At 70.8% G+C, this 55749-nt stretch carries 57 protein-coding genes, 1 tRNA gene and 1 riboswitch (2 of these 59 only partly in view); of the genes, 30 read left to right on the forward strand and 28 right to left on the reverse strand.

Annotated features, from left to right (window positions below; genetic code table 11):
- From ACXKZB_RS17010 to pstB, 6 genes are all read left to right on the forward strand, one after another.
- Window positions 1–284, forward strand: partial view of an RNA degradosome polyphosphate kinase gene (locus ACXKZB_RS17010; RefSeq protein ID WP_222658691.1) — the end only. Its footprint begins 1882 nt before the window's first position; only the last 284 of its 2166 coding nucleotides appear in the window; its start codon lies off the left edge, out of view; the stop codon is at window positions 282–284.
- Entirely contained in the window at window positions 281–1228 is a 948-nt protein-coding gene (locus tag ACXKZB_RS17015; RefSeq protein WP_123311949.1) for an NUDIX hydrolase, read from the forward strand. The genes ACXKZB_RS17010 and ACXKZB_RS17015 overlap by 4 nt, the downstream gene beginning before the upstream one ends.
- A 305-nt stretch (window positions 1229–1533) precedes the next feature.
- A complete protein-coding gene (pstS, locus tag ACXKZB_RS17020) occupies window positions 1534–2637 on the forward strand; it encodes a phosphate ABC transporter substrate-binding protein PstS (protein ID WP_123311947.1) in 1104 nt (367 codons plus the stop codon).
- 174 nt (window positions 2638–2811) lie between these two features.
- Window positions 2812–3762 (forward strand): phosphate ABC transporter permease subunit PstC, encoded by a 951-nt coding sequence (gene pstC, locus ACXKZB_RS17025; RefSeq protein WP_222658693.1) that lies wholly within the window; start codon window positions 2812–2814, stop codon window positions 3760–3762.
- A gap of 13 nt (window positions 3763–3775) precedes the next feature.
- Window positions 3776–4861: a phosphate ABC transporter permease PstA gene (gene pstA, locus ACXKZB_RS17030; RefSeq protein ID WP_123311943.1), complete on the forward strand. Its 1086-nt coding sequence runs from the start codon at window positions 3776–3778 to the stop codon at window positions 4859–4861.
- A 34-nt stretch (window positions 4862–4895) separates the two neighbouring features.
- Window positions 4896–5675, forward strand: a complete 780-nt coding sequence (gene pstB, locus ACXKZB_RS17035; protein ID WP_111085283.1) for a phosphate ABC transporter ATP-binding protein PstB — start codon at window positions 4896–4898, stop codon at window positions 5673–5675.
- A 174-nt stretch (window positions 5676–5849) separates the two neighbouring features.
- Here pstB and ACXKZB_RS17040 read toward each other — a convergent pair whose 3' ends face one another.
- From ACXKZB_RS17040 to ACXKZB_RS17050, 3 genes are all read right to left on the reverse strand, one after another.
- The gene (locus ACXKZB_RS17040) at window positions 5850–6731 is read right to left on the reverse strand and encodes an anti-sigma factor (RefSeq protein WP_488823938.1); all 882 of its coding nucleotides are present in this window, start codon (window positions 6729–6731) and stop codon (window positions 5850–5852) included.
- The gene (gene sigK / locus ACXKZB_RS17045) at window positions 6728–7327 is read right to left on the reverse strand and encodes an ECF RNA polymerase sigma factor SigK (RefSeq protein WP_488823939.1); all 600 of its coding nucleotides are present in this window, start codon (window positions 7325–7327) and stop codon (window positions 6728–6730) included. Before sigK ends, ACXKZB_RS17040 begins: the two co-directional genes overlap by 4 nt.
- 592 nt (window positions 7328–7919) lie before the next feature.
- Window positions 7920–8549, reverse strand: coding sequence for a DNA-directed RNA polymerase subunit beta (locus ACXKZB_RS17050; RefSeq protein ID WP_123311937.1), 630 nt, complete (start codon window positions 8547–8549; stop codon window positions 7920–7922).
- A gap of 126 nt (window positions 8550–8675) precedes the next feature.
- On the opposite strand from ACXKZB_RS17050, the gene ACXKZB_RS17055 reads away from it, so the two are divergent.
- The 8 genes from ACXKZB_RS17055 to ACXKZB_RS17090 all read left to right on the forward strand — a co-directional run bounded on the left by ACXKZB_RS17055 (window position 8676) and on the right by ACXKZB_RS17090 (window position 13785).
- The gene (locus ACXKZB_RS17055; RefSeq protein ID WP_146249745.1) at window positions 8676–8837 is read left to right on the forward strand and encodes a DUF2207 domain-containing protein; all 162 of its coding nucleotides are present in this window, start codon (window positions 8676–8678) and stop codon (window positions 8835–8837) included.
- A 53-nt stretch (window positions 8838–8890) separates the two neighbouring features.
- Window positions 8891–8963: transfer RNA gene (locus ACXKZB_RS17060), tRNA-Lys, on the forward strand.
- 113 nt (window positions 8964–9076) lie between these two features.
- Window positions 9077–9376 carry a hypothetical protein gene (locus ACXKZB_RS17065; RefSeq protein ID WP_488823940.1) on the forward strand — a complete coding sequence of 100 codons (300 nt, stop codon included), beginning with the start codon at window positions 9077–9079 and terminating at the stop codon, window positions 9374–9376.
- 30 nt (window positions 9377–9406) lie between these two features.
- Window positions 9407–10045, forward strand: a complete 639-nt coding sequence (locus ACXKZB_RS17070) for a DUF4145 domain-containing protein (RefSeq protein ID WP_488823941.1) — start codon at window positions 9407–9409, stop codon at window positions 10043–10045.
- Window positions 10046–10948: 903 nt separating this feature from the next.
- Entirely contained in the window at window positions 10949–11578 is a 630-nt protein-coding gene (locus tag ACXKZB_RS17075; RefSeq protein ID WP_488823942.1) for a hypothetical protein, read from the forward strand.
- A 553-nt stretch (window positions 11579–12131) separates the two neighbouring features.
- Window positions 12132–12605, forward strand: coding sequence for a tyrosine-type recombinase/integrase (locus ACXKZB_RS17080; RefSeq protein ID WP_488823943.1), 474 nt, complete (start codon window positions 12132–12134; stop codon window positions 12603–12605).
- Window positions 12551–13300 (forward strand): SGNH/GDSL hydrolase family protein, encoded by a 750-nt coding sequence (locus tag ACXKZB_RS17085; RefSeq protein ID WP_488823944.1) that lies wholly within the window; start codon window positions 12551–12553, stop codon window positions 13298–13300. Before ACXKZB_RS17080 ends, ACXKZB_RS17085 begins: the two co-directional genes overlap by 55 nt.
- A gap of 164 nt (window positions 13301–13464) precedes the next feature.
- On the forward strand, window positions 13465–13785 hold the full coding sequence (locus tag ACXKZB_RS17090) for a hypothetical protein (protein ID WP_488823945.1): 321 nt from the start codon (window positions 13465–13467) through the stop codon (window positions 13783–13785).
- Between the two features lie 74 nt (window positions 13786–13859).
- Here ACXKZB_RS17090 and ACXKZB_RS17095 read toward each other — a convergent pair whose 3' ends face one another.
- Window positions 13860–14792, reverse strand: a complete 933-nt coding sequence (locus ACXKZB_RS17095) for an aldose 1-epimerase family protein (RefSeq protein ID WP_488823946.1) — start codon at window positions 14790–14792, stop codon at window positions 13860–13862.
- Window positions 14789–15634, reverse strand: a complete 846-nt coding sequence (locus ACXKZB_RS17100; protein ID WP_185021296.1) for a DeoR/GlpR family DNA-binding transcription regulator — start codon at window positions 15632–15634, stop codon at window positions 14789–14791. The genes ACXKZB_RS17095 and ACXKZB_RS17100 overlap by 4 nt, the downstream gene beginning before the upstream one ends.
- A gap of 64 nt (window positions 15635–15698) precedes the next feature.
- Between ACXKZB_RS17100 and galT the strand changes: the two genes are divergently transcribed.
- Together galT and galK are read left to right on the forward strand one after the other, a co-directional pair.
- On the forward strand, window positions 15699–16796 hold the full coding sequence (gene galT / locus ACXKZB_RS17105; RefSeq protein ID WP_488823947.1) for a galactose-1-phosphate uridylyltransferase: 1098 nt from the start codon (window positions 15699–15701) through the stop codon (window positions 16794–16796).
- A complete protein-coding gene (gene galK, locus ACXKZB_RS17110) occupies window positions 16793–17929 on the forward strand; it encodes a galactokinase (protein ID WP_488823948.1) in 1137 nt (378 codons plus the stop codon). Before galT ends, galK begins: the two co-directional genes overlap by 4 nt.
- A 13-nt stretch (window positions 17930–17942) precedes the next feature.
- Here the strand turns inward: galK and ACXKZB_RS17115 are convergent, their stop codons facing one another.
- The 3 genes from ACXKZB_RS17115 to glyA all read right to left on the reverse strand — a co-directional run bounded on the left by ACXKZB_RS17115 (window position 17943) and on the right by glyA (window position 20897).
- Complete coding sequence (locus ACXKZB_RS17115) at window positions 17943–18446, reverse strand: hypothetical protein (RefSeq protein ID WP_488823949.1); 504 nt, start codon at window positions 18444–18446, stop codon at window positions 17943–17945.
- A gap of 217 nt (window positions 18447–18663) precedes the next feature.
- Window positions 18664–19596, reverse strand: coding sequence for a tetrahydrofolate dehydrogenase/cyclohydrolase catalytic domain-containing protein (locus ACXKZB_RS17120; RefSeq protein ID WP_261783963.1), 933 nt, complete (start codon window positions 19594–19596; stop codon window positions 18664–18666).
- Complete coding sequence (gene glyA / locus ACXKZB_RS17125; protein ID WP_410004013.1) at window positions 19593–20897, reverse strand: serine hydroxymethyltransferase; 1305 nt, start codon at window positions 20895–20897, stop codon at window positions 19593–19595. Before glyA ends, ACXKZB_RS17120 begins: the two co-directional genes overlap by 4 nt.
- A gap of 53 nt (window positions 20898–20950) precedes the next feature.
- Window positions 20951–21036, reverse strand: a riboswitch (ZMP/ZTP riboswitch).
- Window positions 21037–21073: 37 nt separating this feature from the next.
- On the opposite strand from glyA, the gene clpS reads away from it, so the two are divergent.
- The 8 genes from clpS to nagA all read left to right on the forward strand — a co-directional run bounded on the left by clpS (window position 21074) and on the right by nagA (window position 27246).
- A complete protein-coding gene (gene clpS / locus ACXKZB_RS17130) occupies window positions 21074–21379 on the forward strand; it encodes an ATP-dependent Clp protease adapter ClpS (RefSeq protein WP_185020990.1) in 306 nt (101 codons plus the stop codon).
- Entirely contained in the window at window positions 21376–21852 is a 477-nt protein-coding gene (locus ACXKZB_RS17135; RefSeq protein WP_488823950.1) for a DUF2017 family protein, read from the forward strand. Before clpS ends, ACXKZB_RS17135 begins: the two co-directional genes overlap by 4 nt.
- Complete coding sequence (locus ACXKZB_RS17140; RefSeq protein ID WP_488823951.1) at window positions 21849–22775, forward strand: GNAT family N-acetyltransferase; 927 nt, start codon at window positions 21849–21851, stop codon at window positions 22773–22775. Before ACXKZB_RS17135 ends, ACXKZB_RS17140 begins: the two co-directional genes overlap by 4 nt.
- A gap of 77 nt (window positions 22776–22852) precedes the next feature.
- Window positions 22853–23278, forward strand: coding sequence for a MarR family winged helix-turn-helix transcriptional regulator (locus tag ACXKZB_RS17145; RefSeq protein ID WP_488823952.1), 426 nt, complete (start codon window positions 22853–22855; stop codon window positions 23276–23278).
- A 100-nt stretch (window positions 23279–23378) separates the two neighbouring features.
- On the forward strand, window positions 23379–24722 hold the full coding sequence (locus tag ACXKZB_RS17150; protein ID WP_488823953.1) for an MFS transporter: 1344 nt from the start codon (window positions 23379–23381) through the stop codon (window positions 24720–24722).
- A gap of 39 nt (window positions 24723–24761) precedes the next feature.
- Complete coding sequence (gene purU / locus ACXKZB_RS17155) at window positions 24762–25667, forward strand: formyltetrahydrofolate deformylase (protein ID WP_395871512.1); 906 nt, start codon at window positions 24762–24764, stop codon at window positions 25665–25667.
- A gap of 8 nt (window positions 25668–25675) precedes the next feature.
- Window positions 25676–26083, forward strand: a complete 408-nt coding sequence (locus tag ACXKZB_RS17160; protein WP_488823954.1) for a YrdB family protein — start codon at window positions 25676–25678, stop codon at window positions 26081–26083.
- On the forward strand, window positions 26080–27246 hold the full coding sequence (gene nagA, locus ACXKZB_RS17165; protein WP_488823955.1) for an N-acetylglucosamine-6-phosphate deacetylase: 1167 nt from the start codon (window positions 26080–26082) through the stop codon (window positions 27244–27246). The genes ACXKZB_RS17160 and nagA overlap by 4 nt, the downstream gene beginning before the upstream one ends.
- A gap of 5 nt (window positions 27247–27251) precedes the next feature.
- Here the strand turns inward: nagA and ACXKZB_RS17170 are convergent, their stop codons facing one another.
- A complete protein-coding gene (locus tag ACXKZB_RS17170) occupies window positions 27252–27554 on the reverse strand; it encodes a hypothetical protein (RefSeq protein WP_488823956.1) in 303 nt (100 codons plus the stop codon).
- 344 nt (window positions 27555–27898) lie between these two features.
- Here ACXKZB_RS17170 and ACXKZB_RS17175 point away from each other — a divergent pair, with 344 nt between their 5' ends.
- Window positions 27899–28318 (forward strand): DUF3592 domain-containing protein, encoded by a 420-nt coding sequence (locus ACXKZB_RS17175; protein ID WP_488825926.1) that lies wholly within the window; start codon window positions 27899–27901, stop codon window positions 28316–28318.
- Window positions 28319–28360: 42 nt separating this feature from the next.
- On the opposite strand, the gene ACXKZB_RS17180 is transcribed toward ACXKZB_RS17175, so the two are convergent.
- Complete coding sequence (locus tag ACXKZB_RS17180; protein ID WP_488823957.1) at window positions 28361–30817, reverse strand: GH92 family glycosyl hydrolase; 2457 nt, start codon at window positions 30815–30817, stop codon at window positions 28361–28363.
- 42 nt (window positions 30818–30859) lie between these two features.
- A complete protein-coding gene (locus ACXKZB_RS17185) occupies window positions 30860–31762 on the reverse strand; it encodes an SDR family NAD(P)-dependent oxidoreductase (protein ID WP_488823958.1) in 903 nt (300 codons plus the stop codon).
- A gap of 77 nt (window positions 31763–31839) precedes the next feature.
- Between ACXKZB_RS17185 and ACXKZB_RS17190 the strand changes: the two genes are divergently transcribed.
- Complete coding sequence (locus ACXKZB_RS17190; protein WP_488823959.1) at window positions 31840–32427, forward strand: TetR/AcrR family transcriptional regulator; 588 nt, start codon at window positions 31840–31842, stop codon at window positions 32425–32427.
- On the opposite strand, the gene ACXKZB_RS17195 is transcribed toward ACXKZB_RS17190, so the two are convergent.
- Window positions 32357–32644, reverse strand: a complete 288-nt coding sequence (locus ACXKZB_RS17195; protein ID WP_488823960.1) for a hypothetical protein — start codon at window positions 32642–32644, stop codon at window positions 32357–32359. The two genes, ACXKZB_RS17190 and ACXKZB_RS17195, sit on opposite strands and share 71 nt — an antisense overlap.
- 45 nt (window positions 32645–32689) lie before the next feature.
- On the opposite strand from ACXKZB_RS17195, the gene ACXKZB_RS17200 reads away from it, so the two are divergent.
- A complete protein-coding gene (locus ACXKZB_RS17200; RefSeq protein WP_488823961.1) occupies window positions 32690–33877 on the forward strand; it encodes a MalY/PatB family protein in 1188 nt (395 codons plus the stop codon).
- 9 nt (window positions 33878–33886) lie between these two features.
- Here the strand turns inward: ACXKZB_RS17200 and nagB are convergent, their stop codons facing one another.
- Entirely contained in the window at window positions 33887–34672 is a 786-nt protein-coding gene (gene nagB / locus ACXKZB_RS17205) for a glucosamine-6-phosphate deaminase (protein ID WP_123311901.1), read from the reverse strand.
- Window positions 34673–34731: 59 nt separating this feature from the next.
- On the opposite strand from nagB, the gene ACXKZB_RS17210 reads away from it, so the two are divergent.
- Window positions 34732–35211 (forward strand): NUDIX hydrolase, encoded by a 480-nt coding sequence (locus ACXKZB_RS17210; RefSeq protein ID WP_488823962.1) that lies wholly within the window; start codon window positions 34732–34734, stop codon window positions 35209–35211.
- 164 nt (window positions 35212–35375) lie between these two features.
- Here ACXKZB_RS17210 and ACXKZB_RS17215 read toward each other — a convergent pair whose 3' ends face one another.
- From ACXKZB_RS17215 to ACXKZB_RS17230, 4 genes are read right to left on the reverse strand one after another with little or no spacing between them, the layout of a single operon-like run.
- The gene (locus ACXKZB_RS17215; protein ID WP_488823963.1) at window positions 35376–36446 is read right to left on the reverse strand and encodes an ABC transporter ATP-binding protein; all 1071 of its coding nucleotides are present in this window, start codon (window positions 36444–36446) and stop codon (window positions 35376–35378) included.
- A complete protein-coding gene (locus ACXKZB_RS17220) occupies window positions 36443–37357 on the reverse strand; it encodes an ABC transporter permease (protein WP_488823964.1) in 915 nt (304 codons plus the stop codon). Before ACXKZB_RS17220 ends, ACXKZB_RS17215 begins: the two co-directional genes overlap by 4 nt.
- Window positions 37354–38334 carry an ABC transporter permease gene (locus ACXKZB_RS17225; RefSeq protein WP_488823965.1) on the reverse strand — a complete coding sequence of 327 codons (981 nt, stop codon included), beginning with the start codon at window positions 38332–38334 and terminating at the stop codon, window positions 37354–37356. The genes ACXKZB_RS17220 and ACXKZB_RS17225 overlap by 4 nt, the downstream gene beginning before the upstream one ends.
- 5 nt (window positions 38335–38339) lie before the next feature.
- The gene (locus ACXKZB_RS17230; protein WP_488823966.1) at window positions 38340–39482 is read right to left on the reverse strand and encodes an ABC transporter substrate-binding protein; all 1143 of its coding nucleotides are present in this window, start codon (window positions 39480–39482) and stop codon (window positions 38340–38342) included.
- Window positions 39483–39668: 186 nt separating this feature from the next.
- Between ACXKZB_RS17230 and ACXKZB_RS17235 the strand changes: the two genes are divergently transcribed.
- Entirely contained in the window at window positions 39669–40106 is a 438-nt protein-coding gene (locus tag ACXKZB_RS17235) for a YdeI/OmpD-associated family protein (RefSeq protein WP_488823967.1), read from the forward strand.
- Window positions 40107–40240: 134 nt separating this feature from the next.
- Here the strand turns inward: ACXKZB_RS17235 and ACXKZB_RS17240 are convergent, their stop codons facing one another.
- The 8 genes from ACXKZB_RS17240 to ACXKZB_RS17275 form a co-directional block, all read right to left on the reverse strand.
- Complete coding sequence (locus ACXKZB_RS17240) at window positions 40241–41104, reverse strand: NAD(P)H-hydrate dehydratase (protein ID WP_488823968.1); 864 nt, start codon at window positions 41102–41104, stop codon at window positions 40241–40243.
- Window positions 41094–41834: a histidine phosphatase family protein gene (locus ACXKZB_RS17245; protein WP_488823969.1), complete on the reverse strand. Its 741-nt coding sequence runs from the start codon at window positions 41832–41834 to the stop codon at window positions 41094–41096. Before ACXKZB_RS17245 ends, ACXKZB_RS17240 begins: the two co-directional genes overlap by 11 nt.
- A 265-nt stretch (window positions 41835–42099) precedes the next feature.
- Window positions 42100–45228, reverse strand: coding sequence for an alpha-mannosidase (locus tag ACXKZB_RS17250; protein WP_488823970.1), 3129 nt, complete (start codon window positions 45226–45228; stop codon window positions 42100–42102).
- A 37-nt stretch (window positions 45229–45265) separates the two neighbouring features.
- Window positions 45266–46165, reverse strand: coding sequence for a carbohydrate ABC transporter permease (locus tag ACXKZB_RS17255; RefSeq protein WP_410004014.1), 900 nt, complete (start codon window positions 46163–46165; stop codon window positions 45266–45268).
- Entirely contained in the window at window positions 46165–47115 is a 951-nt protein-coding gene (locus tag ACXKZB_RS17260) for a carbohydrate ABC transporter permease (protein WP_396289468.1), read from the reverse strand. The genes ACXKZB_RS17255 and ACXKZB_RS17260 overlap by 1 nt, the downstream gene beginning before the upstream one ends.
- A 107-nt stretch (window positions 47116–47222) precedes the next feature.
- Complete coding sequence (locus ACXKZB_RS17265; protein WP_488823971.1) at window positions 47223–48581, reverse strand: extracellular solute-binding protein; 1359 nt, start codon at window positions 48579–48581, stop codon at window positions 47223–47225.
- Window positions 48582–48716: 135 nt separating this feature from the next.
- On the reverse strand, window positions 48717–49559 hold the full coding sequence (locus ACXKZB_RS17270; protein WP_488823972.1) for a PhzF family phenazine biosynthesis protein: 843 nt from the start codon (window positions 49557–49559) through the stop codon (window positions 48717–48719).
- Between the two features lie 9 nt (window positions 49560–49568).
- Window positions 49569–50123: a DUF805 domain-containing protein gene (locus ACXKZB_RS17275; RefSeq protein ID WP_488823973.1), complete on the reverse strand. Its 555-nt coding sequence runs from the start codon at window positions 50121–50123 to the stop codon at window positions 49569–49571.
- 138 nt (window positions 50124–50261) lie between these two features.
- On the opposite strand from ACXKZB_RS17275, the gene ACXKZB_RS17280 reads away from it, so the two are divergent.
- Complete coding sequence (locus ACXKZB_RS17280) at window positions 50262–50774, forward strand: hypothetical protein (protein ID WP_488823974.1); 513 nt, start codon at window positions 50262–50264, stop codon at window positions 50772–50774.
- Window positions 50775–50934: 160 nt separating this feature from the next.
- On the opposite strand, the gene ACXKZB_RS17285 is transcribed toward ACXKZB_RS17280, so the two are convergent.
- The 3 genes from ACXKZB_RS17285 to ACXKZB_RS17295 form a co-directional block, all read right to left on the reverse strand.
- Entirely contained in the window at window positions 50935–53358 is a 2424-nt protein-coding gene (locus tag ACXKZB_RS17285) for a lamin tail domain-containing protein (RefSeq protein ID WP_488823975.1), read from the reverse strand.
- A 164-nt stretch (window positions 53359–53522) separates the two neighbouring features.
- Complete coding sequence (locus ACXKZB_RS17290; protein ID WP_488823976.1) at window positions 53523–54443, reverse strand: hypothetical protein; 921 nt, start codon at window positions 54441–54443, stop codon at window positions 53523–53525.
- 81 nt (window positions 54444–54524) lie between these two features.
- On the reverse strand, window positions 54525–55749 hold the 3' portion of the coding sequence (locus ACXKZB_RS17295; protein WP_488823977.1) for an ROK family transcriptional regulator. Its footprint extends 23 nt past the window's final position; 1225 of the gene's 1248 nt are visible here — the last part of the coding sequence; its start codon lies beyond the right edge, outside the window — the gene reads right to left on this strand; the stop codon is at window positions 54525–54527.

A 55749-nucleotide genomic window follows, 5' to 3' on the forward strand; every position in this document is an offset into this window, starting at 1 on the left:
TCCACAACGAGGGCGACCCGGCCGTGTTCATCGGCAGCGCCGACATGATGCACCGCAACCTCGACCGCCGGGTCGAGGCCCTCGTGCGGTTGACGGCGCCGGACCACATCAACGAGGTGCTCGAGATGTTCGACCTGGCGATGGCCGACACCGCGAGCTCGTGGCACCTCGAGTCCGACGGCGAGTGGACGCGGCACTCGACCGACGATGACGGTCGTCCGCTCGAAGACGTGCAGAATGTGACCATGCGGAAGATCTCGGCTCGGAAGCGCTCCACTCGGTGAGCGGCGGTCCCTCGGGCCCCGTCCTCGCCGCCGGCGCAGTCGTCTGGCGCGAACAGGACGGCACGCCCCTCGTGCTGCTCATCCACCGCGACCACCACAAGGACGTCTCCCTGCCCAAGGGCAAGGTCGACCCGGGTGAGGCCGTCCCGACCACCGCCGTGCGCGAGATCGACGAGGAGACGGGCTACCGCGTGCACCTCGGTGCCCCGCTCGGCACCGCCGAGTACGTGCTGCCGAACGGCCGCGACAAGGTCGTGCACTACTGGGCCGCGCGCGTCTCGGCGAAGGAGTACGCCCGTGCCGGCGACTTCACCCCGAACCACGAGGTCGCCGCACTCGAGTGGGTCACGATCGACGACGCCCGCAACCGCCTGACGTACGAGCGCGACGTGGCGATCCTCGACCGGTTCGCCGAGCGCGCCGCCGCGGGCCACCACCGCACGTTCGCCCTGATCGCGCTGCGGCACGCGAAGACCGTGCCCGGCTCCGACTGGAACGGCCCGGACGCCACCCGTCCGCTCCTGCCCGTCGGCCGCTCGCAGGCCAAGGCCGCAGCGTCGCCGGTCGCCGCGTTCGGTCCGAAGAAGATCGTGAGCAGCACGGCAGCACGGTGCCTCGCCACCGTCGAACCGCTGTCGGCCACCACGAAGCTCGGGGTCTCGAGCAGCTCCGACATCAGCCAGGACGCCCACGACCGCGGCGCCGCCGATGTCAAGGGCGTCGTCCGTCGGCGACTCGACAAGGGCAAGACCGCGGTGCTGTGCTCGCACGGGCCGGTGCTGCCGGACATCATCGCGCGGATCGCCACCGCGACCGCCGACGACTCCGGCCGGTTCGACCTGCGCCGTGCCGCGATGCTGTCGGTCGGCGACTTCTCGGTGATGCACATCGCCGGCGAGACCCTCGTCGCCGTCGAGACCCACCGCAACACGATCCCGGCGTAGCGACCACACGCCCTGCACCCGGCCGCGCGCCGGGCGTGCGCCGTGTCCGGGCACGTGATCCGGGCCTCCCGTCCAGCGCCCTGCAGAACATGCGTCTGCATCTTCCGCGCGCACGCACGACGTCCCGATCCTGCTCCTGGCGCGGCGGCGCCGCACGCCGCCCCGACCGGGACAACCCCTCGTTCACCTTCCGTTCACCAACGCGCGTGATCCCCGTCACCTCGCGTCCCTACAGTCGCTCCCGGGTCGGCACCGGCCCAGGGACCGCAGTGGTCCCACTGCACCCCATCCCCGAAGGGACCCCTGTGAACATCAAGCGAATCGGTTCGATCGCAGCAATCGCGATCGCCGGCGCAGTCGTGCTCTCCTCCTGCGCGGCGAACGAGGACGCGGGCAGCACCGAGTCCTCCTCCAGCAACAGCGACTACTCGAGCCTCTCCGGCACCCTGACCGGCTCCGGCTCGTCCGCCCAGCAGACCGCGCAGGCCACCTGGGCCGCCGGTTTCCAGGACCAGGCCTCGGGCGTCACGGTCAACTACTCGCCCGACGGTTCGGGCGCCGGTCGCAAGAACTTCATCGCGGGGGCCGCGGACTTCGCCGGCTCGGACGCGGCACTGAACGACGAGGAGCTCTCGGGCTCCTTCGACCTGTGCAAGGCCGACACCAAGGCCATCGACATCCCGGTCTACATCTCCCCGATCGCGATCGCCTACAAGGTCGACGGCGTCAGCGACCTGACCCTCGACGCCAAGACCATCGCGGGCATCTTCTCGGGCAAGATCACCAAGTGGAACGACTCGCAGATCGCCGACCTGAACGACGGCGTCGACCTGCCGGACGCGAACATCACGGTCGTCCACCGCTCCGACGACTCGGGCACCACGCAGAACTTCTCGGAGTACGTCTCCGCGAACGCCGGCGACGTCTGGACCGAAGAGCCGAGCCAGACCTTCCCGTACTCGGTCGGTGACAGCGCGAAGGGCACCTCCGGTGTCGCCTCCGCGATGGGCAGCGCCACCAACGCGATCACCTACATCGACGACTCCGGCGCGGGCGACCTCGACAAGGCGAAGCTGATGGTCGGCGACAAGGCCACCGAGATCTCGGCCGACGGCGCCGCGCAGGTCGTCGCCGACTCGAAGGTCGCCACCGGCCGCGAGGACAACGACCTCGCGATCGACATCGACCGCAAGGACACCGCTGACGGTGCCTGGCCGCTCGTCCTCGTCTCCTACGCCATCGCGTGCCAGGAGTACAAGGACTCCGACAAGGCCGACCTGGTCAAGGGCTTCCTGAGCTACGTCGTCACCGGCGACGCGCAGGACGCCGCGGCGAAGGAGGCCAAGTCGGCCGCCCTGTCGTCCGACCTGGCCGAGAAGGCCGCTGCCGCGGTCGACTCCATCAAGTAACACCCCCAAGCGCCCGGACGCCGGTCCCACCCACCTGACCGGCGTCCGGGCCCTTGCCCGTCGCGACGCGAGCAGCCCGGCCCGACAGCCAGCGCCCGTCCGACCGGCACCTCCGCAACACGTACGTCCCCCCGAACCCGTCGCCTCCCCCGGCGTACCTCCGACAGGAGCCCCATGACGACCGCACCGGCCCAGCCAGGGGCCACCGTCACACCCGAGAAGCCGAAGGCCGTCGTGCGCGTCGGTGACCGGGTGTTCTCCGCCGCCTCGGTCATCGCCGGCGGCCTCATCCTGTTCGTGCTCGTGCTCGTCGCCGCGTTCCTCGTCTGGCAGAGCATCCCGGCGTTCTCCGCCAAGGTCGGCGAACTGCCGAACAACGCCACGAACTTCTGGGACTACGTCGGCCCCCTGGTGTTCGGCACCGTCTGGTCCGCGCTCATCGCGCTCGTGATCTCGGTCCCGCTCGCCCTCGGGATCGCACTGTTCATCTCGCACTACGCACCGCGGCGGCTCGCCCCGGTGCTCGGCTACGTCATCGACCTGCTCGCCGCCGTGCCGTCGGTCGTCTACGGCCTCTGGGGCATCGTCGTGCTGGCGCCGTTCGTGAAGCCGTTCTACGCCTTCCTGAACGAGTACCTCGGGTGGTTCCCGCTCTTCTCCGGTCAGGTGTCCGGCACCGGCCGCACCATCCTGACCGCGTCGATCGTCCTCGCCGTGATGGCGATCCCGATCATGACGGCCGTCATGCGCGAGATCTTCCTGCAGGCCCCCACGCTCAACGAGGAAGCCGCCCTGGCCCTCGGTGCCACGCGCTGGGAGATGATCCGTCTGTCCGTGCTGCCGTTCGCCAAGTCCGGCATCGTGTCCGCGATCATGCTCGGGCTCGGTCGGGCCCTGGGCGAGACGATGGCGATCGCCCTGGTGCTGTCGGTCTCGACGAACGTCACCTTCCAGATGCTGACCTCGCAGAACCCCTCGACGATCGCCGCGAACATCGCGCTGCAGTTCGCCGAGGCATCGGGGACCGCCCTGAACGCCCTGATCGCGTCGGGTCTGATCCTGTTCGTCATCACCCTGGTCATCAACATGCTCGCGCGGTACATCGTCCGCACGCGGGTCAGCTGAGAGGTCGCACCCGATGTCCCTCGCGCTCCGTCAGACCGGCACCGCCGGCAACGTCTACGCCAACGGCAAGCTGCACCGCTCGGTGCCCTGGCTGCTGCTGGTCGGCAGCTGGGTCGCCCTGGTGGCCGTGTTCGCCCTGCTCAACGCCGGCGGTGCGGTCAAGGACTTCAACGTCGTCGCCGCACTGTTCCTCGGCACCGTCCTGTTCGACGTCCTCATCGTGGTCGTCTCGCGCATCGTCGAGGGTGGCCGTCAAGCCGTCAACCGGCTGATCACCTCGCTGGTCATCACGGCCTTCGTCATCGCGGTCCTGCCGCTGGTGTCCCTGCTCTGGACCGTCGTCGCCGACGGCCTGGCCCGCTTCGACGCGAACTTCTTCTCGTACTCGATGCGCGGCGTGATCTCCGAGGGCGGCGGCGCGATCCACGCCCTGATCGGCACGCTCGAGATCACCCTGTTCGCGGCGCTCATCTCGGTGCCGATCGGTCTGCTCACCTCGATCTACCTGGTCGAGTACGGCCGCGGCGCGCTGGCGAAGGGCATCACGTTCTTCGTCGACGTCATGACGGGCATCCCGTCGATCGTCGCCGGTCTGTTCGCCTACTCGCTGTTCGCGCTGTTCCTCGGCCCGGGCGCCCGCTTCGGTCTCGTCGGCTCCGTCGCCCTGTCGGTGCTGATGATCCCGATCGTCGTGCGCTCCACCGAGGAGGTGCTGAAGATCGTGCCGATGGAGCTCCGCGAAGCGTCCTACGCCCTCGGCGTCCCGAAGTACCTCACGATCCTCAAGGTCGTCCTGCCGACGTCGCTCGCCGGCATCACCACCGGCGTCATGCTCTCGATCGCCCGCGTCATCGGCGAGACGGCCCCGCTGCTCGTCACCGCCGGCTTCACCGCGAGCATGAACTACGACCTGTTCAAGGACCCGATGATGACCCTGCCGGTGTACGCGTACACGCAGTACTCGCAGCAGGGCGCCAACCCGCAGCCGTTCGTCGACCGTGCCTGGACCGCCGCGCTGGTGCTCATCCTCATCGTGATGGCGCTCAACCTGCTCGCCCGGTTCGTCACCCGACTCTTCGCCCCCAAGCTCTCGCGCTAGCGAACCCACTTCCCCACCCACCAGAAGGATCAACGTGTCCAAGCGCATCGAGGTCGACGGCCTCAACGTCTACTACTCGAAGTTCAAGGCGGTCGAGGGTGTCGACATCACCATCGAGCCCCGCACCGTCACCGCCTTCATCGGCCCGTCCGGCTGTGGCAAGTCCACCTTCCTCCGCACCCTGAACCGCATGCACGAGGTCATCCCCGGCGCCTGGGTCGAGGGCTCGGTCAAGATCGACGGCGACGACCTGTACGGTCCCGGGGTCGACCCGGTGCTCGTCCGTCGCCAGGTCGGCATGGTCTTCCAGCGTCCGAACCCGTTCCCCACCATGTCGATCAAGGACAACGTGCTGGCCGGCGTGAAGCTCAACAACAAGCGCGTCTCGAAGTCCGAGGCCGACGACATCGTCGAGCGCTCGCTGCAGGGCGCGAACCTGTGGAACGAGGTCAAGGACCGCCTCGACAAGCCCGGCATGGGCCTGTCCGGCGGTCAGCAGCAGCGTCTCTGCATCGCCCGCGCCATCGCCGTGCAGCCCGACGTGCTGCTGATGGACGAGCCCTGCTCGGCGCTCGACCCGATCTCCACCCTGGCCATCGAGGACCTGATCGAGGAGCTCAAGAAGGAGTTCACGATCGTCATCGTGACCCACAACATGCAGCAGGCGTCGCGCGTCAGCGACAAGACCGCGTTCTTCAACATCGCCGGGACCGGTGCGCCGGGCAAGCTCATCGAGTTCGACGACACCGCGACGATGTTCTCGAACCCGTCCGTCCAGGCCACCGAGGACTACGTCTCGGGTCGCTTCGGTTGATCGGCATCCGTCCGTCGTGCTGACGGACGACCGGGAGGCCCGGTGCACGTCCGCCACGGACGCGCACCGGGCCTCCGTGGTTGCGCTGGGTGCCGGGGTCGAGCGGACGCAGAACGACACCCTCGATGTCGTGCGACGTCGAGGGTGTCGTTCGGGGTCGATCTTCCGGGAGGGTCAGGCCGACGTGGTCGGGACCGCCATGATCGGCGTCGTGGTCGGCTGCTCGGAACCACCGGCCGGCTCGACCGTCATGCCGATCGTCGCACCGTCGGACATCGAGCCCTTGAGCACGGCCGAGTGCACGCCGTCGGCGACACCGTCGACCAGGCCAGCAGACTTGATCGTGCCGCCCTGCTCCTCGGAGCCGATGTACCAGAGCTCGTACGTCTTGCCCTTCGGCGCCTGCTCGACACCGTCGAGGATCACCGCGGACTTGCCGAGGTCGTTCGACCACACGACCGTGGCCGTGCCGCCGCCCTCGACCTTGGTGGTGCTGCGCTGGAAGTCCGACGCGGCGTAGATGCGGTCGAGTCCGCTCGAAGCCTGCGTGGTGCCCGTCCCCGGTCCGTCGGACGGACCGTTCGCGACACCGACACCCAGGCCGACACCGAGGAACACCACGGCGACCGCAGCAGCACTGGTGAGCATGGCTGCCGGACGCTGGAACCAGCGGCGGCGGGCCTCGGAGGACGCCCGGCCACCGGTGGTGGAGCCGTCGGCGATCGAGGCGACGTGCCTGGCGGGCTCGGGACGGGCCTCCTGGAAGGAGGTGGTCTCGGCGACCGGGGTCTGGTCGACCGCCGTGTCGGCCAGTGGTGCGGCCTGCGGGGTCGTCGCGATCTGTGCCAGCAGCGACGCCTTCAGCGACGTCGGCGGCTCGATCGGAGCAGCGGCGAAGGCGAGCTGCAGCGCGGTCTCGCGCAGCGAGTCGGCTTCGGCCTGGAGTTCGGGCGACGTCGTGAGGACGTCCTCCAGGAGCATGCGCTCATCGTCGGACAGCGCATCGAGTGCGTAGGAACCCGTCAGCAGGGCGGGGTCGTCGTGTCGTTCGGTCATGAGGTCACCCCCATCTCGTCTCGGAGTCGGATCATCCCGTCACGGAGACGGGTCTTGACGGTGCCGATGGGGACACCGAGGTGTTCGGCCATCTCGCTGTGCGAGAAGCCTCCGTAGTACGCGAGCTGCACGGCCTGCCGCTGGAACTCGGTCAGCTTGGCCAGGGCCCGCCCGACACGTTCGTGTTCGATGCGGATCTCGACCGATTCGGAGACCTGGTCGAAACCGGCCTCGAGGTCGCGGATGCCGATCTTCGTGTCCCGGTCGTGCGACGCCTGCGAGGCACGGACCCGGTCCACCGCTCGGCGGTGTGCCATGGTCAGGACCCAGCTGGAGGCGGTTCCGCGCTTCCGGTCGAACCGGGTGGCCTGCTGCCAGACTTCGAGGAAGACCTCTTGGGTGACCTCTTCGGACTGGGCGCGGTCCCGGAGGAGGCGCGTCACGAGCCCGAGGACCCGGCCGGAGAGGACGTCGTAGAGGTCCGCGAAGGCGGCTTGGTCACCGGATGCAACCTGAGCCAGGAGGTCGTCCGGCGATGCCTGGGCGGGCTCTGACGAGCTCCAGCGTTCGGTGTCGCTATCCACGAGGGCAAGCATTGCAGGTTTCCCTCCTCTCGGGTGCGTCGGCGGCCGGTTGTGGCCGTTCTGTCAGGGGGTGCTACGTGTGCCGTGGTGCTGGTGGTGCTGTGCTGCGGTCCACCCGGGTAGGGCGAAGCCGCCGCGTCGTGCGGTCGAGACGAGAGGCCAGCGTGACCCACAGGGAATTGACCGGCGGATACCGGTCCGGGTCACGCCGGGCCTCTCGCGTTCGTGACGGTCATCAAGTCCGTCACGCTGATGATTCGGCGCGGTGCCCGTGGTGGATTGGATCGGTTGCCGAGAAGTTGTGGGGAGGCCGCGTCCGAGCCGTCTGCCGGGCACGCCCGGGTCCGGATCTGTCCACCGAGAGTGAACAGGGCAGCGGACACAGCCCACGCGTCGTAGAGTGGGTGTCGCCGGGCCGCAGCAAGCCCCGGGCTCCAAAATTCGCCGCTTCGAGCGGCCTCGCGCCGAGAGGCGCTTCTGCGGCCCGGTTTTTCTCTGCCCGGTTGGTCTCGGCCCGGTTCTTCTCTGCCCGGTTCGTCTCTGCCTCGTCGCGGCTGTCGCCGTCCGACCGGGAGGCCCGGTGCCGGTCCGGCGGGTCTGCTCGCTAGTCCAGGCTGTCGCGACGCCAGAGCGCCGCCGCCTCGGTCAGGTCGGCCGCCAGCTCCGTCAGACGCAGCGCGCGCGTCGTCAACTCACTCGCGCGGGCCTCGGCCGTCAGGTCGGAGTCGTCCGCCACCGCCGTCGCACCCGCCGCCGTCAGCCGGCAGAACGCCGCACCCCGGTCCAGCGCCACCGCGAAGTCGCCGGTGTACAGCCCGTGCAGGATGCGATCCGCCAGGGTGAGGATCTCGGCAGGACCCGTCGGCTGCTCAGCACCCGCGACGGCCTGGTCGATCGTGCCGATGCGCTCCGTGCCGCGCGCGAACAGGAAGGCGATCTCCTCCGGGTTCTGCCGGATCACGGTACGGACGAGGTACACCCGCCAGAGGGCCCCCGGCAGCGTGTGTGCGCCGACACGTGCCCAGAGTTCGGCGATCGCGTCGATGCCATGCACGTCCGTGTAGGTCACGAGCCGCTCGACCACCGCGGGGTCCGGGTCCTGCCGCACCCGGTGCAGCAGCGCGTTCGCGGTCTCGTGCGCGACACGGTTCACGACGGCCGGGTCCTCGCCGCCCTGGATCGCAGCGAACTCGGCATCGGTGAAGTGGACAGGACGGTGGTGATCGCGAGGCACCGCGTCAGTGTAGGCACGGCCGGTGACACGCCCGCCCTCCGTTCGCCCAGAACGCAACGGCAGCGCCGCGGGTACGGTGTCTCGTCGGGAGGCGCTCCTCCCGACCGTGAAGGAGAGGACTCCCCCATGAACCCCCTGCTCATCATCCTGGCCGTCATCGCGGTCATCCTGCTGTTCGTCGGTGGTTTCACCGCGAGCCTCAAGTTCCTGCTGTGGGTCGGCATCGTGCTGCTCATCGTGGCCGTCGTCCTGTGGCTGCTGCGCACGCTCACCGGGCGTCGCGGCTGACCCTCGGCACCAGGTTCTTCCCAGAGGCCCTCACCCGCTAGCCTTGCGGGTGAGGGCCTCTAGCTCAGTTGGTAGAGCACCGGACTTTTAATCCGAGGGTCGTGGGTTCGAGCCCCACGGGGCCCACGCAGAAAACCCCCGGTCAGGTCCTGTCAACACCTGCCGGGGGTTCTGTGCATAACTCGGGTCGGGGGGCAAGCGGGGGGCAGCTGCCGTCACGCACCAGCGATACTGATGGCGTGACGACTGCACGAGGAACCATCCGCTCGACCGAGACTCGCGAAGCAGAGGCGAGCGGCAACTCTGCCGGCGAAGCCCGAGCCGCCGCGATCGGTCAGCTCGACCTGAACGGCTTCGAGCTGCAGCAGGCGACCACCGTCATGAGCAAGGCGACCGAAGAGACCGCCATCCGTGCAGTCGCCCGCTCCATCGAGGCTCGGCCGCACGAGGCGTCTGGATCGGACTACCGTGCTGCGCCATCGACTGCTTCGCGGTCTCAGGAAAGGGTAGCGGTAGTGGTCTCCCACCCCGTCTGGTAGGTGTCGGACGCGTCGGGCAGAATCATTGACATGGCCTCAACTACGTGTCCGTTCTGTCAGAGCTACTCTCACGTGACTATTCAGTGGGGTGCGCTGAGTAACTCTGGACGGACCGTTCGATTCGCAGCGACGTGTGACCAGTGCGGAAGGATCCTGACTGGTGAGGGCTCCGTGCGCGAACCTGTCTACGGAGGTTCTTCGACGAACTCCGACTACGTGGTCCGGACTGTCGCGAAGGTCAAGGACGGCGGGCTCGAATGGTGGCCGAGGTCTGGTTCGGCCCCTCTCATCGAGGATGTCCCAGAGTCGATCGCGCGCGCGGCAGCCGAGGCGTACTCCAGTGCAAGCGTTGCGAATCACATGGCTGCGATCCTGATGGCGCGCACCGTCATAGAGGCGTCTGCGAAGTACAAGGGCATCACCTCCGGAAATCTCTCCGGCAAGATCAACTCGATGCGGGACAATCAACTGATCCGTCCTGCGGTCGCTGAACAGGCGCACGAGGTGAGGTTCGCGGGGAACGACATGGCGCACGGAGACATCGACGTCGCTCCCGATGCTGTCGATTCCGAGGAGATACTGGCCCTAATGGGGTCAGTCCTGATGGAGGTGTTCCAAGACCCGGCGCGCCTGGAACGGATCCGTGCGAAGCGCAAGGTTAGCGACTAACCGAGCTCCAGGTAGCGACCATCTTTCAACGGCCGGGCTTCTTTGTCTCTGCCTGGCCATCGTCAATCTTCTCGTCCCCGGGCTCGTCGACGGCGACCGCCGGCTCCGCATGCGAAGTCGCTCGGAGACGGTTGTCTTCACGGTGACGGTCGACAGCTCGACGTCGGGCTCGAGGTACGAGGAGCGCATGCTCGCCTCGATAGCGCATGCGCGTTCTGCAGGTTGGGGCGGACCCCGGTGATCGCGACGCCCTTCCGCGCGACGGTGAACTTCGTTTCGGTGCCGGTCTGCTCGGCCATCGTGTTTTCCTCTGAACGGGTCGGATCGTCGCGGGGCGGTCGGATCGGGGTGTCGAGAACACCCGGGCGCTTCCGTGCGGCCACTGCCTCGCATGCACGGCGAGCAGCCTGCGACGCCTGGCCACCCTGTCGGCCGGAGCGGCGCAGATGGGGCCAGGGGCAGAGCGCGCGGAGGTTCTCGAGCCGGCGATCGTTGCGGTCGCCGATGTGGTCGCAGTCGGATGCGTACAGGCCACAAGCCTCACTGGCGTCGGCGCGCTCGTGCTGGCGTTGGTACTTGTCGCGCTCGAGGACGGCTGAGCGCCTGCGTTCCCAGTCGGCGGGGAGCGTGACCGGTCGGGCTGCCGGACCAGCCAGTCACGGCAGCAGCCGGTCGCGGTAGAGCACGGCGATGACATCCGAGGTGATGTCTCCGACAGCGGACGCCGTCGGCTCGTGGGGCGGTTCTTAATCGCGGCCGCGCGCTTCAGTGTGGGCCCGTGCCATCGTCCGCTGGTCGTCGTAGACGTGGACGTACACCCGACGGCGTCGGCCGGACGCGCGGGTGGCGACGCGGAAGCGAGCAACCATCGTCCTGAGGCTTGCTCCGCCTTACGCTGCTTTAGTGCTCGACGAACTCATTGCCTCCGCCACAGCAACCCTCACACCTGCGCCCGCTAGCCCCCACGACGCGTACGCCTGGTGGAGCGACATCTGGCTCCCGTTGATCGTTGGTGCGGGCAGCATCTTCATCGCGACCGTGGCGGTCCGTGTTGCGAACCGGTCAAACCGCCACGCAGCGGCAGCGATCCGGGCGGCAGCGAAGTCCAATGCACTCGCCGAACGCGCGATCCGCCAAGAGGAGAAACGGACAGCGGACGCCCGAGCAGAAGCAGCACGGCAAGAACGCCGCCGACTCGGCGAACGATTTCTCGTGCACATCGACGAGACTGCAGAAGAGCTCCAGAAAGATCCGCAGCTGTGGTCTAGGCCGGCGGCCGCGGTCGGTGACAACGCGCTCTTTCGGATGACTCCGATGATTTTCGAAGCCATCACGAGAGGCTGGTCGGATTTCCCGGGCGATAAGGCCATCGAGCTGATGCGGAGCGGCGCCGAAGCCGGAGGCGATTCACGCCGTATGCAACTCGTCCGGAACGCAGCTCACACCATCGTTAACTACTGGATCGAAGACCCACTGCTCTACGGAACGATGCTTGAGACCATCCAGAAGGACACGGCGGAAAGGATCGCTTAGCCAGGCCTAACAGGATTGCTGCACTGCCGCTCACCCGGCCAGGTGCGTTGTGCATCCTGGAACCACTGCGCCACCACGTCATCGAGGTGCATAGCAGGCAGGTACTTCCGCAGATGGCTCTTGAGCGCCGTGTACGGATGTGGCGAGGTCGCGCACTTGGCGAAACCGGGGGCGCGGATCCAGGATTCCCTAACCACCACGCGCCTTCAAGTACAGGCCGCGGACCTCCGTCGCGGTGACGCCGTGCGTCCACTCGTTCAGCCAGACCGGCCGGTCCTTGTCCGACGCTCCGCCACGCGCCTCCAGCTCGGCGGGCAGCTCCACCACCGCGCCGTTTACTCGCCACCGCCGAGGCGGCGCGGACAGCGCGGCGGACGTCGACGCCGCCTCGGTCCCGTTCTCGTCGAAGAGCCCGAGCGTCTCGTTCCCCTAACGCACCTGGTACGCCGACTGCTGCAGCGCCTGCGCCTGCGCCGCGTCCCCGTCGTCGCCGGCCATCGGCTCGATATGCACGGCCTTCACCCGCGGCTCACGAGCGTCCACGGTGGTGGAGGTGCTCGACGTGCACCTCCACGACGGCCGGCACCTGTACGCATCGTGGCTCATCCAGGACGGCGTCCCGCTCCAGGAAGTCGGCCGTCTCCTCGGCCATGTGTCGCCGCTCACCACGCGTCGGTACGCCCACCTCGCGGAGACGCCGAGCGCCTCCGTGCTCAGCGCGCTGAGGCGTCCGGAGCGGATGGCAGACGGGGGCAGGATGTCGCTCCGATCGACTCCAATGTGCTCCAGTTCCGACCCCGCCGAACCGGCTGACACCCCGCACCGCTGCTGGAACGCGCTCCGTTCGACTCCGATCCACGCGAGCCCCCCCCCGATCCGCCTCGGCACACTTCTAATCCGAGGGTCGTGGGTTCGAGCCCCACGGGGCCCACCTCAGCTGCTGTTCCGATCCCGTTGTCTAAGATGTGGCGGATGGCACGACGACTCCTCCCCGGCATCGCGCTCGGAGCAATGGCTCTCGGCGTGAGCGGGCTGCTCGTCATCCTGCCGACCGTCTCGAGTGCCTGCCAGCCCGTCACGACGTCGTCGAGCGTCTCCTCCGCACAGGTCGCCGACGCGATCGCCCCCGGCTCCGACGTCCTGATCGTCGGTGACTCGTACACCTCCGGCCGTGGCTCGACCAGCGGTGTCGACGGGTGGGCACAGGACCTCGTGGCCGACCGGCACTGGGACGCCACCATCGACGGCTACCCGGGTACGGGCTACGTCGACACCGGTCGGACCGGGTCCTCGCACTACACGTTCGGCCCTCGCTTGGAACGGCATGCCGAGGACGTCGATCCGCAGCTCGTCATCGTGCAGGGCAGCCAGAACGACTGGCTCGTCGACTCGTCGACGCTGCAGGCCCGCGTCGAGAAGACCCTCCGCGACGCGGAGCAGACCTGGCCGGACGCCGTCGTCGTCGCGCTCGGGCCGTCGGCGCCACTGCCGTGGGCGAAGTCGACCGTCGGGGTCGCCGCCTCGGTCTCCGCTGGGGCAGCTGCAGCGGGCGTGCCGTACATCGACGCGCTCGCCGGGCAGTGGTTCACCCCGGCGAACAGCCCGGGCTACGCGGCAATCGACGGCGGCCACCTCAACGACGCCGGCTACCAGTACCTGGCGGACCGGGTGTCGGAGTCCCTCGACGCGCTCGCGGCACCCGGCGACGAGCGCTGCGCCTGACCACCACACCGGGGTACAAGTCGTCCCCAGCTGGCTCATGGCGGATCCCCTGCACACATCAGCCAGCGCACAGCCGACTGTTGGGCTGCCGCCGATAGTGTCGTTCCCGGATCCGATCACCGGGTCCTGCAGCACCGCACCACCACGACCGAACGGGGTACACCGTGATCGAGCCCATCGAAGCCACGCAGACCAGCAGCACCCGGGACGCGCGCCGCATCGTCGAGCTCGCCGCAGCGACCAACACGACGATGAGCAACGAGCTCCTGCTCGACACGCTCCGCCGCAACGCGCAGGTCACGACCCGGCACATCCGCAAGGACTTCATCGAGGTCGCCACGGCCACCGCGGTCCTCGGCTACGTCTGCCGGCAGCGCAAGGACTTCATCGCCCTGCGCGGGGACGACCCGGCCTGGGCGCACGAGGTCGGCCGGTACGCCAGCGAGTCCCTCGCGGTCGAGGCACTCCGCATGCGCCGCGGCTGACCACCAGCTCCCCGACACGAACGCAGAGAGCCCCGCCGGACGTCCGGCGGGGCTCTCTCAGTGCACGAAGGCGATCAGGACCAGACGCGGCGGATGCCCCAGGAGCCGGTCCAGGTCTCGTCGGGCTCGAGCCAGCGCAGACCCTCGCCGGAGTTCAGTGCGTTGGCCGGAGCGGTCATCGGCTCGACCGCCACCGCGAGGCCCTTGCCGTCGCCGCGGGGGTACTCGCGTGAGGTGAACACCTGCACGTACGGGAACGAGGCGTCCTGCCAGAGCTGCACCCCGTCGCCCTCGGGGCCGTGCAGCGTCGTGTGGCGGACCCCGTCGGCATCCGGGGTGATGTCGGAGTACGCGGTGTCGAGGTCCGAGTCGCCCGCTCGACGGCCCTGACGCAGGTCGAGCGGCGTTCCCTCGACCGGCGCCGACCCGTTCGGCACCTTCTGCTCGTCCGTGGTGAACGCCGTTGTGGCGTCGAGCGTGACGACGAGGTCCTCGGCCGGGGTGTCACCGGCGCGCAGGTACGGGTGCGCACCCACGGCGAACGGTGCGCGGACACCGGAACGGTTCGTGATCTCGTGCGTCACCCGGATGCCGTCGTCGACGAGTTCGTGGTGCACGCGGGTCTCGAGGGTGAACGGCCAGCCGTGCTGCGGGTGGATCGTGGCCTCCTGCACGATCCCGGTCTCGGTCTGCGACACCACGCGGTACGGCGCGAAGCGGAGCAGGCCGTGCGACGCGTTGCCGTACTTCGGCTCCGAGATGTCCAGCTGCTGCCGCTTGCCGCCGAGCTCCCAGACCCCTCCGGCGACGCGGTTCGGCCACGGCACGAGCACGATGCCGTTGGCGCCGGGCGGCTGCTCGGAGACGGGGAACGGCTCGGTCAGGTCGAAGCCGGCGACGCGGAGTTCACGGATGCCGGCGGCGACCTCGGTCACGACGGCCTCGACGACGCCGTCCGGTCCGGCGTGGTGCAGGCGGTACTGGCCACCGGTTGGTGCTGCGGTCATGGGGTGTGGTTCCTTCCGGGTGTGTCCTCGCCGTCCGCGACGACGACCTCGACGCCGGCCGCCCGGATCGTGGCGACCGCGTCGGCTTCGACCTCGGCGGTGACGACGACGTCGATGTCCTCGAGCGCGCGGACGACCCCGATGTGGGCCCGGCCGAACTTCGACCCGTCCGCGACGACGACGGTACGCCGAGCGGTGGCCGCGAGCATCCGCTTCGCCTCGGTCTCGGGCAGGTTGACGTTGGTCAGACCGTGCGCGACGTCGACGCCGGTGCCACCGAGGAACACGACGTCAGCGGCGATCATCGGCAGCAGCGTGTTGTTGAACGGCGCGACGAGCGAGTGCTGCAGCGGCCGGAGCGTGCCGCCGGTGACGATCACGGTGAACCGCGGCACGGCGCGCTCGAGGGTCAGTGCGGTGGTCAGCGAGTTCGTGACGACGGTGACGTCGACCAACTCCGTGCGGGCGACGAGCGCCTCGGCGACGGCGGCCGGGGTGGTGCCGACGTCGAGCACGACGCATTCACCGGACCGCACGAGCGCAGCGGCCGCACGGCCGATGGCGGCCTTGGCCACCTGGTGCTCGACGGCGGTCTCCTCGAAGGGGCGCTCGGTGGACCCGGCCCCGAGGCGGACCGCGCCCCCGTGCACCCGACGGATCCGGGCCTCCTGGTCGAGGACGGCGAGGTCCTGCCGGACCGTCACCTCACTCGTGCCGAGCGACGCGGCCAGCGCGGCGGTCCGGACCATGCCGGGTGCGCCCTCGACGATCGAGACGATGCGGTCCTGCCGGAGGGGTGCTGGCAGCGATCCGGCCAGGAAGGAGAGGTCGTCGTCGGTCACGGGTCCAGTTTCGCTTGCTTCCGAAGACTTTCGCAATGCTTCGGATCGACGCTAGGCTGTTCCGGTGATCACCAAGCGCGCGACGAAGCTCGCGGACGGCCGCGACCTGTTCTACTTCGACGATGCGGACAGCACCCTGCCCGCTGAGCGTGCGATCGACGAGCGTGCGCTCGACCCTCGGCCGGAGACCGCGCGGATGCGCCAGGACGTCCTGACCGGCGAGTGGGTCTCCATCGCCGCGAGCCGTCAGAACCGCGCGTTCCTGCCGCCGGCCGACCAGGACCCGCTCGCGCCGCAGACACCGCAGAACCCGTCCGAGATCCCGAGCACGTACGACGTCGCCGTGTTCGAGAACCGGTCGCCGTCGTTCGGTCCGCTGCTCGAGGCCGACGACGCCCCGTCCTCGCTGCAGTCCCTGTCCGACGTCGGCCTGAACCGGCAGCTCCGGTCCGTCGGCCGGTGCGAGGTCGTGTGCTTCTCCCCCGCGACCGAGGGGTCCTTCGCATCGATCTCCGAGTCGCGCGCCCGCACGGTGGTCGAGGCCTGGGCGGACCGGACCGCCGCGCTCTCCGCGATGCCCGGCATCCAGCAGGTGTTCCCGTTCGAGAACCGCGGTGAGGCGATCGGCGTCACGCTGCACCACCCGCACGGGCAGATCTACTCGTACCCGTACATCACGCCCCGCACGCAGCGCCTGCTCGACTCCATCGAGCGCTTCGGGCCGGACCTGTTCGAGCAGCACCTCGCGAACGAGCGTGCCTCGGACCGGGTCGTGCTGCAGGGCGCGCACTTCACCGCCTTCGTGCCGTTCGCCGCGCGGTGGCCCATCGAGATCCACATGCTGCCGCACCGCCACGTCCCCGACTTCGCCGGCCTGACCGAGGCCGAGAAGGACGAGCTGGCCCACATGCACCTGCGCCTGACGCGGGGCATCGACAAGCTCTACGACGACCCGACCCCGTACATCGCCGCGTGGCACCAGGCACCGGTGCACGTCGGACGGGACACCGTGCGGCTCATGCTGCAGATCACCTCGCCGCGTCGAGCGGCGGACAAGTTGAAGTTCCTGGCCGGCAGTGAAGCCGCCATGGGCGCTTGGATCGGGGACCTCGTACCCGAGAAGGCGGCCGAGTTCATCCGACGAGGAGTCGAGCGAGCATGACGTTCCAGCAGACCTACGGGTACGAGCCGACCGTGCGGTACTCCGCCCCGGGGCGCGTCAACCTGATCGGTGAGCACACCGACTACAACGACGGGTACGTCCTGCCGTTCGCGATCGACCGCCGCACCACTGCGACGATCGCTCCGCGGCCGGACCGTCTGCTGCGTGTCTCGTCCGCGTTCGACGCCGGCACCGTGATCGAGCTGTCGCTCGACGACCTCGACCCGTCGAACATGACCGGCTGGTCGGCGTACGTCTTCGGTATCGCCTGGGCCCTCCGCGAGCAGGCCGGCGCGGACCTGTCGGACAAGACCGGGTTCGACGTCTTCATCGAGTCCGACGTCCCCGTCGGGGCCGGCCTGTCCTCCAGCGCCGCGATCGAGTGCGGCGTCGCGCTCGCCTTCAACGACCTGTGGGAACTCGGCCTCGACCGCAAGACCCTGGCGCGCGTCGGCCAGTACTCCGAGAACCACGCCGTCGGCGCACCGACGGGCATCATGGACCAGTCCGCGTCGCTGCTCGGCGAGCAGGACGCCGTCGTGTTCCTCGACTGCCGAACGCTCGACACCGCCGTGGTCGACCTGGCGCTCGAGGCGAACGGGCTCGAGGTCCTGGTCATCGACACCCGGGTCGAGCACGCCCACGCCACCGGCGGGTACGCGGCTCGTCGTGCCTCGTGCGAGAAGGGTGCGCAGGTGCTCGGTGTCGAGGCCCTGCGCGACGTGAGCGTCGACGACCTGCCCCGTGCGCAGGAGCTGCTCGACGACGAGACCTTCCGCCGCGTGCGCCACGTCGTGACCGAGGACCAGCGCGTCCTCGACACCGTCCGGACGCTGCGCGAACAGGGCCCGCGCGCGATCGGTTCGCTGCTCGTCGCGTCGCACGAGTCGATGCGCGACGACTTCGAGATCTCCGTGCCGGAACTCGACCTGGCCGTCGCGACGGCGGTCGAGCACGGTGCCGTCGGTGCGCGGATGACGGGTGGTGGGTTCGGTGGCGCGGCCATCGCCTTGGTCGACCAGGAGGCGCGGCAGACGATCGCAGATGCGGTCACCGCCGCCTTCGCCGCGGCCGGGTACCGCGAGCCGAACGTCTTCACGGTGCACGCCGCGCAGGGCGCCCGCCGCGACTGAGCCGGACCGGCAGTCAGCGGGTCATGTGGCCCGTGGTGACGGTGACGCCGCCCCACGGGAAGCCGTGGGGGTGCAGCACCTCGTGCTGGAGCTGGTCCGTCACGACGTGACCCTGCCACACGCTGTAGACCAGGAACCCGGCGATGATGCACACCGGAACCGCCAGGTACGTCGAGTACCGCACGACGTCGCCGAGGGTCCGGTGCCCGTACCGTGCGAGCGTCGGCGGCAGGACGATCCCGACGACCACGACGAGCAGCAGCGCCGCGAGGGCGGCTGGCGCGACGTGCGCTTCGACCTGCACCGTGATCGGTGCGGTCTCCAGGACCTTGCCGCCGTTGTCGATCCAGTTGTCGTCGGCGTCGACCCCGCCGTAGCCAGTCGACGTGCTCCAGAGCACCAGGTTCGGTGACAGCACGAGTGCGACGACCCCGATGAGCGCCAGCCCCCACGCACGCGGACGAAGCTGCTTGCCGGTGGCCGCCATCACGGGCGCGGTCTGGACGTTCTCCCCCATGCGGTGACCGTAGCACTGGGGGCGGCTCCGCACCCGTCCCCCGCACGCGCGGGGCGGGGGCGAGCCGTGCCTCCCGGCCGCCGTGCACGCGACCGTCCCGCAAAAGCGACAGATTCCCGCGAACTGTTCGCGGGAATCTGTCGCTTTCGCGGCACAGACCGCGGCACAGGCCCGGCACAGACCGCGGCACAGACCGCAGCCCGGCACGGTCCGCGCCCTACTTCAGGTGGCGCTCCGCGGCCTCGACCACGTTCTTCATGAGCATCGCGCGGGTCATCGGGCCGACGCCTCCGGGCACCGGCGACATGAAGCCCGCGACGGACGCGACGGCGGGGTCGACGTCGCCGTGCAGCTTGGCCTTCCCCGTCTCGTCGTTCACCACGCGGGTGATGCCCACGTCGATCACGGCCGCACCGGGCTGCACCCAGTCCGGCTTGACGAGCCCGGCGACCCCGGCGGCCGCGACGACGATGTCGGCGCGACGACACTCCGCGGCGACGTCGGCCGTCAGGGAGTGCGTCAGGGTGGCGGTGGCCTCGAGGCGGGTGAGCAGCAGACCGAGCGGCCGACCGACCGTCAGCCCCTGCCCGATGATCGTGACGTGCGCGCCCCGGATCGGGATGTCGTACGCCTCGAGCATCGCGACGATGCCCCGCGGGGTGCAGGGCAGGGGCGCGTCGATCGTGCCGGCACCACCGGGCACGGCGAGCACGAGCTCACCGAGGTTCGTCGGGTGCAGGCCGTCGGCGTCCTTCGACGGGTCCATCAGCTCGAGCATCGGCGTCGGGTCGATGCCCTCCGGCAGCGGCAGCTGCACGATGAACGCGGTGACCCGGGGGTCGTCGTTCATCTGCAGGATCGCCGCTCGGATGTCCGCAGCACTCGCGGACGACGGCAGGTCGATGCGGTGCGAGTCGAGCCCGATCTGCGCCGAATCACGGTGCTTGCCCGCGACGTACGACATCGAACCGGGGTTCGACCCGACCAGGATCGTGCCGAGCCCCGGACGGATGCCGTGCTCGTGCAGACGGTCGATGCGGACCCGCAGTTCCTCGAGGGTCCGGGCGGCGAGGGCGGTGCCGTCGATGCGGACGGCAGTGCCCTCCCCCGCCCATCGTTCGACGGGCAGGGGGGTCAGGGCGTCGCTCACGCGTAGAGGGGGAACGCGTCGGTCAGGGTCTTGACCCGGGCCGAGAGCGCTGCGATGTCCGGGTTCGGCATGAGGGTCAGCGCGATGATGTCCGCGACCTCGGTGAACTCGGCGTCGCCGAAGCCACGCGTGGCGAGCGCCGACGTGCCGATGCGGACACCCGACGTGACCATCGGCGGACGCGGGTCGAACGGCACGGAGTTGCGGTTCACGGTGATGCCGACTTCGTGCAGCAGGTCTTCGGCCTGCTTGCCGTCGACCTCGGACGTGCGCAGGTCGACGAGCACCAGGTGCACGTCGGTGCCACCGGTGAGGACGTCGATGCCGGCCGCGCGGGCGTCCGGCTGCGTGAGCCGATCCGCGAGCAAGCGGGCGCCGCGGATGGTGCGCTCCTGGCGGGCCTTGAACTCGGGGGTGCCGGCGAGCAGGAACGCGGTGGCCTTGGCGGCGATCACGTGCATGAGCGGGCCGCCCTGCTGGCCCGGGAAGACCGCGGAGTTCAGCTTCTTGAACAGCGTCTCGTCGTTGGACAGGATGATGCCCGAGCGGGGGCCGCCGAGGGTCTTGTGCACCGTCGACGAGACGACGTGGGCGTGCGGGACCGGGGACGGGTGCAGACCGGCGGCGACGAGGCCGGCGAAGTGCGCCATGTCGACCCAGAGCTTCGCGCCGACCTCGTCCGCGATCTCGCGGAACTTCGCGAAGTCGAGCTGACGCGGGTAGGCGGACCAGCCGGCGATGAGGACCTTCGGCTGGTGCTCGATGGCCTTGGCGCGGATGTCGTCGTAGTCGACCTCGAACGTCTCGGGGTCGACGCCGTACGCCACGGCGTTGTAGATGCGGCCGGAGAAGTTGAGCTTCATGCCGTGGGTCAGGTGACCGCCGTGCGCGAGCTCGAGGCCGAGGATCGTGTCGCCGGCCGAGGCGATGGCGTGCAGGACCGCGGCGTTGGCCGTGGCGCCCGAGTGCGGCTGGACGTTCGCGTAGGACGCCCCGAAGAGCGCCTTGGCACGGTCGATGGCGAGCTGCTCGGCGACGTCGACGTACTCGCAGCCGCCGTAGTAGCGCTTGCCGGGGTAGCCCTCGGCGTACTTGTTGGTGAGGACGGAGCCCTGGGACTCGAGCACGGCACGCGGCACGAAGTTCTCGGACGCGATCATCTCGAGGGTGTCGCGCTGACGGCCGAGCTCCTGCTGCAGGACGGCGGCGATCTCGGGGTCGACCTCGGTGAGGGGGGCGTTGAAGGCTGCGCGGTCGGTGTCGACGGAGCCGTCGACGGCGGGCAGATCGGTGATGGACACGGTTCTCCTACGTGGGTTGGCGACGACCGGGAGGTCGCGCACGGACGATCGGTCGGTGCAGCCCAGGCGTACGGCCGCGCACCGTGTCAGGTGTCGCTCCCCGATGGTGACCCATCCAACGCCAGTCGCGACCTCACGATCGTACCGAGCCGCCCGCCCTGTGTCACCCTGGATGCATGACGCTGACCTCGCCCGACGTGGACGAACGGACCACCCCGGACGAACGCACCAGTGCCCGCGCGGACACCCCGTGGGTCACCGTCGTGTGGGACGACCCGGTGAACCTGATGTCCTACGTCACCTACGTCTTCCAGCGGCACTTCGGCTTCGGACGCGAGCAGGCGGAGCGGCTCATGCACCAGGTGGACACCGAGGGGCGGGCCATCGTGGCGACGGGGCCGCGCGAGGCGATGGAGGCCCACGTCCAGTCGATGCACGGCTACGGCCTGCAGGCGACCGTCGACAAGGCCCCCGAAGCGTGATCCCCTTCGTCCGCCGAGCCGACGGCGTCCACCTCGGCATGTCCTCCGGCGAGCGCGGGCTGCTCACGTCCCTGACCGAGCAGCTGCGCCAGGTGCTCGACGGCGGTCTGACGGCGGACCCGGTCACCGAGCGGATGTTCCCGGACGCCTACCCGGACGACGACGACGCCAGCGCGGAGTTCCGGAAGTACACGCAGTCCGACCTCCTGGCGCAGAAGACCACGAACGCGACGACCGTGCACGAGTGGCTGACGGGCACCCGCGACGGCGCCCTCGCCCCCGAGGACGAGCAGGCCTGGCTCCGCACCCTGACCGACCTGCGGCTGACGATCGCCGACCGTCTCGGGATCGTCGACGCCGACGACGAGGAGCGTTCGGTCGAGGCCGACGCGGGCGTCGGCCTGCGCGACGTCTACGACTGGCTCGGGTACGTGCAGGAGCACCTGATCACGACGATGACCGACCCGCGGTGACGGTCGCCTTCCGCGCTGCCACCGCGGACGACCGGGAGGCCCTGCTCGCGTTCTCGACGTCGGAACCGGTCGCGTGGATCGGTCCGGACCGGTATTGCGCCGAGTCCGGCACGGACAACTACCGCCCGGAGTGGTCGTGGCTGGCCGTGCGCGACGGCCGTCCGGTGGCGCGGGCACTCTGGTGGGGCGGCACGGACGCCGCGGCGCCGGCGACCCTCGACGACCTGCTGGTGGCGCCCGACGTGACGGCCGACGACCGTGTGTCGATCGCCGCCGGGCTGATCACGGCGGGGACCGCTGCGTTCGGGACGGTCCCGGAGTGGATCGTCGACGTCGCGGTGGACTGGCACGACGATCCCGCAGCCGTCGCCGCGGTGTCGTGGCGCACGGCAGCCGCTCGGTCGGCGGGACTCGATCGGTCGACGGAGCGGGTGAGTGTGGCGTGGACGCCGGACCGCGGGCTGCCGGTGCCGTCCTCGCTCCGCTTCCGGCCCGGTGACGACGACGAGTTCGTGGACCTGTTCGCTCGTGTCTCCGTCGGGAGCCTCGACGCCCACACCGTGGCGTCGGTGGACGAACTCGGCCCGCGGGGCGCCGCCGCCGACGACCTCGAGTTCTACCGCTCGCTGCCGGGGTCGCGCGACGGCTGGCGGGTGGCGCTCGACGCCGACGGGTTGGTGGTCGGGTTCGTCCTGGCGACGCGGACGGCGTACGACGCGGCGATCAGCTTCATCGGGGTGCTGCCGCAGCACCGTGGCCGCGGTGTGGTCGACGGCCTGCTCGCCGAGGGACTGCGCGTGCACGCCGAGGCCGGCGAGCCGAAGGTGGTCGGCACGACGGACGCGGCGAACACCCCGATGCGCCGGGCGTTCGAACGGTCCGGCTTCGTGGTGATGAAGCGCCGGATCGTGTTCGAGCGCTGAGCCGGGTCCGGAGCGGCGCGTCCGGAACTTGCAAGGCAGCCTTGCAAGTCGTGCTGCCGAAGTAGTACCGTTCCGGTATGGAATCACCCGATCCGACCGTGCTCGCCGGTGACCTGCTGACGCTGTACGGCCGGATCCGGCGCACACTGCTGACCGGCAAGGCCGACGACGTCACGGCGTCCCAGACGGCCGCGCTCGGACGCCTGCTCCGGTACGGCGAGACCACGGTCGCCGAGCTCGCCCGCGCCGAGGGCGTCCGGCCGCAGTCGATGGGCGCGACCGTCCAGGCGCTCGAGGACCTCGGCCTCGTCGAACGGCGTCCAGACCCCGCCGACGGCCGCCGTGCGCTCGTCCGCGCGACCGACCGGGGCGCCCGTGCCCGCGAGGACGCCTGGACGACCCGCACCCGAGTCCTGACCGACCGGCTCGCCGCGCTGCCCGACGCCGACCGCGACACCGTCGCCCGAGCGATCGCGATCCTCGCCCCGCTCACCGAACGCTGACCCCGGAAGAAGCACTCCCACGTCCACCTCGACCACCCCCACCCCCGTCGTCGCCCCGGGCAGTACCGCCAGCGGCTTCGGCCCGAAGCTCCTCATCCCGGTGCTCGTCGGCCCGCTGCTCAACCCGATCAACACCACGATGGTGTCCGTCGCCCTCACGCCGATCTCCCGCGACCTCGGGATCGGAGCGGCGCAGGCGATCTGGCTCGTCGCGGCCCTGTACCTGGCGAGTGCGATCGCGCAGCCGACGATGGGCAAGCTCGCCGACCGCTTCGGCCCGAAGAAGGTGTTCCTGACCGGGCTCGTGATCGTCGGCGTCGCCGGTGTCGTGCCCGAGTTCCTGACCGGCTTCGGCGGCGCGGTGTTCGCCCGCGTGCTCATCGGCATCGGGACCTCGTCCGCGTACCCGGCGGCCCTCACCACCCTGCGGCAGCACTCGGCACGGATCGGGAAGCCGACGCCCCCACTCGTGCTCGGAGCGCTGTCGATCACCTCGCTCGTGTCCGCGGCGGCCGGGCCGCCCCTCGGCGGTGCGCTCATCGCCGCGTTCGGCTGGCACGCGATCTTCCTGGTGAACGTCCCCCTGGCGGCGTTCGGCATCGTCGTGGCGTCGATGTGGCTGCCGTCCGACCGCCTCCGTCCGCGTGACGACGAGGCCCTGCCCGTCCTGCAGGGGCTCGACCCGTTCGGCATGCTGCTCATGACGGGCACGGTCTCGGCGCTGCTCGTGTTCCTGCTCGACCTGTCCGCCGGGCTGTGGTGGCTGCTCGCGGTCGCGATCGTGCTGCTCGTCGCCCTGGTGCTCTGGGAGCTGCGGGCGGTCCGACCGTTCGTCGACGTCCGGATGCTCGCGCGGAACGGCGCGCTGTCCCGCACCTACGTGCGGCTGTTCCTGACCTACCTGCTCGCGTACACGATGACCTACGGGTTCTCGCAGTGGGTGCAGGACGTCGCCGGGTACTCGAGCGACGTCGCCGGGTACATCCAGCTGCCCGCCGCGATCGTGGCCGGGATCGCGTCGTTCGTCGTCGCGCGGAAGACCGCCGTGCGTGGCCCCCTCATCGTCGCGGCCGTGGTGCCGATCGTGGGCGGGGCACTCCTGCTCTTCCTGCACACCGGATCGCCGGTCGTGCTGCTCGCGCTGGCGCCGGCACTGTTCGGCGTCCCGCAGGCGCTGGCGTCGGTGTCGAACCAGGCGGCGCTGTACCGGCTCGTGCCCGCGGCGTACATCGGCACCGCGGCCGGGCTGTCCCGCACGGCGGTGTACATCGGGGCGATCGGGGCGTCGTCCCTCATCGGTGGCGTGTTCGGCCAGGCCCCGACCACACCGGACCTGCACGTGCTGGCGTGGGTGATCCTCGGCGTCGCGGTGCTCCTGACGGTCCTGACCCTGGCCGACCGCCGCCTCCGCACGGCGGCCGCCGCGGCCACGCCCGCTTCGTGAGCAGAAATGGTCGAGTCGCGTGACGGCACTCGACCGTTTCTGCTCACGAAGCACCGCGCTCGCCGCGCCCGGTACCCTGATCCGGTGACCGACCCGACCCCCACGCACTGGACCCTGACGCTCGTCTGCGACGACCAGCCCGGGATCGTGCACGCCGTCTCCGGAGCGGTCGTCGCCGCGGACGGCAACATCACCGAGTCGCAGCAGTTCTCGAGCGTCGACACGAACACGTTCTTCATGCGCCTGCAGGTCATGGCACCGGTGGACCGCGCGACCTTCGAGGCGGCCCTCGCCCCCGTCGCCGCCCGCTACGACGCCCGCGTCCAGCTCGACGTCGTCGGCCGGCCGCTGCGCACCCTCGTGCTGGTGTCGAAGGCCGGCCACTGCCTCAACGACCTGCTCTACCGCCAGCGCGGCGGGCAGCTGCCGATCGAGGTCCCCCTCGTGCTGTCCAACCACCCGGACCTGTCCGAGCTCGCGTCGTTCTACTCGGTGCCGTTCGAGCACCGCCCCGTCACCGACGCGGACAGCAAGGCGGCCATGGAGCGCCGGGTGCTGGAGGCGGTCGAAGAGCACGACATCGAACTCGTCGTCCTCGCCCGCTACATGCAGATCCTGTCGCCGGAGCTCTGCGCCGCGCTCCAGGGCCGAGCGGTCAACATCCACCACTCGTTCCTGCCCGGCTTCAAGGGCGCGAACCCCTACCGGCAGGCACACGCCCGCGGCGTGAAGCTCATCGGTGCGACGGCCCACTTCGTCACGAGCGACCTGGACGAGGGCCCGATCATCGAGCAGAACGTCGTCCGTGTCGACCACACGAAGGACCCCGCCGAGCTGGTCTCCATCGGCCAGGACGAAGAATCCCGCACCCTCACCCAGGCAGTGCGCTGGATCGCCGAGGACCGTGTCCTGCTCGACGGCGCCCGCACCATCATCTTCAAGTAGGCAGCACCATGACGAACGCCCCGCAGTCCCCCGTCGACTGGGAAGCAGTTCCCGGCCCGGCACCCGTCGGCAAGCAGCGACGACCGTTCGACGCCTGGCGCGTGCTCCGCATCCTGGTCTGCACGTTCGGCCTGCTCTCCCTGGCGTTCTGGGGGTACTGGTCGTGGCAGCTCCCCCTGCCCGGCTACCTGTTCATGATCGGTGCCCCGCTGTTCGCGGCGGTCGTCTGGTACTTCTTCCGCTCGCCGGCCTCGCCGATCGAGACCGACATCGTGGGCAAGACGATCGTCGAGGTCGCCCTGGTCATCGCCGCAGGCGCGACCTGGATCTCCATCGGCCTGCCCATCGTGGGCTTCGTCTTCATCGTCATCGCCGCCCTGAGCGGCGTGATCGCGTTCCGCAGGGAGACCGCATGACCGCCACGGGCCTCCAGACCGGCCGGGAGGCCCAGCGCACCCTGGTGCGCGCATCCCGCGTCGTCGACGTGGCCGGCTCCACGGCGGACGGCTGGGTCCTGCTCACCGGTGACGTGGTGCACGCGGTCGGCTCCGGCCCCGAAGCCCCCACGGCGAACCAGGTGGTCGACCTGGGCGACGCGGTCCTGACGCCCGGGTTCATCGACCTGCACGGACACGGCGGGGCCACCGAGTCGTACGAGGACGACTCCTTCGCCGGGTCGCTGGCCGTGCACCGTGCGCACGGCACGACCCGCTCGGTCCTGTCGCTCGTCGCCAACCCGGTCCCCGCGCTCGCGGACTCGCTCGCGCGGATCCGTTCCGTGATGGCCGCGGACCCGCTCGTGCTCGGTGCGCACCTGGAGGGGCCGTTCCTGTCCCCGCACAACAAGGGCGCCCACAACGAGTCGTTCCTCATCGGCCCCTCACCGACAGCGGTCGAGGCACTGCTCGAAGCCGGCGAGGGCGTCATCCGCCAGGTCACCATCGCCCCGGAACTCCCGGGCGCGCTCGATGCCGTCCGCCGGTTCGTCGCCGCCGGGGTCACCGTCGCCGTCGGGCACACCGTCGGCACCTACGACCAGGCCCGTGCCGCGTTCGACGCCGGTGCGACGCTGCTGACCCACGCGTTCAACGCGATGCCGGGGCTGCACCACCGCGCGCCGGGGCCGATCGGTGCCGCCGTGGCCGACGACCGCGTGACGCTCGAGCTCATCCTCGACGCCGTGCACGTGCACCCGGTCGTCGCGGACACCCTGCTCCGCGCTGCCCCGGGCCGGGTGGCGCTCATCACCGATGCGATGGGGGCTGCCGGCGCTGCCGACGGCTCGTACCGACTGGGGTCGCTCGACGTCACCGTGACGGACGGCGTCGCGCACGTCGCCGGGACGGACACCATCGCGGGGTCGACGTTGACGCAGGACGTGGCGCTCCGCAACGCGGTCTCGCTCGCCGGACGGACGCTGCCCGAGGCCGTCGCGGCCCTGACGAGCGTGCCGGCTGCGGCACTGGGGCTCGGCGACCGGCTGGGGCGGCTCGCGCCGGGCTCCGTGGCCGACCTCGTGGCGCTGTCTCCGGCGCTCGAGGTGCAGCGGGTGTGGGCCGGCGGGCGCGAGCTGCGCTGACCCGGTCAGCGCCGGGCGAGCGCTCCCGCGACGAGCCGGAGCAGCAGGGCGACGGCGCCGACCACGGCGACGGCGACCCCGATGACGACGACGATCACGAGTCGGGCGAGGGCGTGCGCCTCGGTCTCGTCCTCGCGGACGCCGAGGTACGACGCGCCCACGAACACGAAGACCGCCGCGACGAGCAGCAGCACACCGATCCAGGTCGTGGCGCGGAGCGCGGCCGGTGCTGGTACCCGGTTCCGCTCGTCCGGCGACGCTGGTCGGGCCTTGGCGCCCTCGGTCTCCCAGTCGGCGAGTTCGGTCATGGTGCTCCCCCTCTGTCGGGTCGATCGTAGGGCCTGCACGTCAGCACCAGATCCCTCCGGCCAGCGTGCTGGCCGTTCCGTCGACGCTCTCTGAGCGATCAGGGAGCGCCGTACCCTGGTTCCCGTGGCAGGGGGAAGCACGAAGGCGAAGCCGGGACGACGCGGACGACGACCGCGGAAGCGCCGCCCTCGCGAGCCGCTGACATGGGCCCGGTTCTGGCGAGGCCTCCGGACGTACGCCCGCGACACCTGGTCGCGCTGGTTCACGATCATCGGCGGCCTCGCCGTCCTGCTGACGGTGTTCCACCTGCCCGGCGACGTCCTCGCTCCGGCAGAACACCGACCTGCAGCAGCGCGGGCGAACGGCGCAGGCGGTCGTCGTCGAGGTCAGGCACGAGCACCACAGCGGGTACCGGGGCGGCTCCTGGGACGAGTACTGGCCGGTGACCGAGCAGACCGTCGACGGCGACGTGTTCACGGCTTCGCTGCGCCGGTACTCCACGCGTGATCCCGATGTCTACGAGCGTGGGCGCCGCATCGAAGTGCTCTACGATCCGGACCACCACTGGACGGTCGCGCTCGCAGGAGATGATGCTCGCGCCGCCCTGGAGCGACAGGTGCGGAGCGCGAGCACGGTCGGAGCGGCCGGCCTCGCCCTCGTGGCCGTCGGCCTGCCGGTCGACCTCCGCCGCGCGCGACGGAAGCGTCGGCGCGCGGAGACCGCGCGGCCACTCGGCACCGCGCGGCGCAGACCCCGCCGCTGACCGCACCACCAGAGGGCGAGACCCCGACGTGTCCGGCCCGACTCAGCGGTCGATCGGCCGCCCCCGAGTGCCGCTCGCCCACGTCGTGTCCGCCGTGTCCCCGACCCGCAGCGACAGCGTCCCACCGCGCGTCACGAACGACGCCGGCACCCACGACTTCTCGAGGGTTCGTCCGTTCAACCGCGCATCGTGCACGTACGGCGCCGTGCCGGAGGACCGGACGACGATCCGCTCCCCGCTCGACCGCCGGATGTCGACCGTGCTGAACGTGGGGCTGCCGATGAGCATCTCCGCCCGCCCTGGCGTCTGCGGGAACAACCCGATCGATGCGAAGACGTACCAGGCGCTCATCGTGCCGAGGTCGTCGTTGCCCGGCAGCCCGCTCGGCCCGGTCGAGTACGCGTCGTCGACGACCTGGCGCACGGTCTCCTGCGTCTTCCACGGCTTCCCGAGCGCGTTGTACATCCACGGCGTGTGGATGTCGGGCTCGTTCGTGGGGTCGAACTTCGTGGCGTCGCCGCCGGTCACCGCGAACGCACCAGTGCTGTCGTGGAAGAACGCGTCGAGTCGCGCGACCGCCGCGTCGTCGCCACCCAAGGCCGTCGACAGCCCCCGTACGTCCTGCGGTACGAGCCAGGTGTACTGCGCACTCGTGCCCTGCGCGAACCCGGTTCCGGTCGAGGGCGACCAGTCGGGCGTCCACGAGCCGTCGGCCTGGCGAGCGGCCTGGTAGCCGACGGCCGCGTTGAACGTGTTCTTCCAGTAGGTCCCGCGCTCCGCGAACATCCGGGCGTCGGAGCGCAGCCCCAGGGAACCCGCCCAGTACCCGAGCGCACTGTCGGAGATCGAGTTCTCGAGCGTCTCGGCAGCGCCGCCCCAGCACGAGCAGTCGTCGTTCGCGGCGTACTGGCGCTGCAGGTACTCGTCGAGTGCCGGGCGTTGCGCCAGGCACTGGCCCGGGCACCCGATGTCGCTCTCGGCGTCGGCGTTCTCGACAGTCGCCTGGTGCTTCAGCGAGGCGTAGGCGGCTCGCACGTCGAAGTTCCGGACCCCCATCGCGTACCAGGTGGCGAGGGTCGCTGCCGAGGGGTCACCCGTCATCACGTGCGTCGGCGCCCCGAGGTGGAGCCAGCGGTCCCACACCCCGCCGTTCTGCTGGGCGAACCGCAGCATCGACTGCGCCATGTCGCCGGCGACGTCCGGCCGGAGCAGTGCGAGCAGTTGGATCTGCGCCCGGTACTGGTCCCACCCGGAGTACGTGCCGTAGACGGCCCGGTGTCCCCGGTCCATCCGGTGCACCCGCTGGTCCGGCCCCAGGTAGCGGCCGTCGCGGTCGTTCAACGTGTTCGGCTGCATGAGTGCGTGGTAGACGGACGTGTACAGCTGGGTGGTGCGGTCCGCGGTGCCGCCTCCGACGCGTAGACGCGACAGTTCGCGGTTCCAGGAGGCCCGGGTGCCGGCCGCCACGCTGGCGACGGTCGAGCGCTGGGTCACCTCGCCGTCGCGGTTCGCGATCGCTCCTGCGGCACTCACGTACGAGATGCCGATCTTCGCGTGCACCGTCGCACCGCGACGCGCGTCGAACCCGACCCACGCGCCGGAGCCGCGTCCGGCACGGTCGGCGCCGGTGAGGTACCCCTCGCCACCGGAGGAGGACGTGCCTCCCGGTCGGACCGTGCCGTCCTGCCAGGTCCCGGTGCTCGTGAACGCCTTGTCGAAGGTGGCCGTGAAGAACAGCCGGTAGTAGCTGCGGCGGTCGGGGTTGGTGGCACCGCCGCCGTTGGCGCGGCGGCTGCAGAAGCCGCCGGTCAGGACGCTGCCACTCACCGTGCGGGTGCGGGCGTCGACGCGGGTGGTCGCGGCCTCGCTGCCGTTGATCGAGTTCGAGGTGCGGAAGAGCAGGTTCGCGGCCTTCCCGGCGGGGAACGCGAACTCACCGATCCCGGCACGGGTGGTGACGGCGAGGTCGGCGCGGACGCCGTTGTCGAGCGCGACGCCGTAGCGCCCGGGGCTCGCGGACTCGTCGTCGTGCGAGTAGCCGGCGGCGTAGACCGCGTCGGTGCTGTCGGCCGACGGCGACGTCGTGACCGCGGTCGTGACCGGCATGATCGGCACGTCACCCGCGGCCCCAGGCGCGCAGCCAGCGCCGTTCAGGTGCGTCAGGCTGAACCCGCGCAGCCGGTTCACGTCGTACGAGTACCCGTTCGCGACCGGGGTCGAGGTCTGGTCTCCTGCCGTACCGGTGGGGCTCCACTGCATCATGCCGAACGGGGCGGTGGTGCCCGGCCAAGTGTTGCCGTCGCCGCTGGTGCCGATGAACGGGTCGACGTACCGCGCCGGGTCGGAGACGGTCCGCCCCGCATGCGTCGCCTGCCCTGACGGTGAGGCGACGGCCGGCGCGGCGACGACCCCCGTCCCGAGCAGCGCGGCGATCGTGGCCACCGCGGCGAGCGGGAGCGGGCGGACGAGCGGGCGACGGTGCACGCGGGAACGGTTCACGTCGGCGACGCTAGCCCCCTCGGACGGGGGAGGTGCGGTCCGTCACCGAGCGCTCTCCTGCTGTTCACGTCGGCCTTCGACGAATGCCCGGACCCGCGCGCGGAACGCCGGGTCCGCCGCCGGGCCCTTCACCGGCACGACGTGCAGTCGCCGGTCACCTCGACGGAGGGCCGGTCCGACGAACACCCCCTCGGTGACGTCCGGTGCGGTCGCGGCCCAGAGGGTCGAGCGAGCGCCGTCCGCAGCGGTCCGGGCCATGCTGCGGGCGACCATGCCGCCGAGGCGCTGCGTCAGGGTCTCCGCCTGGTCGTTCATCCCCGTCGCCGCGATGCCGGGGTGCGCGATCACCGAACGGATGTCCGAACCGGCAGCACGGAGTCGTTCGCCGAGGTCGACGCTCAGCGCTGCGGCCGCGGTCTTCGAGTCGGTGTACACACCGAACTGCGAGTAGTCGTCCGGACCGTCCACCCCGCCGGGGCCGGGTACGCGGCGGGTGCGCTGCGACAGGTTCGAGCCGACGAGCACGATGCGGGGCGACGGCCCGCTGAGCAGCGGGAGCATCGCCTCGGCGAGCACGGCCGGTCCGACGACGTTCGTCGCCCAGGTGCGCTCGATGCCCTCGTCGGTGCGCCCGAACGTGCCGAGTGTCGCACCGGCGTTGTTGACGAGGGCATCCACGACGATGCCGTCCGCGGCGAGCTGCCGGGCGAACGCCGTGACGGACGCGACGGAGGATGTGTCGACGAGCCGCGCCTCCAGGTCGAGACCCGCGGGGAGGACGCGAGCCGCCTTGTCGAGGTCGCGCACCCCGGCGACGACGCGGGCGCCGGCCGAGGCGAGGGTCGTGGCGACGACGAGGCCGAGCCCACCGGTCGCGCCGGTGACCACCACGGTCCTGCCGTGCTGGTCGGGCATCGCTGCCGGTTCCCACTCGAAGCGGTCCATCGTCGTCTCCTGCTCGTTCGCCGTACCGAATCGGATGATTCATCCGGAACGCTAGCACAACCGGATAGAGTGTCCACATGACGATCGCAATGGCCCGGCCCGAGGCGCTGCGCTCCGATGCCCAGCGCAACCGGACGGCGCTGCTCGACGTCGCCCGCACCTTCGTCGACCGGGGAGAACCCGCCCTGCTCAACGCCGTCGCGCACGAGGCCGGAGTCGGGGTCGGGACGGCCTACCGGCACTTCCCGAGCCAGCAGCACCTGCTCGAAGCGCTCGCGATCGACGCGCTCGAGGACATGCTCGACCAGGTCCGCGACGCCGTCGTGCTGTCGGACGCGGCCGATGCGCTCCGCGGGGTCGTCACCGCCGCGTTCCGGAGCATGGTGGACGACGCAGCGCTCGGCGACCTGCTGACGAACGGCGGGTTCTCCTGTGCGGACACCGCTGCCCTCGCCGGCGACCTGGTCGTGTCCGTCGATGCGCTGCTCGCGCGGGGACGCACCGAGGGGATCGTCCGGACCGACGTCGACGCCGACGACCTCCGCCGACTGCTGTGCGGCCTGCGTGAGGCTGCCGTCGCCGGCGGCACCCGGGTCAGCGATCCGGAGCGCTACGTCGAGATCCTGCTCGCCGGGCTCCGTCCGACGAACCGACCGACGCCCTGATCGCGGCGAAGCCGACGAGCGCCCCGAACCCGCAGACGGCGACCGCCGCCACCGCGACCGCGATGTAGGCCGCCTCGGTCGAGGAACCCCGGTAGGGCATGTCGTCGAGCCACCCCAGTCCGGCGACCACGATCACCACGCCGATCGCGACACTGCCGACCACCACCAGCACCGCGTCACGGACTGCCCGGAGCACGGTACGCGAGCGGTGTTCCACGGGTCCATCCTGCCGGGCGGCAGCGAGCACTGTCAGGATGGGCGCATGAGCGTCATGGTCTCCGTGTTCGATGCGCACCGCAGCCGTACGAGCGAGAAGTACACCGCCTACCCGCCGGACGTCCTGCCGATGTTCGTCGCCGAGATGGACTCGATGCTCGCGGAGCCCGTGCGTGAGGCCCTCGTCGCCGCGGTCACCAACGGCGACACCGGGTACGTCGGCCACGGTCGGGCGCTGCCCGAGGCGTTCGCGGACTTCGCCGAGAGCCGATGGGCCTGGCGGGTCGACCCCGACCTCGTCCGCACCACCACCGACGTTTCGGTCGCCGCGGTGGAGATGCTGCGGCGGATCATCGAGCCCGGCGACCAGGTCGTCATCATGCCGCCCGTGTACCCGCCGTTCTGGGAGTACGTGTCCGAGGCCGGCGGCACCGTGACCGAGGTCCCGCTGCTCGCACCCGACGGCCCCGCCGACCCGTTCGACACCACCGCCGGCTGGCGGATGGACCTGGACGGCCTCACGCAGGCGTTCGTCGACGGGGCCCGCACGGTGCTGCTCTGCAACCCGCACAACCCCCTCGGGCTGGTGCACGACCGCTCGTCGCTCGTCGCACTCGCGAAGCTCGCCGCCGAGTGGGACGCCGTCGTCGTCTCGGACGAGATCCACGCGCCGCTCGTGCACGCCGACGCGGTCTTCACGCCGTTCCTGGAGTCCTGCCCCGAGGCAGCCGCGCTCGGCGTCGCGTTGACGAGTGCGAGCAAGGCCTGGAACCTCGCGGGGACGAAGTGCGCGCTGATCGTCGGCGCCTCGGAGCGGGCCCGTGCCTGGTTCGACGCCCTGCCGACCGAGGTGGTCGAGCGCACCGGCATCCTCGGCTACACCGCGAGCGTCGCCGCGTTCAGCGAGGGCGAGCCGTGGCTCGCGTCACTGCTCACCGAGCTCGCCGCCAACCGTCGCACCCTGGCCGAGCGGATCGGCGACGACCTGCCCGGAGCGGAGTACCGGCAACCGCAGGCGTCCTACCTGGCGTGGCTGGACCTGCGCGCCCTGCCGTGGGGCGACGACCCCGCGGCGCTGCTGGTCGACGAGGCGAAGGTCGCGCTGGCCTCGGGCCCGGCGTTCGGACGCCAGGGACAAGGGTTCGCGCGGCTGAACTTCGGGTGCTCGGCCGAGACCCTGGACGACGGTCTCAGCCGCCTGCACACCGCGTTCCGGCAGCGCGCAGACGGCTGATCGTCGGTTCTACTCGAACACCTGCCACGCCGGCTTGTTCGCGTACGTGTAGCGGTAGTAGTCGGCGAGCTGCAGGCCGGCCGCGGCTTCCTCGTCGACGACGACCGTCGCGTGCTCGTGCAGCTGCAGGGCCGAACCGGGGACGAACGAGCTGAGCGGCCCCTCGACCGCAGCGGCGATGGCGTCGGCCTTGGCGGAGCCCTGCGCGACGAGGACGAGCTGCTGGGCCTCGAGGATGGTGCCGAGTCCCTGCGTCATGCAGTGCGTCGGGACCTGCTCGGGCGAGTCGAAGAACCGCGCGTTGGCGTCACGGGTGGAGGGTGCCAGGGTCTTGATCCGGGTGCGCGAGGCGAAGGACGACGTCGGCTCGTTGAACCCGATGTGCCCGTTCGCGCCGATGCCGAGGATCTGCACGTCGATCCCGCCGGCGGCACGGATCGCGGCGTCGTACTCCTTCGCCGCGAACTCCAGGTCGTCGGCACGACCGTCGGGCACCCGCACCCGCGAGGGGTCGAACCCGAGCGGTGCCACGACGTCGCGCGCGATGACGCTGGCGTACGACTCCGGGTGCTCGAGCGGGATGCCGACGTACTCGTCGAGGGCGAACCCGCGAGCCTCGGCGAACGAGATCTCGCCGGCACCGACCCGACGCTGCAGGTCGGTGTAGATGCCCTGCGGACTGGATCCGGTGGCGAGACCGATGACGGCGGACGGCTTCTTGGCGACGACGGACGCGATCTTGGCCGCGGCGACGCGACCGACCTCAGCCGGCGTGGGCAGGATGATGATCTCCACGCCCCCATGCTACTGGTCATGACCAGTCTCCGACAGGGCCGGATCGGTAGCGTGGGCGCATGCCCACCCCCGACTTCGTCCTGTCCCTCCGCTCGAAGATCGGCACCGATCCGCTGTGGCTGACGGGCGTCACCGCCGTGGTCACGCGGGGTTCCGGTGCCGACCAGGAGCTCCTCGTCGTCCGCCGAGCCGACAACGGCTCCTTCACCCCGGTGACCGGCATCGTCGACCCGGGTGAGGAACCGGCCGTCGCCGCCGAGCGCGAGGTCCTCGAAGAGGCAGACGTCGTCGCCGTCGCGGAACGGCTGGCGTGGGTGCAGGTGCTGCCGGAGTTGACGTACGCAAACGGCGACCGGGCGCAGTACCTCGACCTGGTGTTCGCCTGTCGCTACGTGTCCGGCACCCCGAACCCCGCCGACGGCGAGAACACCGAGGCGTTCTGGGCACGACTCGACGACCTGCCCGAGATGCACCCGAACATGCGTGCCCGCATCGCGGCAGCGTTGGCCGACGAGCGCGAGGCGCGCTTCCAGCGCTGACCTCACCGGACGGGAGGCCCGGTGCCAGCCCGCCCCGCGCCTCCCGTCCGCCCGTGGTCGCGCCCACCCCGCGAAAGCGACAGTGTGCCGCCGACGTTCCGCGGGGAACTGTCGCTTTCGCGGAGGGGACGCGCCTGGCCCGGCGAGGGCTGTCGCTTTCGCGGTCAGGCGAGCGGGGCGACCGCCACGGGTGCGCCGAGCAGCCGGACGGCGACTGGCTCGCCCGCGGCGCGACGGTCGCCGACCTCGTGCTGCACGGTCACGACGGTGTCGTCGTCGAGCCGGACCGTGGTGCGGCGGATCGAGCCGAGGAAGCTCGACGAGACGACGGTGCCGGTGATCCCCTCCGGGGCGAAGGCGACGTCCTCGGGTCGGACGTAGGCGAGCACCGGCCCGTCCGGGACCGAGGCGTCGAGCGCCGGCACGCGGAACCCGTACACGAACACGTCGCCGGCGCGCAGGTCGCCCTGCAGGCGGTTCGACTGCCCGACGAAGTCCGCCGTGAACGCCGACGACGGGGAACGGTAGAGCTCCTCGGGCGTGCCGACCTGCTCGATGTCACCGGCGTTCATCACGGCGATGCGGTCGGAGACGGCGAGCGCTTCCTCCTGGTCGTGGGTGACGAACACGGTGGTGATGCCGAGGTCGCTCTGGATCCGGCGGATCTCGTCGCGCAGCGAGACCCGGACCTTGGCGTCGAGGGCGGACAGCGGCTCGTCGAGCAGGAGGACCCGGGGCCGCGTGACGAGGGCGCGGGCGAGGGCGACGCGCTGCTGCTGGCCGCCGGACAGCTGGTGCGGGTAGCGCTCGGCGAACGCGCCCAGGTGCACCATGTCGAGTGCCTCGACGACGCGGCTCCTGCGCTCGGCGGCGGGGACGCGGCGCATCTCGAGGCCGAACGCGACGTTCTGCCGCACCGTCATGTGCGGGAACAACGAGTACTGCTGGAACACCATCCCGATGTCGCGCTTGTTCACCGGGGTGGCGGCGACGTCCTGACCGTCGATGCGGATGGCTCCGGCGTCGATGGCCTCGAGGCCTGCGAGTGCTCGGAGCGCCGTCGTCTTGCCGCAGCCCGACGGTCCGAGCAGGGACACGAACTCCCCCGGTTCGACGCGGAGCGACAGTCCGGCCAGGGCCCGGTGTGTGCCGTAGTGCTTCTCGACGGCCTCGAGCTCGACGACGGCGCCGGTGGTGGCGAGGGACGCCGGGGCTGCCGGTGCGGTGACGGTCATGCGGACTCCTTGACGGGGGTGCTGCGGACGGCGCGGACACGGCCGGCACGACGGCCCGTCCCGATGCGGCCGATGACGACGAGCAGGACGAACCCGAACACGAGGGCGGCGACCGAGAAGATCGCGGCGACGTAGGGGTCGGTCTGCTGCACGAGGACGAGCGCGGTCTGGAAGGTGGTGCGGGACAGGAACGCCGCGAGCGTGTACTCGCCGAGGACCACCGTGATGGTGAGGAAGCACGCGGCGGTGATGCCCCGGCGGAGGTTCGGCAGGAGCACCCGCCAGGTGACCGTCCACCACGAGGCCCCGAGCGACCGGGCAGCCTCGGAGAGCACCGTCATGTCCGTCGCGGTGATGGCCGCGGCGATCGGGCGGAACGCGAACGGCAGTGTGACGATGCCGATCGCGAACGACAGGGTCCATGCGCCAGAGCCGAAGACCTGGGCGACGACCTGGTACACGGGGATGAACCCGACGACGAGCACCACGACGGGGACGGTGATCGGCACGATGCACACGAACTCGAGCACGCGGCGGAGCCTCGGGTAGCGCAGCGCCGTGATGATCTGGGCGGGCAGCAGGACGAACAGCACGATGCCGACGGTGATGACCGCGATGAGCAGCGATGCCCCGAGCCCGTCGAACACCGGCTGGTAGGTGAACGCGTTGACGGGATCGGTGACGGCTGTCCAGTGCGCGAGCGTCAGGCCGCCGTCGGTCCCCTGCCGGAAGGTGAACTGCACCAACGCGACCAGCGGGACGGCGAAGACGACCCCGACGGCCGTGAGCACGGCCGTGGCGGTGCCCCGTGACGGGGCCGTGCCGAAGCGGCCGACGCGAGCCGCGCCTCCCGTCCGACCGGACGCGACCGACGTCGGACGCGACGGCCCCATCGGCGCTGCCGCGCTCATCGCTGCCACCTGGCGGCCCGACGCTGCAGCAGCGAGTACGCGCCCATCACGACCGCCATCACGACGACCATCCCGAACGCGAGCACCCCGGCGACGTTCTGCAGGCCGATGAGCGTCTCGCTGGTGAGCTGCGTGCGGATCGTGAGCGGCACGATGCCGCCCTGCGAGATGAGTGCGGCGGCGGTCGCGAAGGACGAGAACCCGTTCGCGAAGAGCAGCAGGAGCGATCCCCAGAACGCCGGCGCCAGGACCGGCAACGCGATCCGGCGCCAGTACGTGGCGCGCGAGGCGCCGAGGGTGGCGGCGGCTTCACCCCACTGGGTCTTGACGCCCTCCAGTGCGGGCATGAACGTGAGGACCATCAGCGGCACCTGGAAGTAGACGTAGGGGATGACGAGACCGGGGACCGTGTACAGGAACGCACCGTTCGCGTTGAGGTCGACGTGGAACACGGAGACCAGCCACGTCGTGACGAGCCCCTGCGCGCCGATCGTGGCGATGAAGGCGAAGGCGAGCATGACGCCGCCGAACTGGGCGAGGACGCTCGCGGCCGAGTCGATCATCGACCGGACGAGCCCGTCGGGCCGCAGTGCCGACAGTGCCCAGCAGACGAGCGCTCCGATGACGGCACCGATGACCGCGGACACGGCGGACAGGCCGAACGAGCCGCCGAAGGCCCGCAGGACGGAGGGCTCGGCGAACGCTGCGAGGTTCGCGAGGGTGAACGCGCCGTCGTCGGTGAAGAACCCACTGCCGACCGCGATCACCGCGGGGACGGCGAGGAAGAGCAGGACGTACGCGGCGAACGGGGTGAGGCCGAGCCAGGCCAGGCCGACGCGGCGCCGGACACGGGGTGCGGCACCGCTTCGGACGGCATCGGCGGACGCTCGTGTGGACGTCGGGAGCACGGGGCTCGTCACGCTCGTCGCCGGTGCGCTCGCCGCTGGCGCGGGCGCGCCCGCCGATGCGGTGGTCATGCTGGTCAGGAACCCATCGTGGCGGACCACTTAGCCGACAGCACCTTCGCGGCGTCGGCGACCTGCGCGTCGGTCAGCTCGACGTAGTCCTTCGGCGCGCCACCGGCGGCGTCGAGGGCGTCCTGGTCGACCTTGCCCGACTTCTCGAGCGCGGCGAGGGTGGACGGGAAGGCGCCGGCCTGCAGGTAGAGGTTCTGCACGTCCGGGCTGGCGATGTACTCCTGCCAGAGGCGCGCCGCCGCGGGGTGCGGGGCGTCCTTGTTGATGGCCTGCGAGTAGTACGAGCCGAGCGCTTGGCCCTCGGGCACGACGGTCTTCCAGTTCTTGTTGCCGCTCGCACCCGCTGCGGGGCCCCACGCGAGGTTGTTGTACGACCACTGGATGACGACGGGCGTCTCGCCCGACGCCACCGTGGCCTGCGTCGGCAGCACGTTCTGGAAGTTGCCGGCCTTCTTGAGGTCGCCGAAGTAGTCGACGCCCTTCGTGATGTCGTCGGCCGAGCCGCCGTTCTCGATCGCCGCCAGGTACACGGCTGATGCGGCCTGGTTGGCCTGCGTCGGGTCACCCGCGATCGAGACCTTGCCCTTGTACTCGCTGCCGAGCAGGTCCTGCAGGTCCTTCGGGGCGTCGGAGATCTTCGACGAGTCGTACCCGATCGACATCAGGCCGGTGTAGTCACGCGTCCACGCGCCGTCCTTGTCCTTCAGGTCGGTGGGGATGTCGTCCCAGTTCGCGACCTTGTAGTCGGTGAGCAGGTCGAGGTTCTCCTGCAGCACCGCGTTGCCGAGGTCGAGCACGTCGGGCGCGGTGGACTGGCCCTTCTGCGACTTCACTGCGGCGACCTCGTCGGCGCTCGAGCCGTTCGGGTTCGCGGAGTTGATCTTGATTCCGTACTTCTTGGTGAAGCCGTCGATGATCTTGCCGTAGTTGGCCCACGACGGCGGTAGCGCGATGACGTTGAGCTGTCCCTCGGCCTTCGCGGCCTTCACGAGGGCGTCCATGCCACCGGATGCCTCGGCGCTCGTGGCGGTCTTCCAGTTCGTGTCGTCCTTCGTCGTGCTGGCCGAGCTCGTGGCCGAGCATCCGGCGAGGGTGACGATCGCTGCGGCGGCGAGGGCGATGCCGGCGATGGTGCGCTTGTGCTGCACGGGAGGTGCCTTTCGGGTGGGTGCTGCGGGTGCTTCAGGTGGGGCCGCTGTTCTCGGCCCGGGACGATCGTGGAGGCGGCCGGTTTCCGGCCCGTGCTGCCGCGGTGAACGGTGGCGGAACAGCGGGTACGCCTGTACGTTTCCGTTGGACGGGCGGCTGACGCCGCGCCCGGACTGGAGGCACGGATGCAGTTCACGACGACGGTCCTGCTGGCGAGGAAGACGGCCACCGGGCTCCCGGTCCCGTCGTCCGTGATCGATGCGCTCGGCTCGGGGAAGCGCCCACCCGTGGTCGTCACGATCAACGGCGGCTACACCTACCGGTCCACCGTCGGGGTCATGGACGAGCAGTTCCTGGTGCCGCTGTCCGCAGCACACCGCGAGTCCGCCGGGATCGCTGCCGGGGACACCGTCGAGGTCACGCTCGTCGTCGACACGCAGCCCCGGGTCATCGACCTGCCCGACGACCTGGCGGCGGCGCTGCAGGACGCCGGGGTGCGTGCAGCGTTCGACACCCTGTCGAACTCGCGGCAGCGGGCGCTCGCCGACCCGGTGTCGCAGGCGAAGGCGCCGGAGACCCGAGCCCGGCGCATCGCGAAGGCCGTGGAGGCGCTGCAGGGCTGAGCGGGGGCGCGGCGGCGGGGCTGGCGGGACGGGCGGCGTACCTGGTCGATTCGGGCGTACCTGGTCGGAAGTTCCTGGCAGGTATGCCCGAGAGCATCAGGTATCGCGCGCGCCTTGGGAAAGATCCGGCGCGGTCAGGCGCCGAGCTCGACGAGCACGCGCGGGATCTCGGTCACGAGTTCGCTCGCCAGGTAGCCGAGCGGGCCGACCTGCACCGCGAGCCGGTCCCCCGCGGCAGCGTGCACGTAGGACGCCCACGCAACCGCCTGCGCCGGTTCCGCGCCACGAGCCAACAGGCCCGTCACCGCACCCGACAGGACGTCGCCGCTCCCGCTGGTCCCGAGCCCACCTGAGCCCGTGCCCTTGATCCAGGAACGCCCCTTCGGTGTCGCGATGGCGTCACCGAGGGCCACAACCGCACCGAACCGCTGCGCGATCGCCATCGCGTCGGCCACCGCGTCGTCGCTGCCCTCCCGACCGAGGAGTCGCTCGGCTTCGCCGGCGTTGGGCGTCATCACCAGTCGGCCCCGGAGCGGTTCCAGCTGGTCCCGGACGTCGGCCGCCACCCCGAGGGCGAACGCATCGAGCACGACGGTGGTCTGCGGTCCGACGACGCCGGCGAGTCCGGCCACGAGGTCACGGGTGCCGTCGGGGTCGTCGAGTCCCGGGCCGACCAACACCGCCTCCGCGCTCGCGGCCGTGTCCGCGATCCCCTCGATCGCGCCGACGGCGACGTGACCGTCCGCGTCCTCGTCGAGCGGCTCGACACCCGACTCGGGCACGGCGACGGCGACCTCGTTCGCGATGCTCCGTCCCACTGCGAGGGTGAGCCGCCCTGCTCCCACCCGCAGTGCGGCGAGCGCCGAGAGCATCGCGGCTCCCGGTGTCCGCGCGGCGCCGCCGACGACGAGCACCTGCCCGCGCCCGTACTTGCCGGCACCGGCCTCGGGGAGTGGCCAGTCACGCAGGAAGTTCGGGGTGATGGGTTCAGCGGGCATGCTCGTCGTCCTTCCGTCCGGTGTGCGCGGTGACTTCGTCGTCGTCGAGGTGGCCGACGGAGGAGAACTCCTCGAGCACCCACGGGGCACCCGCACGGTCGCGACGGAGCCGGGTGAGGGAGGCGTTCGCGACCGCGTGCGTCCGGGCGAACTCCATGAGCGTCGGCTCGTCGAGGTCCAGGCACACCGCCACGACCAGCATCACGACGGCATCGTGCGCCGCGATGACGAGCCGCTCGGTGCCCTCGATCCGTTCGACGTCGCTCAGTGCCGACCGGAGCCGGAGCATCACGTCAGCCCAGGACTCGCCGCCCGCAGGCCGGTGGTAGTACTTGCCGAGCCACTGCCGGCGACGTTCCTCGTCGGGGTGTCGGTTCCGGACACCCTGCAGGGTGAGCAGGTCGAGGACTCCGAGTTCGCGGTCGCGGAGCCGCTCGTCCACCCGCTTCTCCGGTTCGGCCAGCCCGCCGGCCCCGAGCGCGATCTCGATGGTCTGCTGCGCGCGCAGGTACGGGGAGACCCACAGCGCCACGGGTACGTCGTCGATGCCGCGGTCGGCGAGTTCCTGTCCGAGCGACCGCGACTGGGCCTCACCGAGCGGGCTGAGCGGGACGTCGGCGTCGCGGTACTCGACGTCGATGACGTCGTCGCCCGCGGCCTCGGCCCGGGCGGCGGCGACGTTCGCGAGCGATTCACCGTGGCGGACGAGCCAGATCTCCTGCACTGCCATGCCGCCACGCTAACCAGGCCGCGCTGAGCCGGCTCACCGACGCCCACCGACCGCGGTGGACCGAGCGCTCCGGACCGGGCGGATCGCGCACGGCAGCCCGTGCACCGCGGCCGCGGTGTCGTGCGACGCCGTCGCGACCACCTCCGCCCGAAACGGCCCGGCCCCACTCCGCCACCGCACACGACACGGCGCCGGACGGAACGCACCCGTGTCCCGTCCGGCGCCGCGGTCTCTCCCCCCGAGGGGGACCGAGGGGCCCGCTGCCTCAGGCCCGACGCACCCGCACCGTCACGATCTCGAACGGACGGAGGGTCAGCACGACGGGCTCCCCGGCCCGCCACGACGAGGCGTCGACGGGGCGTTCGAGCAGGTCGACGGCCGTCACGGACGCGACGTCGAACCCGAACGACACCCCGACGTCGGTCGCCCGACCGCCCGACGCCTCGTACAGGCGCACGATCACGTCACCGGAGCGGTCCTCGGCGAGCTTCACGGCCTCGACGAACACCTGCGGCGACGACACCGAGACCAGCGGCGAAACCGTGGTCGAACCCGTGACCGTCCGCACCGGCAGGTTCAGCCGGTAGCCGGAGTCGGCGGCGTCGAGCACCGACGCCCCCACCCGCAGCACGGTCCGGAACACGTGGTGCCCCTGGTCGGCGTTGGGGTCCGGGAACGTCGGCCCGCGCAGCAGCGACTCGCGCACGAGCGTCGTGGTCCCGCCGTCCGGCCGCGTGGAGCGTGTGATGTCGTGCCCGTAGGTGGAGTCGTTCGCCACCGCGACGCCGAACCCGGGCTCGGCGACGTGCACCCAGCGGTGCGCCGAGGTCTCGAAGCGGGCGTGGTCCCACGAGGTGTTCTGGTGGGTCGGCCGGTCGATGTGCCCGAACTGGATCTCGCTCGAGGCGGACGACGCACGGACGTCCACCGGGAACGCGAGCTTCAGCAGCTTCTGGTGCTCGTGCCAGTCGACCTCGGTCTCGATGGTCAGTTCGGGCTCGCGCTCGACGGCGGAGTACCGGGTCGTGAGCGTCGACGACCCGAAGGACCGTTCCACCACGAGCGAGGAGCCGTCGATCGCGACCGACGACGCCGACAGTACGGTGCCGTTGCGCTGGTACGCACGGTCGATGTCCCACGCCTCCCACTGGTTCGGGGTGTCGCGGAACACGGTGTACTCGGCAGCGGCCGCACCCGGTGCGATCGCGTCGCGTCCGCTGGCGCGGTCGACGAGCGACACGACGTGGCCGGCTGGGTCGATGGTCGCCGTGACGACGCCCGTGTCGAACACGAAGTGGTCACCGGAGCGGACGGGAGGCACGGGTCGCGGCGCCGAGCCGAGCGAACCACCCAGGGCGGTTGCGTCTCCTGCCGCGACCGGCGAGGCGTTGAAGCGCACGACGTTGCCGGACGAGCCGCTGCCACCGACGGCGTCGGAGCCGGAGCCGGACGGCGCACCGAGCAAGCCGCTGCCACCGCTGCCGCCCGCAGCCGTCGACGACGACGCACCGACCCCGGCGAGCGCCGCAGCACCCCCGTTCGCGAGCGCGGTCGTCGCGTTGCCGATCAGCCCCTCGAGGGCTTCGGCGATCTGCGCGTAGTTCTCCTCGGCGTTCTCGTAGACCCAGGCGATCGAGGACCCGGGCAGGATGTCGTGGAACTGCTGCAGCAGGACGGTGTGCCAGGCGCGCTCGAGTTCCTCGTAGGGGTAGTCGAGCCCGAGGCGCACGGCTGCGGTCGATGCCCAGAGCTCGGCCTCGCGCAGCAGGTGCTCGGAGCGGCGGTTGCCCTGCTTCGTGCGGATCTGCGACGTGTAGGTGCCGCGGTGGAACTCGAGGTACATCTCACCCGACCACACGCCGGGGGTCGGCAGCACCCGTTCGAGCTCCTCGAACACCTGGGCGGGGGTGCCGAGCTGCACGCGGGGCGAGCCGTCCAGGTCGTGCTGGCGTCGGGCTGCGGCGACCATCTCGCGGGTGGGGCCACCGCCGCCGTCGCCGAAGCCGTAGAGCAGCATCGAGGTGTTCGCGACGCCGCGCTCCTTGTTGTTCCGCTCACCGCGGTGCAGGTCGGCGGCGGAGACGTCGGAGTTGTAGGTGTCGGCCGGCGGCAGGTGCGTCAGGATGCGGGAGCCGTCGATGCCCTCCCAGTGGAAGGACGTGTGCGGGATGACGTTCGTCTCGTTCCACGACGGCTTCTGGGTGACGAACCACTTCGAGCCGGCCGCTCGGACGATCTGCGGGAGCGCCCCGGAGTAACCGAACGAGTCAGGGAGCCAGGCCTCGGGAGTGTCGATGCCGAACTCCTCGAGGAAGAACCGCTTGCCGGCGACGAACTGTCGTGCCAGGGCTTCGCCACCGGGCAGGTTGGTGTCGGACTCGACCCACATGCCACCGACGGGGATCCACCGGCCCTCGGCGACGCGCTGCTTGATCCGGGCCCAGATCGACGGGTAGCCGTCGCGGATCCACGCGTACTGCTGCGCGGACGAGCAGGCGAACGTGAAGTCGGGGTCGCGGTCCATCAGGTCGAGCACGTTCGAGAAGGTGCGGGCGCACTTGCGGATCGTCTCGCGCACCGGCCAGAGCCAGGCGGAGTCGATGTGGGCGTGACCGACGGCGATCGCCCGGTGCGCGGCAGCGCTCGCGGGGACGGCCAACACGGGAGCGAGGACCTCGCGGGCGTCGGCGGCGGTGCCGGCGACGTCGTCGGGGTCGAGGGCGTCCGCTGCCAGCTCGAGTGCGTGCAGGACGTCCGCGCCGCGGGTCCCGTCCGTGGGGAGTTCCGCCATCAGGCCGCGCAGGACCCAGAGGTCCTGCTGCAGCTCCCACACGGTGTCGTCACGCTCGACGAGCTCGAGGGAACGCACGCGGTAGATCGGCTCGTCGCCCGCGGTGGAGCGCGACCCGAGCGGCGTCGCGCCCTGGAACGAGTCACCGCCGATGTCCGGGTTCGCACCGGCCTCGACGTACAGCTCGAAGGACTCCCCGGGCCCGACCTCGACGGGCACGGTGTCGTTCCGCGGCTCGACGCCCTTGATCGTGGAGCCGTCGGTGCGGTACGCCAGGCCCTCGGCCTGGAACCCCGGGTGCCGCTTCGTGAACCCGAGGTCGACGAGCAGCTCCGCGGTGGTCCCGGGCGCGGTACCGAAGTCCGCCGGCACGGTGCCGGTGATCCGGAACCAGGTGGTCCCCCACGGCCGGCCACCCCAGGCGCTGCCCACGGTGAACGGTTCGTACGCCTGCTGGACGGCGGAGTCGAACGGCACCGGCTCACCCGGCACCTCCCACGCCTCGATCGTGACCGGCGCCGAGCGGCGGTGGACGGCGGGGTCGACACGGTCGCGGACGAGGCGGGCGATCCGGGCCTCGACGAGCGGTTCGTCCTTGTGCATGTGGTTCCTTTCGAGTGAGCCGGCCGGGGCCAGCAGATCAGCCCTTGATGCCGCCGGCGAGGGCGTTGCCGCCGCCGAGGCCTCGGGACACGATCACGTAGAGGGCGATGACGGGCACGGAGTAGACGATGGAGAACGCGGCGAGCTGTCCGTACGCGACCGCCCCGTTCTGTCCGAAGAAGTTGAAGATGCTCACCGCGGCGGGCACCTTCTCGGGCGAGAGCAGCAGGACGAACGGGACGAAGAAGTTCCCCCACGCCTGGATGAACACGAAGATGAACACCACCGCGATGCCCGGCCGCATGAGCGGGATGACGATCCGCGTCAGGGTGGTCATCATCGACGCCCCGTCGGTCCACGCTGCTTCTTCGAGCGAGATCGGCACCGAGTCCATGAAGTTCTTCGCCATCCAGATCGCCATCGGCAGGCTGGTCGCGGCGAGGAAGAAGATGCAGCCCCACACGTTGTCGATCAGGTTGAGTGACACGAACAGCGCGTAGACGGGCACCATCATCGCGGTGATCGGCAAGCCGGTCCCGAACAGGATGCTGTACAGGAACGGCTTGTTGACGCGCATCTTGTAGCGGGACAGCGGGTACGCGGCGAGCAGGGCGAAGACCACGGTGACGATCGCCGTCCCGCCGGAGAGCAGCAGGCTGTTCGCGAGCGGGATGAACGACAGCTCGGGCGTGAGCACCTTCGCGAAGTTGTCGAGCGTGAACTGCGTCGGCAGCTTCACCGACAGCGACGCCTGGGTGTCGACCGAGGCGAGGACGAGCCAGAGCAGCGGGACCGCGAAGCACACCGCGATGACGAGCAGCACGACGTTCGCCACCCACCGCATCGTGCGGCCGCGCGGTGACGTCATGTGCAGGGAACCGGGAGCGGTCACCGCACGGGTCGTGGTCGGGTCGAGGGACGGGGCAGTGATGGCCATCAGTCCACCTCCGGCTTGAGCGCGCGGATGTAGATGATCGAGAAGACCGCCCCCACCACGAGCAGGATGGTCGCGATCGCGGTCCCGAAGCCGAGCTGCGAGAACTTGAACGCCTCCTGGTACGCCAGGATCGGCAGGGTCGACGAGTTCGTGCCCGGTCCGCCACCGGTCATCACGAAGATGAGGGTGAACACCGACAACGTCTGCAGCGTCGTCAGCATGAGGTTCGTCGAGATGCTCCGCCGGATCACCGGGAGCGTGATGTACACGAGACGCTGCCATCCGGTCGCGCCGTCGACCTCCGCCGATTCGGTGATCTCCTCGGGGACCTCCTGCACGGCGGCCGAGTAGACGAGCATCGAGAAGGCGGTCCCGCGCCAGATGTTCGCCAGGATCACGGCGAACATCGGGAACGTGTAGAGCCAGTTCGGACCGCTGATGCCGATCGACGCCAGGAAGCTGTTGAGCGTGCCCTCGTCGTTGAAGAACGCGTACGCGGCGAACGAGGCGACGATCTCGGGCAGGACCCAGGCGGCGACGACGAAGGTGCCGACGATCGCCCGGACGGCCTTGTTGGCGGACCGCATCAGGAGCGCGAGGCCGAGCCCGAGCACGTTCTGGCCCACCACTGCCGAGGCGAGCAGGAACACGATGGTCAGGATGACGGACTTCGGGAAGTCCGGGTCCTGGAAGAGTTCGACGTAGTTCTGGAAGCCGACGAACTGCTGGTCGGCAGCGCCGGCGCCGGTGAGCGCGGAGTTCGTGAACGACCCGTAGAACGACGAGATGACGGGGCCGAGCAGGAAGATGACGAGCAGGACGAGGGCGGGCAGGAGCGGGACCGCTCGGCCGACGTTCCGCAGCGGTCGCCGCTTGCGCGGCACGGGTGGATCGGTGCGTTTCGGCGCACCGGGCGCCGACAGCGTCGGCGCGAGGGGGGTGCTGGACACGATGGGTGCCTTCCGGGTGCGGAGGGGTTCCGAAGGTGGGGAAGGACGGACGGGAGGCGCGGTGCGGGACCGCCCCGCGCCTCCCGTCCGTCAGTGGGTGACGTCCGTCAGCCAGCGGAGACGGTGTTCTCCTTGCCGACCACCTGCGTGACGGCCTTGTCGTACGCGGCAGCCGCCTGCTTCGGCGTCTGCTGCCCGGTCATGACCGCTTCCATCGCGACCTGGATCGCGTTGGACACCTGCGAGTAGTCACTCGTCGCCGGGCGGAAGTTCGTGTTCTCCACCAGTCCGGAGAAGAACTTGAACGTCGGGTTGGCGTCGGTGTAGGCGGTGTCGTCCGCGACGTCCTTGCGGACGGCGATCTGGCTGTTCTCGGTGTCGTACTTCAGCGAGCCGTCCTTGTCGAGGAAGCTCGTGATGAAGTCGAACGCTGCCTGCGGGTTCTTCGACTTCGCGCCGACCGCCAGGGTCCAACCACCGGACATCGAGTTGTAGCCCGGGTCCTGACCGTTCTGCGTCGGCATCGGCGCCTGACCCATCACGTCGTTCCACTCGGCCCACGGCGCGGTGCCGGACTTCAGCCACGTGCCGGACTGCCACGAACCGTCGAGGTCGATCGCGAGCTTGCCCTTCGGCAGCCACGTCTGGGTGATGGTCGTGCCGACGTTCGTGTCGAGCGCCTGCTGCGGTGTCGGGCCGAGGCCGCCCTGGTAGACGTCCTTCACGAACTGCAGCGAGTCGACGAACTGCTCCGAGCCCGTGACCCACTTCTTGTCCTTGTAGAGCGTGTTGCCGGAGCCGTCCGCCCCGTACAGGAGCATCTCGAAGCCCTGCATGGTCGACGCCTCGCCCTGCGCCTTGCCCGAGTAGATGTTGAACGGGATCAGGTCGGGCTTCTCGTCCTTGATCGTCTTCGCCGCGGCGAGCACGTCGTCCCAGGTCTTCGGCTTCCACGGCACGGGCAGTCCGACGGACTTGAAGATGTCCTTGTTGTACCAGAGGGCTCGGGTGTCGGTGCCCATCGGGACGCCGTAGATCTTGCCGTCGTCACCCTGCCCGGCCTGCTTGGCGTTGTCGAAGAACTGGTCCCACTCGTCCCACTTGTCCGTGTACTTGTCGAGTGGCAGCAGGTACCCGGCCTCGGCGTCGGCCTTGACGAGGAACGTGTCCTCGTACATGACGTCGGGAGCCGTCGCGGGCGCCTTGTTCATGAGCGCGAGCTTCGTGTAGTAGTCGTTGCCCTGGGCCTGGATCGGGACGAGCGTGACCTTCTTGCCCGGGTTGTCCTTCTCGTACTCCTTCTTGACGACCTTCATCTGGGCGTCGAGCTGCTGGAAGGCGCCGAACTTCTGGTACGCGATCTTGATCGTGTCGCTCGAGGCGGACCCCGAGGCTGAGCAGCCTGCCAGGCCGACCGCGGCGACGGCCACGGCTGCGAGTCCGGCGATGATGCGGGTGCGTTTCATCGGTGCTCCTTTGCACGGGTGACGTCCGCGGGCTCCATCGCCCGCGCGCAGGATTAGTCCAGCGTATGGACTTATCCGTGTCAAGGAGTTTCTCGCGCTGGTCCGGGCGTACCTTGCCGAATCGGGCGCTGCGGCTCAGTCGATCGGCGTCGCGCTCCCCGTCACGGTGATCCCGCCGGACGCGGGGACGTCGACGAGCAGCAGGCTCGGACGGCCGACGTGGCGCCCCTGCCGGATCGTGACGCGGTCCCCCGGCTCGACGGCACCGACCTCGCGCAGGTACGCCCCGGTCGAGGCCGCCGCCGAGCCGGTCGCCGGGTCCTCGGTGATGCGCCCGGCGGGGAACAGGTTGCGCGCCTCGTACTCACGCTCCCCGGTCCGGTGCAGCACCGTCACCGTCCCTCGCCAGCCGGCCTCGCGCTTGAGCTCGGCGAGGGGCCCGGGTGCGAAGCGGAACTGGTGGAAGAGCTCGCGGTCGTGCAGCACGAGCACCGGGTGCCAGTTGCCGGCGAAGGACTCGAGCACCGGGAACCCCGGCGCGATGTCGTCAGCGCACAGTCCGAGCAGGTCGAACAGCCGCCCCAGCAGGTCCGGTTCGATGTCCCGCGTCGCCGGTTCGACGCTCGTCATCGCGACCTGCACCACCCCGTCCGGACCGGTGGTGGCGTCGAGGGCGACCTCGCCGGCTGCCGTCGTGAACACGCGGCGACCGAGCCCGTCACGTTCGGCGAGCGCCACCGCGAGCGCCACCGTCGCGTGCCCGCAGAACGGCACCTCGGCGGCCGGCGAGAAGTAGCGCACCTGCAGGCCCGTCGCCGTGGCGCCGACGACGAACGCGGTCTCGGGGTAGCCGACCTCGCGGGCGATCGCGAGCATGTCGTCGTCGGACAGTGCCCCAGCGTCGAGGACGAGCCCGGCGGGGTTGCCACCCCCGGGCTCGGCGGCGAATGCGGTGTACCGGAGGACGTCGATGCTCACGATCCGACGCTACTGCGGGGCCGGGGCCGTCCGCGCGGGCCGATCGGCGACGGGTGGCCCGGACTGCTGCGGTGCCGCAGGTGGCTCCGAGGGCAGCGCGAGGAACACTGCGAGCGCGATGTTGCCGGCAGGCACGAGGTACAGCAGGACCCACCACCCGGAGCGGTTCGTGTCGTGGAGCCGACGCACTGCGATGGCGATCCAGGGCAGCAGCGCCGCGAGACCGACGACCACGAAGACACCCAGTGCGACCTTGGCGAAGACCGGCATCGACGTGAGCAGGAACCACCAGACCGGGAACGGGTTGAAGGACTGCATCGCCTGGTCGAGGACGCGCGTCTCGTCCGGGTTCGGCATCGACGGCCGCGTCATGAAGAGTCCGACGCCGTACGCGATGTTGATCGCAGCGGAGATGATCGCCCACCACAGCGCCCACCACCAGAACTCGGCACGAGCGGCACGACCGCGGAAGACGAGGTACCCCCGCCAGAACCGCGAGAACGAGGCGGTGAAGGTGGCCTGCTGCCAGGGGACCCCGACCGGTGGCTGCTGCGTCTGGTGCACCGAACCTGCTTACCGAAGCGACCTGGGCACTCCTGAGCACTCCTCGGCAGGCCCGGCATGGCGGGTGGGGGTAACCCCCGACCGCTTCCGGGTGCGCACGTGATGTTTCAGCAGGCGATCGGTCACGAGACTTGCTGCATGAGCACCGACACGCGCCCCACCACCGCCCGCCGCGCCCTCCGGGTCGCCCTCGCCTCCACCGCCGCGGCGTCCGCCCTGCTGCTGACCGCTGGCTGCAGCGCGATCCAGGACATCGTGCCGAACAAGACCCCGCAGAAGCACTTCGACGCGTACTCCGATGCGCCGCGATCCGGCGAGTCCGAGGACCTGGCGTTCTTCATGCCGGAGTGGGTGCCGGAGGACGCGAAGGACATCGACGTGCGCCTGCACGTCTCGCAGCCCGGGTACGTCATCGGGTTCGCGTCGAAGGACGGCGTCGATGTGGACGACTGCACCCCACTCGACGAGTCGTACGGCGGCACCGCGATGACCGCCGACTTCCTGCCCGAGGAGCTCCCGACGAAGGGCCTCGTCACCTGCGGCGACGGCCGCGCGGTCACCGAGATCGACGGCCGCTGGTACGGCTGGACCACGAAGGACGCCATCCCGGGTCAGGACGACACCCAGACCATGCACGGCACCGAGCACTGAACGCACGCACCCACCCGTCTGGAGGCGCGGGGCGGCCCCGCACCGCGCCTCCCGTCCGCCCCGCGGTCGCGCCCACCGCCCTTGGTGAGCAGGAATGGTCGGGTCCGCTGTGCGAACCCGACCATTCCTGCTCACGAAGTGCGCCCGCGGGGACTGGGGACTACTCCGCAGCCGCCGCCCTGCGGCGGCGGACGATCAGGACGCCGGCTCCCGCCGCGAGCAGCAGGAACGCCATGAGTGCTCCAGCACCGAGTCCCTCGGCGCCCGTGAACGCGAGCTGCCCGTCAGCGGTGATCGTGATCGAGGTCCAGCCCAGCACCGTACCGTCGGTGGCCGTCACCACGATGCGGTGCTCGCCGGCCGGAGCGTCGGCCGGGATCGTGACGCGCACCGTGCCGTCAGCGGCGACCGTCACCGTGCCGAGCAGCGTCGGGGTCGAGTACAGCCACACGTTCACCCGGTCGCCGGCGTACTGCGTGCCCACCGTGACCGTGATTGTCTCCCCCGCGCGGGCGGACGACGGGGCCGAGACGCTTCCACGATTCGTGTCCGTCAGGCCGGTCTCCGACGGGGCCACCGGGGCGATCGGAGCGGCCGGCGACGGGGTCGGCGTCGATCCACCGGTCCCGGGGGCCGGCGCGGGCGTCGATCCACCGGTCCCGGGGGCCGGCGCGGGCGTCGATCCACCGCCAGGAGCGGGCGTGGGCGTCGGCGTCGGGTCCGTGCCCGGGTCGGTGCCAGCACCCTCGCACGGGTACGTCCCCGTGCGCAGCGAGAACCCGTCCGTGTCGTTGTCGTCGGCGTGGAACGTTGCGCGCTCCCCGTCGGTGCAGACGCCGGAGACCGCGAAGCCCTCGTTGGCGAGGGTCCGGTCGGCGTTCGACGGTGCCTCGAAGACCTTCGCGGCGGTGAAGGCACCGTCGGTCAGCTCGTACAGCGCGGTGCGTCCGGCGCAGGCGTCGTCGCACGCCACCCAGAGCGCGTCGAGGGTCGGGTCGAACTGCACGTCGGCGACGACGGCGAACGGCGTACCGATGGTGGCCACGCGCTGGAACGAGCCGTCCGCCATCAGGGCGTACGCGTACACGCTCGCGGTGCCCTCGACGCCGACGAAGAAGAGCCCCTCGCCGTGTCCGGCGTAGGTCGACGGTGCGTAGGCCGCGCCGGTCTGCTCGTCGGCGAAGCCGTGCGCGGTGAGCCTGGTGTCCGGGATCCAGGTGACGCCCTCGAGGCCGGCGTTCGCGCCGAGCCCGGGGAAGTCCGCGGCGAGGTTCCACTCGTCGGTGGCCCGCAGGGTGCCCTCGGAGCCGTCGGTCGTGGCGTAGCGCAGGACCGACGGACGGCTGGTCTTCGACACGTCGTTGTCCCGCTCGGTCGACACGTACACGGAGCCCGGGTCGTCGCTCGTGACGGTCACGCCCTCGGCGTCCGGGGTCCCCGTGCCGTCGGCGTACCGCAGGTCCGTGCCCGCAGCGTTCGACGGTGCCCAGCCGCCCTGGCCGTCCGAGGTCAGGTGGTAGAGCAGGCCGTCGCCGTTCTGCACGGCCCAGAGCTGGCCGTCCCGCGAGCTCTTCGAGGTCGTCCAGTCGATGCCGCTCAGGTCACCGGAGAAGGTGTCCTCGTCGTCGAGCACGGTCTCGTCCGGGCCGCCGGGCCAGGGCTCGGCGGTGACGACGCCGGCGAACCGGTTCGCGGTGCCCTTCGTCGGCTCGGCGGTGTCGGCGAAGTCGCCGGTGCCGTCCGGGTTGCGGCCGTACGTGGCGGCAGCGTGGGCCGTCCACGAGTACGAGTCGACCAGCGCACCCCGCGGATCGACGACCCGCGCGGAGTCGGCCTTGCCGAGCCCGAAGCCGAAGTCCGCCTCGTCGAGGACGGTGAAGCCACCGGCCGCGACCGTCGTACCGGCGGGGATCGTGTACGCGTGGTCGTCCTCGCTGTCCTGCAGGACGTACCCACCCAGGTCGACCGTGGCGCTGCCGACGTTGGTCAGCTCCACCCAGTCCCCGGGGGTGCCGTCCTGCGACTCGACCTCGTTGATGCGCACGGGCGAGGAGCAGTCGTTGGCGGTGCCCTTCGTCGACGTGGTGGTGTCGACGAGCGCACCGGTCCCGTCGGCGCACCGGCCGTACGTGACGACCGCGTGGCTCGTCCACGAGTACCGGAGCACCAGGTCGCCGGCGGGGTCGTACACCCGCGCGGTGTCGGCGCCGCCGAGCCCGAAGTCGAACCCGGGTGCGGTGGCCGAGAGCTGGTCGATGACGAAGTACCCGCCGGGGGCGATCGTCGAGCCGGCGGGCAGGACGTAGGCGTCGTGGGTGCTGTCGTCGTCGAGGAACGCGTAGCCGGTCAGGTCGATCGACGCCGTCGACGTGTTCTGCAGCTCGACCCAGTCGGTGTCGTCGCCGTTCGACTCGACCTCGTTGATGACGAGGCCGTTCGCGGAGGCCGCACCGACGTTCGGGTCGTCGTCACCGACGGCGGCGAGGGCCGGGCTGGCCGTGACCATGCCGACACCGACGGCCAGCGCGGTGACGACCGCGGCACCGAGCCGCAGGGAGTGGGGGCGCAGGGCAGGAGTGCGCATGCAGGTCCTTCTCGGGAGGGGAGGGGAGACCTGCACGACTGTTCAGCACCTGCGCGTCCGACCGGTGGCCGGACGGTGAACGACAGGTGTCGCGCGGCGGCCAGCGCCGCGACCCCTCAGTGACCGGACCCGCTCAGTGACCGCGACCCCTCAGCGCGCGACTCTCAGCCCTGCGCGACCCCGGAGAAGTCCGGCGACCCGTCGGGCAGCGCCGGCAGCGGCGTGCCGTCGACGTACCGCGGCCACGCCAGGGCACGCGACGACGCCGGACGCGGCTCGTACCGGTACCGGTCCCCGCCGACCGGACCGACGGCCGTGGCAGCCGTCGGGGCGTCCGGCACCGGGGTGGCACCCCACGTCGCGATGGGCGCCGCGGGCGCGATCGGGGGCGCTGCCGGCTGCGCTTCCGGCGTCGGCCACGAACCGACCGCCGGCGCCGAAGCGGTGCCCCTCGGACGGAAGAGCGCGTTGCTGAGCGGCACGACGACCGTTCCGAGCAGGTCGAGGATGACCACCACCCACACGAGTCGCCAGTACCCCCGCGCGTAGTCCACGTCGGGTGCGAGCAGCGGGATCGACAGCAGGAGCGCGAGCAGCGCGATGACGCCGACGGTGGCCTTGGCGACGACCTGGAGCGCGGGCGTCGGGTACCGGCGGTGGATGACGAGCAGCAGGTGCACGTGCAGGAGCGCCACCCGGGCGACGCCGACGAGCCAGATCCAGTGCCAGAACCGCTCGGCGACGAGCCAGAGGTCGTCCCCACCGGACGGGTTCGTCGGGGCGAGCCAGACCTTGTACAGCCCGGCGACGAGCAGGTACATCGAGGTCACGATGCTGGCGAACGCGAACGTGCCCGATCGGCGCGACGACACGTCGGCGTCGTACCAGGACAGCAGCGCGAAGACGACGACCACGACGATCGTCAGGAGCAGCTGCACCGCGACCCGTCCGAAGTCGCCGAGCAGCACGGCCACGATCCCGACGAGCCCGGCCGCGACGACGGCGCCGATGATCGTGCGGAAGACGAGCGGTCGGACCTTCGCCCAGCGTCGGTCGATCGTGCCGTCGGTCCCGTTGTCCGTCATCTGTCCCCCGTCGTCAGCCGCGCACCTGGCGGATACGTCGTTCGCAGCGTAGCGGGAGGTGGCGGCGATCCTCGACCGTGGTCAGCGACGGATGAGCAGCCCGCTCGCCCGCGGGGACAACGCTGCGTCGAGCACCAGGCACGCGGCACCCACCGCGGCGACGTCGGCACCGCGGTCGCTCTCGACCACGTCGACGGGGTGCTTCGGGACGAGCAACGGCGACCCGACGATCGCGGCACGGGCGGCCGGCAACGCCGCACTCGCGATGCGCGACCAGAACGGTCCGCCGAACACGACCCGGTCGATGTCGAGCAGGTTCACGATGACGACCGCGGCATCGCCCATCACGGTGCCGGCCTCGGCGGCGAGCGCGACGGCGGCCTCGTCCCCCGCGTCGATGGCCTCGGCGAGTTCGTCCCAGGCCCGGTCCACCGCGTCGAGCGATCCCTCGGGCCCGGCGGTCAACGCCACACCCCGCTCCCGCGCGATCCGCACCAGCCGGTCCGGCGCCACGGCGGCGCCGACCTCGCCCCGGGTGCCGGACCCGTCCGGGGTGCCGGCGAGCGACCGCTGGTCGACCATGATGTGCCCGGCGTCCCCGGCGTTCGACCCGACCCCGCGCACGGGTTCGTGGTCGACGACGAGCCCGACGCCGAAGCCGGTGCCGAAGTACACGAACGCGAAGTTCCGGGCCGAGGACTCCCCCGCCAGGAACATCTCGCCGACCGCTGCGGCCGTGACGTCCTTCTCGAGCAGCACAGGGTGTCCCGTGGCCTCGGCGAGCGCGTCACGCAGTGGCACGTCCCGCCACCGGGGCAGGAACGGCGGGTCGACCACGATGCCGGCGTCGACGTCGATGGGGCCAGGGCTGGCGATCCCGACGCCGAGCACCCCGTCGACGTCCACGCCCGCGTCGGCGATCAGGCCGTCGACGGCGGAGCCGATGGTGCGGACGACCTCGGACGGGTCGTCGGCGGTCGGGGTCGACGTCGTGGACGCCGCGACGACCGTGCCGGCGAGGTCGAGCAGCACGTAGGTGACCACGGCCGGGTCGACGTGCACGCCGACGGCGTAGCGGCTGCCCGGTTCGAGTCGCAGGATGGTGCGCGGCTTGCCCCGACCGGCGACGACGGTGCCGGACTCGACGATCATGCCGGCCTCGATCAGGAACCGGGTGACGTTCGACACGGTCTGCGCGCTCAGGCCGGTGCGCGAGGCGAGTTCGACGCGGCTCAGGCCGTCCGGCGAGCGTCGGACGGCATCGAGCACGACCGTGCGGTTGAACCCGCCGATCGACGGGAGGTTC

Source organism: Curtobacterium sp. ABR8 (genome assembly GCF_057812125.1).

Excerpts from the sequence above, each read along its gene's own strand:
- pstC (WP_222658693.1), top strand. The coding sequence starts at position 2,812 with ATGACGACCGCACCGGCCCAGCCAGGGGCCACCGTCACACCCGAGAAG.
- pstA (WP_123311943.1), top strand. The coding sequence starts at position 3,776 with ATGTCCCTCGCGCTCCGTCAGACCGGCACCGCCGGCAACGTCTACGCC.
- ACXKZB_RS17040 (WP_488823938.1), bottom strand. The coding sequence starts at position 6,731 with ATGACCGAACGACACGACGACCCCGCCCTGCTGACGGGTTCCTACGCA.
- sigK (WP_488823939.1), bottom strand. The coding sequence starts at position 7,327 with ATGCTTGCCCTCGTGGATAGCGACACCGAACGCTGGAGCTCGTCAGAG.
- ACXKZB_RS17055 (WP_146249745.1), top strand. The coding sequence starts at position 8,676 with ATGAACCCCCTGCTCATCATCCTGGCCGTCATCGCGGTCATCCTGCTG.
- ACXKZB_RS17070 (WP_488823941.1), top strand. The coding sequence starts at position 9,407 with ATGGCCTCAACTACGTGTCCGTTCTGTCAGAGCTACTCTCACGTGACT.
- ACXKZB_RS17085 (WP_488823944.1), top strand. The coding sequence starts at position 12,551 with ATGGCACGACGACTCCTCCCCGGCATCGCGCTCGGAGCAATGGCTCTC.
- ACXKZB_RS17095 (WP_488823946.1), bottom strand. The coding sequence starts at position 14,792 with ATGACCGCAGCACCAACCGGTGGCCAGTACCGCCTGCACCACGCCGGA.
- galK (WP_488823948.1), top strand. The coding sequence starts at position 16,793 with ATGACGTTCCAGCAGACCTACGGGTACGAGCCGACCGTGCGGTACTCC.
- ACXKZB_RS17115 (WP_488823949.1), bottom strand. The coding sequence starts at position 18,446 with ATGGGGGAGAACGTCCAGACCGCGCCCGTGATGGCGGCCACCGGCAAG.
- clpS (WP_185020990.1), top strand. The coding sequence starts at position 21,074 with ATGACGCTGACCTCGCCCGACGTGGACGAACGGACCACCCCGGACGAA.
- ACXKZB_RS17145 (WP_488823952.1), top strand. The coding sequence starts at position 22,853 with ATGGAATCACCCGATCCGACCGTGCTCGCCGGTGACCTGCTGACGCTG.
- ACXKZB_RS17160 (WP_488823954.1), top strand. The coding sequence starts at position 25,676 with ATGACGAACGCCCCGCAGTCCCCCGTCGACTGGGAAGCAGTTCCCGGC.
- nagA (WP_488823955.1), top strand. The coding sequence starts at position 26,080 with ATGACCGCCACGGGCCTCCAGACCGGCCGGGAGGCCCAGCGCACCCTG.
- ACXKZB_RS17170 (WP_488823956.1), bottom strand. The coding sequence starts at position 27,554 with ATGACCGAACTCGCCGACTGGGAGACCGAGGGCGCCAAGGCCCGACCA.
- ACXKZB_RS17185 (WP_488823958.1), bottom strand. The coding sequence starts at position 31,762 with ATGGACCGCTTCGAGTGGGAACCGGCAGCGATGCCCGACCAGCACGGC.
- ACXKZB_RS17190 (WP_488823959.1), top strand. The coding sequence starts at position 31,840 with ATGACGATCGCAATGGCCCGGCCCGAGGCGCTGCGCTCCGATGCCCAG.
- ACXKZB_RS17200 (WP_488823961.1), top strand. The coding sequence starts at position 32,690 with ATGAGCGTCATGGTCTCCGTGTTCGATGCGCACCGCAGCCGTACGAGC.
- ACXKZB_RS17210 (WP_488823962.1), top strand. The coding sequence starts at position 34,732 with ATGCCCACCCCCGACTTCGTCCTGTCCCTCCGCTCGAAGATCGGCACC.
- ACXKZB_RS17215 (WP_488823963.1), bottom strand. The coding sequence starts at position 36,446 with ATGACCGTCACCGCACCGGCAGCCCCGGCGTCCCTCGCCACCACCGGC.
- ACXKZB_RS17220 (WP_488823964.1), bottom strand. The coding sequence starts at position 37,357 with ATGAGCGCGGCAGCGCCGATGGGGCCGTCGCGTCCGACGTCGGTCGCG.
- ACXKZB_RS17225 (WP_488823965.1), bottom strand. The coding sequence starts at position 38,334 with ATGACCACCGCATCGGCGGGCGCGCCCGCGCCAGCGGCGAGCGCACCG.
- ACXKZB_RS17235 (WP_488823967.1), top strand. The coding sequence starts at position 39,669 with ATGCAGTTCACGACGACGGTCCTGCTGGCGAGGAAGACGGCCACCGGG.
- ACXKZB_RS17240 (WP_488823968.1), bottom strand. The coding sequence starts at position 41,104 with ATGCCCGCTGAACCCATCACCCCGAACTTCCTGCGTGACTGGCCACTC.
- ACXKZB_RS17245 (WP_488823969.1), bottom strand. The coding sequence starts at position 41,834 with ATGGCAGTGCAGGAGATCTGGCTCGTCCGCCACGGTGAATCGCTCGCG.
- ACXKZB_RS17250 (WP_488823970.1), bottom strand. The coding sequence starts at position 45,228 with ATGCACAAGGACGAACCGCTCGTCGAGGCCCGGATCGCCCGCCTCGTC.
- ACXKZB_RS17255 (WP_410004014.1), bottom strand. The coding sequence starts at position 46,165 with ATGGCCATCACTGCCCCGTCCCTCGACCCGACCACGACCCGTGCGGTG.
- ACXKZB_RS17265 (WP_488823971.1), bottom strand. The coding sequence starts at position 48,581 with ATGAAACGCACCCGCATCATCGCCGGACTCGCAGCCGTGGCCGTCGCC.
- ACXKZB_RS17280 (WP_488823974.1), top strand. The coding sequence starts at position 50,262 with ATGAGCACCGACACGCGCCCCACCACCGCCCGCCGCGCCCTCCGGGTC.
- ACXKZB_RS17285 (WP_488823975.1), bottom strand. The coding sequence starts at position 53,358 with ATGCGCACTCCTGCCCTGCGCCCCCACTCCCTGCGGCTCGGTGCCGCG.
- ACXKZB_RS17290 (WP_488823976.1), bottom strand. The coding sequence starts at position 54,443 with ATGACGGACAACGGGACCGACGGCACGATCGACCGACGCTGGGCGAAG.